At 72.3% G+C, this 57,671-nt stretch carries 43 protein-coding genes (2 of these 43 cut by a window edge); 28 read left to right on the top strand and 15 right to left on the bottom strand.

Annotated elements, in window-relative coordinates; genetic code table 11:
- From kdpA to ACWDUZ_RS21300, 5 genes are all read left to right on the top strand, one after another.
- Window positions 1–80, top strand: partial view of a potassium-transporting ATPase subunit KdpA gene (gene kdpA, locus ACWDUZ_RS21320; RefSeq protein ID WP_451633353.1) — the end only. 1,582 nt of this gene lie to the left of the window's left edge; 80 of the gene's 1,662 nt are visible here — the last part of the coding sequence; its start codon lies off the left edge, out of view; its stop codon occupies window positions 78–80.
- On the top strand, window positions 80–2,209 hold the full coding sequence (gene kdpB, locus ACWDUZ_RS21315; protein ID WP_451633352.1) for a potassium-transporting ATPase subunit KdpB: 2,130 nt from the start codon (window positions 80–82) through the stop codon (window positions 2,207–2,209). Before kdpA ends, kdpB begins: the two co-directional genes overlap by 1 nt.
- A gap of 5 nt (window positions 2,210–2,214) precedes the next feature.
- On the top strand, window positions 2,215–2,883 hold the full coding sequence (locus ACWDUZ_RS21310; RefSeq protein ID WP_451633351.1) for a potassium-transporting ATPase subunit C: 669 nt from the start codon (window positions 2,215–2,217) through the stop codon (window positions 2,881–2,883).
- Between the two features lie 134 nt (window positions 2,884–3,017).
- Window positions 3,018–3,701: a response regulator gene (locus ACWDUZ_RS21305; protein WP_451633350.1), complete on the top strand. Its 684-nt coding sequence runs from the start codon at window positions 3,018–3,020 to the stop codon at window positions 3,699–3,701.
- Window positions 3,702–3,713: 12 nt separating this feature from the next.
- Window positions 3,714–6,260 carry an ATP-binding protein gene (locus ACWDUZ_RS21300; RefSeq protein ID WP_451633349.1) on the top strand — a complete coding sequence of 849 codons (2,547 nt, stop codon included), beginning with the start codon at window positions 3,714–3,716 and terminating at the stop codon, window positions 6,258–6,260.
- A gap of 274 nt (window positions 6,261–6,534) precedes the next feature.
- Here the strand turns inward: ACWDUZ_RS21300 and ACWDUZ_RS21295 are convergent, their stop codons facing one another.
- The gene (locus ACWDUZ_RS21295) at window positions 6,535–7,284 is read right to left on the bottom strand and encodes a helix-turn-helix transcriptional regulator (protein WP_451633348.1); all 750 of its coding nucleotides are present in this window, start codon (window positions 7,282–7,284) and stop codon (window positions 6,535–6,537) included.
- A 121-nt stretch (window positions 7,285–7,405) separates the two neighbouring features.
- On the opposite strand from ACWDUZ_RS21295, the gene ACWDUZ_RS21290 reads away from it, so the two are divergent.
- The 3 genes from ACWDUZ_RS21290 (at window position 7,406) to folE (ending at window position 9,148) form a co-directional block, all read left to right on the top strand.
- The gene (locus ACWDUZ_RS21290) at window positions 7,406–7,954 is read left to right on the top strand and encodes a DUF2231 domain-containing protein (protein WP_451633347.1); all 549 of its coding nucleotides are present in this window, start codon (window positions 7,406–7,408) and stop codon (window positions 7,952–7,954) included.
- A 77-nt stretch (window positions 7,955–8,031) separates the two neighbouring features.
- Complete coding sequence (locus ACWDUZ_RS21285; RefSeq protein WP_451633346.1) at window positions 8,032–8,487, top strand: hypothetical protein; 456 nt, start codon at window positions 8,032–8,034, stop codon at window positions 8,485–8,487.
- Window position 8,488: 1 nt separating this feature from the next.
- Window positions 8,489–9,148, top strand: a complete 660-nt coding sequence (gene folE / locus ACWDUZ_RS21280; protein WP_451633345.1) for a GTP cyclohydrolase I FolE — start codon at window positions 8,489–8,491, stop codon at window positions 9,146–9,148.
- Window positions 9,149–9,218: 70 nt separating this feature from the next.
- On the opposite strand, the gene ACWDUZ_RS21275 is transcribed toward folE, so the two are convergent.
- Together ACWDUZ_RS21275 and ACWDUZ_RS21270 are read right to left on the bottom strand one after the other, a co-directional pair.
- The gene (locus ACWDUZ_RS21275) at window positions 9,219–18,815 is read right to left on the bottom strand and encodes a hypothetical protein (RefSeq protein WP_451633344.1); all 9,597 of its coding nucleotides are present in this window, start codon (window positions 18,813–18,815) and stop codon (window positions 9,219–9,221) included.
- A gap of 215 nt (window positions 18,816–19,030) precedes the next feature.
- Entirely contained in the window at window positions 19,031–21,559 is a 2,529-nt protein-coding gene (locus tag ACWDUZ_RS21270) for a CHAT domain-containing protein (protein ID WP_451633343.1), read from the bottom strand.
- A gap of 106 nt (window positions 21,560–21,665) precedes the next feature.
- Between ACWDUZ_RS21270 and ACWDUZ_RS21265 the strand changes: the two genes are divergently transcribed.
- The gene (locus tag ACWDUZ_RS21265; RefSeq protein ID WP_451633342.1) at window positions 21,666–23,813 is read left to right on the top strand and encodes a CHAT domain-containing protein; all 2,148 of its coding nucleotides are present in this window, start codon (window positions 21,666–21,668) and stop codon (window positions 23,811–23,813) included.
- On the opposite strand, the gene ACWDUZ_RS21260 is transcribed toward ACWDUZ_RS21265, so the two are convergent.
- Window positions 23,800–24,162 carry a hypothetical protein gene (locus ACWDUZ_RS21260; protein WP_451633341.1) on the bottom strand — a complete coding sequence of 121 codons (363 nt, stop codon included), beginning with the start codon at window positions 24,160–24,162 and terminating at the stop codon, window positions 23,800–23,802. The two genes, ACWDUZ_RS21265 and ACWDUZ_RS21260, sit on opposite strands and share 14 nt — an antisense overlap.
- A gap of 486 nt (window positions 24,163–24,648) precedes the next feature.
- On the opposite strand from ACWDUZ_RS21260, the gene ACWDUZ_RS21255 reads away from it, so the two are divergent.
- Window positions 24,649–25,632, top strand: coding sequence for a glycoside hydrolase family 11 protein (locus ACWDUZ_RS21255; RefSeq protein WP_451633340.1), 984 nt, complete (start codon window positions 24,649–24,651; stop codon window positions 25,630–25,632).
- Between the two features lie 58 nt (window positions 25,633–25,690).
- Here the strand turns inward: ACWDUZ_RS21255 and ACWDUZ_RS21250 are convergent, their stop codons facing one another.
- Genes ACWDUZ_RS21250 through ACWDUZ_RS21240 form a run of 3 tightly spaced genes read right to left on the bottom strand, consistent with a single transcriptional unit; the run spans window position 25,691 to window position 28,448 of the window.
- Entirely contained in the window at window positions 25,691–26,245 is a 555-nt protein-coding gene (locus ACWDUZ_RS21250; protein WP_451633339.1) for a GerMN domain-containing protein, read from the bottom strand.
- Window positions 26,242–27,759, bottom strand: a complete 1,518-nt coding sequence (locus tag ACWDUZ_RS21245; RefSeq protein WP_451633338.1) for a sensor histidine kinase — start codon at window positions 27,757–27,759, stop codon at window positions 26,242–26,244. Before ACWDUZ_RS21245 ends, ACWDUZ_RS21250 begins: the two co-directional genes overlap by 4 nt.
- Window positions 27,759–28,448 carry a response regulator transcription factor gene (locus ACWDUZ_RS21240; RefSeq protein ID WP_451633337.1) on the bottom strand — a complete coding sequence of 230 codons (690 nt, stop codon included), beginning with the start codon at window positions 28,446–28,448 and terminating at the stop codon, window positions 27,759–27,761. Before ACWDUZ_RS21240 ends, ACWDUZ_RS21245 begins: the two co-directional genes overlap by 1 nt.
- Before the next feature lie 174 nt (window positions 28,449–28,622).
- Here ACWDUZ_RS21240 and ACWDUZ_RS21235 point away from each other — a divergent pair, with 174 nt between their 5' ends.
- From ACWDUZ_RS21235 to ACWDUZ_RS21180, 12 genes are all read left to right on the top strand, one after another.
- On the top strand, window positions 28,623–29,537 hold the full coding sequence (locus ACWDUZ_RS21235; protein ID WP_451633336.1) for a DUF3152 domain-containing protein: 915 nt from the start codon (window positions 28,623–28,625) through the stop codon (window positions 29,535–29,537).
- 146 nt (window positions 29,538–29,683) lie between these two features.
- A complete protein-coding gene (locus tag ACWDUZ_RS21230) occupies window positions 29,684–30,073 on the top strand; it encodes a cell division protein SepF (RefSeq protein WP_451633335.1) in 390 nt (129 codons plus the stop codon).
- Window positions 30,074–30,169: 96 nt separating this feature from the next.
- Entirely contained in the window at window positions 30,170–31,450 is a 1,281-nt protein-coding gene (locus ACWDUZ_RS21225; RefSeq protein ID WP_451633334.1) for an ATP-binding protein, read from the top strand.
- Entirely contained in the window at window positions 31,447–31,857 is a 411-nt protein-coding gene (locus ACWDUZ_RS21220) for a nucleotide pyrophosphohydrolase (RefSeq protein WP_451633333.1), read from the top strand. Before ACWDUZ_RS21225 ends, ACWDUZ_RS21220 begins: the two co-directional genes overlap by 4 nt.
- A gap of 328 nt (window positions 31,858–32,185) precedes the next feature.
- Window positions 32,186–32,659, top strand: a complete 474-nt coding sequence (locus ACWDUZ_RS21215) for a DUF6099 family protein (RefSeq protein WP_451633332.1) — start codon at window positions 32,186–32,188, stop codon at window positions 32,657–32,659.
- Window positions 32,660–32,734: 75 nt separating this feature from the next.
- Complete coding sequence (locus ACWDUZ_RS21210) at window positions 32,735–33,658, top strand: LLM class F420-dependent oxidoreductase (protein WP_451633331.1); 924 nt, start codon at window positions 32,735–32,737, stop codon at window positions 33,656–33,658.
- Window positions 33,659–33,826: 168 nt separating this feature from the next.
- Window positions 33,827–34,789 (top strand): DUF4232 domain-containing protein, encoded by a 963-nt coding sequence (locus tag ACWDUZ_RS21205; RefSeq protein WP_451633330.1) that lies wholly within the window; start codon window positions 33,827–33,829, stop codon window positions 34,787–34,789.
- A 109-nt stretch (window positions 34,790–34,898) separates the two neighbouring features.
- The gene (locus ACWDUZ_RS21200) at window positions 34,899–36,362 is read left to right on the top strand and encodes a 3' terminal RNA ribose 2'-O-methyltransferase Hen1 (protein WP_451633329.1); all 1,464 of its coding nucleotides are present in this window, start codon (window positions 34,899–34,901) and stop codon (window positions 36,360–36,362) included.
- Window positions 36,359–38,926, top strand: coding sequence for a polynucleotide kinase-phosphatase (locus ACWDUZ_RS21195; protein WP_451633328.1), 2,568 nt, complete (start codon window positions 36,359–36,361; stop codon window positions 38,924–38,926). Before ACWDUZ_RS21200 ends, ACWDUZ_RS21195 begins: the two co-directional genes overlap by 4 nt.
- Window positions 38,927–39,088: 162 nt before the next feature.
- Window positions 39,089–40,318, top strand: a complete 1,230-nt coding sequence (locus tag ACWDUZ_RS21190) for an arginine deiminase (RefSeq protein ID WP_451633327.1) — start codon at window positions 39,089–39,091, stop codon at window positions 40,316–40,318.
- Between the two features lie 94 nt (window positions 40,319–40,412).
- Window positions 40,413–41,420 (top strand): ornithine carbamoyltransferase, encoded by a 1,008-nt coding sequence (gene argF / locus ACWDUZ_RS21185; protein WP_451633326.1) that lies wholly within the window; start codon window positions 40,413–40,415, stop codon window positions 41,418–41,420.
- 125 nt (window positions 41,421–41,545) lie between these two features.
- On the top strand, window positions 41,546–42,994 hold the full coding sequence (locus tag ACWDUZ_RS21180; RefSeq protein ID WP_451633325.1) for an amino acid permease: 1,449 nt from the start codon (window positions 41,546–41,548) through the stop codon (window positions 42,992–42,994).
- Here ACWDUZ_RS21180 and ACWDUZ_RS21175 read toward each other — a convergent pair.
- Window positions 42,951–43,409 (bottom strand): ATP-binding protein, encoded by a 459-nt coding sequence (locus ACWDUZ_RS21175; RefSeq protein WP_451633370.1) that lies wholly within the window; start codon window positions 43,407–43,409, stop codon window positions 42,951–42,953. The two genes, ACWDUZ_RS21180 and ACWDUZ_RS21175, sit on opposite strands and share 44 nt — an antisense overlap.
- 367 nt (window positions 43,410–43,776) lie before the next feature.
- Between ACWDUZ_RS21175 and ACWDUZ_RS21170 the strand changes: the two genes are divergently transcribed.
- Together ACWDUZ_RS21170 and ACWDUZ_RS21165 are read left to right on the top strand one after the other, a co-directional pair.
- Entirely contained in the window at window positions 43,777–44,604 is an 828-nt protein-coding gene (locus tag ACWDUZ_RS21170) for an enoyl-CoA hydratase family protein (protein ID WP_451633324.1), read from the top strand.
- 8 nt (window positions 44,605–44,612) lie between these two features.
- Window positions 44,613–46,973: a bifunctional salicylyl-CoA 5-hydroxylase/oxidoreductase gene (locus tag ACWDUZ_RS21165; RefSeq protein WP_451633323.1), complete on the top strand. Its 2,361-nt coding sequence runs from the start codon at window positions 44,613–44,615 to the stop codon at window positions 46,971–46,973.
- A 62-nt stretch (window positions 46,974–47,035) separates the two neighbouring features.
- On the opposite strand, the gene ACWDUZ_RS21160 is transcribed toward ACWDUZ_RS21165, so the two are convergent.
- Together ACWDUZ_RS21160 and ACWDUZ_RS21155 are read right to left on the bottom strand one after the other, a co-directional pair.
- Window positions 47,036–47,866: a PaaX family transcriptional regulator gene (locus ACWDUZ_RS21160; protein WP_451633322.1), complete on the bottom strand. Its 831-nt coding sequence runs from the start codon at window positions 47,864–47,866 to the stop codon at window positions 47,036–47,038.
- 42 nt (window positions 47,867–47,908) lie between these two features.
- Window positions 47,909–49,603, bottom strand: a complete 1,695-nt coding sequence (locus ACWDUZ_RS21155) for an AMP-binding protein (RefSeq protein ID WP_451633321.1) — start codon at window positions 49,601–49,603, stop codon at window positions 47,909–47,911.
- 124 nt (window positions 49,604–49,727) lie between these two features.
- Between ACWDUZ_RS21155 and ACWDUZ_RS21150 the strand changes: the two genes are divergently transcribed.
- The 3 genes from ACWDUZ_RS21150 to ACWDUZ_RS21140 all read left to right on the top strand — a co-directional run bounded on the left by ACWDUZ_RS21150 (window position 49,728) and on the right by ACWDUZ_RS21140 (window position 52,476).
- Window positions 49,728–51,203 carry an acyl-CoA dehydrogenase family protein gene (locus ACWDUZ_RS21150; RefSeq protein ID WP_451633320.1) on the top strand — a complete coding sequence of 492 codons (1,476 nt, stop codon included), beginning with the start codon at window positions 49,728–49,730 and terminating at the stop codon, window positions 51,201–51,203.
- On the top strand, window positions 51,200–51,598 hold the full coding sequence (locus tag ACWDUZ_RS21145; RefSeq protein ID WP_451633319.1) for a RidA family protein: 399 nt from the start codon (window positions 51,200–51,202) through the stop codon (window positions 51,596–51,598). The genes ACWDUZ_RS21150 and ACWDUZ_RS21145 overlap by 4 nt, the downstream gene beginning before the upstream one ends.
- Before the next feature lie 455 nt (window positions 51,599–52,053).
- Window positions 52,054–52,476, top strand: coding sequence for an Hsp20/alpha crystallin family protein (locus tag ACWDUZ_RS21140; protein ID WP_451633318.1), 423 nt, complete (start codon window positions 52,054–52,056; stop codon window positions 52,474–52,476).
- An 84-nt stretch (window positions 52,477–52,560) separates the two neighbouring features.
- Here the strand turns inward: ACWDUZ_RS21140 and ACWDUZ_RS21135 are convergent, their stop codons facing one another.
- The 5 genes from ACWDUZ_RS21135 to ACWDUZ_RS21115 all read right to left on the bottom strand — a co-directional run bounded on the left by ACWDUZ_RS21135 (window position 52,561) and on the right by ACWDUZ_RS21115 (window position 56,129).
- Window positions 52,561–52,716 carry a hypothetical protein gene (locus ACWDUZ_RS21135; RefSeq protein WP_451633317.1) on the bottom strand — a complete coding sequence of 52 codons (156 nt, stop codon included), beginning with the start codon at window positions 52,714–52,716 and terminating at the stop codon, window positions 52,561–52,563.
- A 206-nt stretch (window positions 52,717–52,922) separates the two neighbouring features.
- The gene (locus ACWDUZ_RS21130; protein ID WP_451633316.1) at window positions 52,923–53,534 is read right to left on the bottom strand and encodes a TetR/AcrR family transcriptional regulator; all 612 of its coding nucleotides are present in this window, start codon (window positions 53,532–53,534) and stop codon (window positions 52,923–52,925) included.
- Window positions 53,535–53,596: 62 nt separating this feature from the next.
- Entirely contained in the window at window positions 53,597–54,313 is a 717-nt protein-coding gene (locus ACWDUZ_RS21125) for an ABC transporter ATP-binding protein (protein WP_451633315.1), read from the bottom strand.
- Entirely contained in the window at window positions 54,310–55,437 is a 1,128-nt protein-coding gene (locus ACWDUZ_RS21120) for an ABC transporter permease (protein WP_451633314.1), read from the bottom strand. Before ACWDUZ_RS21120 ends, ACWDUZ_RS21125 begins: the two co-directional genes overlap by 4 nt.
- Before the next feature lie 305 nt (window positions 55,438–55,742).
- Complete coding sequence (locus ACWDUZ_RS21115; RefSeq protein WP_451633313.1) at window positions 55,743–56,129, bottom strand: hypothetical protein; 387 nt, start codon at window positions 56,127–56,129, stop codon at window positions 55,743–55,745.
- A gap of 328 nt (window positions 56,130–56,457) precedes the next feature.
- Between ACWDUZ_RS21115 and dnaK the strand changes: the two genes are divergently transcribed.
- On the top strand, window positions 56,458–57,671 hold the 5' portion of the coding sequence (gene dnaK / locus ACWDUZ_RS21110) for a molecular chaperone DnaK (protein WP_451633312.1). Its footprint extends 655 nt past the window's final position; only the first 1,214 of its 1,869 coding nucleotides appear in the window; it begins with the start codon at window positions 56,458–56,460; the stop codon falls past the right edge of the window.

Below are 57,671 nucleotides of genomic sequence, written 5' to 3'. Positions count from 1 at the left end.
TGGGCACCACCCTGATCATCACCGGTCTCACGTACTTCCCGGCCCTTGCCCTGGGGCCGCTCGCCGAAGGACTGGCGTGATGACCACCCGCACAGACAAGTCAGAGGACTCCATGTCCACTTCCACCCTGGCGCCCCACCAGGACGCGCCGACCGGCAACCAGGCCGTCGAAGGCCGTGTCCGCGGGGGCCTGTTCGACCCCGGGCAGTTGGTCACGTCCTTGCCGGACGCGTTCCGCAAGCTCGACCCGCGGGTGATGGTCAAGTCTCCCGTGATGTTCGTGGTCCTCGTCGGGTCGGTCCTGACGACGGTCTTCTCCTTCCAGCACCCGGGCGACTGGTTCGGCTGGACGATCAGCGCCTGGCTGTGGCTGACCGTGGTCTTCGCGAACCTCGCGGAGGCCGTCGCCGAGGGCCGCGGCAAGGCGCAGGCCGACACACTGCGCAAGGCGAAGACCGACACGATCGCGCGCCGGCTCCTCCTGGACGGCACCGAGGAGCGGGTGCCCGGCACCGGGCTGAAGGTCGGCGATCTGGTCGTCTGCGAGGCGGGGGACGTCATCCCCGGCGACGGTGACGTGGTCGAGGGCGTCGCGTCCGTCGACGAGTCGGCGATCACCGGCGAGTCGGCGCCCGTCATCCGCGAGTCGGGCGGTGACCGCTCGGCCGTGACCGGCGGCACCAAGGTCCTCTCCGACCGCATCGTCATCAGGATCACGACAGAGCCGGGCAAGACCTTCATCGACCGGATGATCAACCTGGTGGAGGGCGCGGCCCGGCAGAAGACGCCCAACGAGATCGCGCTGAACATCCTGCTCGCCTCGCTGACGATCGTTTTTCTGCTGGCGGTGGCGACCCTGCCGCCGTTCGCGGACTACGCGGGCTCCCACCTGTCGATGGTGGTACTGGTCGCCCTGCTGGTCTGCCTGATCCCGACCACGATCGGCGCACTGCTCTCCGCGATCGGCATCGCGGGTATGGACCGCCTGGTCCAGCGCAACGTCCTGGCGATGTCGGGCCGCGCGGTCGAGGCCGCCGGTGACGTCTCCACGCTGCTGCTCGACAAGACGGGCACCATCACGCTCGGCAACCGGCAGGCGGCGGAGTTCGTGCCGGTGCGCGGGACGACGCAGGCCGAGGTTGCCGACGCCGCCCAGCTCTCCTCCCTGGCCGACGAGACGCCCGAGGGTCGCTCCATCGTCGTACTCGCCAAGCAGAAGTTCGGGCTGCGCGAGCGTTCCGAGGGAGAGCTGGTGGGCGTCGAGTGGATCGAGTTCACCGCCCGGACCCGCATGTCCGGTGTGAACGTGGACGGCAGGAAGATCCGCAAGGGCGCGGCCCGTTCGGTCGTCGCCTGGGTCGAAGAGCGCGGTGGCCGGGTCGCCGAGGACACAGGCGGCATCGCCGACCGGATCTCCGAAGCGGGCGGTACGCCGCTGCTGGTCGCGGTCCAGGACGCCGACGGAGCCCGGATCCTGGGGGCCGTCCACCTCAAGGACGTCGTCAAGGAGGGCATGCGGGAGCGGTTCGAGGAGCTGCGCCGCATGGGCATCAAGACGATCATGATCACGGGTGACAACCCGCTGACCGCCAAGGCGATCGCCGAGGAGGCGGGCGTCGACGACTTCCTCGCCGAGGCCACCCCCGAGGACAAAATGGCCCTGATCAAGCGGGAACAGGCCGGCGGCAAGCTCGTCGCCATGACCGGTGACGGCACCAACGACGCCCCGGCGCTGGCCCAGGCGGACGTGGGTGTGGCGATGAACACGGGCACGTCGGCCGCCAAGGAGGCCGGCAACATGGTCGACCTCGACTCCGACCCGACGAAGCTGATCGAGATCGTCGAGATCGGCAAGCAGCTCCTGATCACCCGGGGCGCGCTCACGACCTTCTCCCTCGCCAACGACGTCGCGAAGTACTTCGCGATCATCCCGGCGCTGTTCGCGGCCGTCTACCCGGGCCTGGGCAAGCTCGACATCATGGGTCTGTCCTCGCCGGACTCCGCGATCCTGTCCGCGGTGATCTTCAACGCGCTGATCATCATCGCACTGGTGCCGCTCTCCCTGAGAGGCGTGCGGTACCGGCCGGGCGGTGCCGACCGGATGCTGCGACGCAACCTCACCGTCTACGGCCTCGGCGGTCTGGTCGCCCCCTTCGTCGGCATCAAGATCATCGACCTGTTCCTCTCCCTCATCACCGGAATCGGGTGACCGCAATGGACAACTCAGTGACCACCACCGCCCGGTTGCTCGGGGCGGGCCTGCGCGCCCTCCTCGTGCTGACCCTGGTGACGGGCGTCGTCTACCCGCTCGCGGTCACCGGCATGGCCCAAGGGCTGTTCCACGACACGGCGAACGGCTCCGAGATCACGGCGGACGGCAAGGTCGTCGGCTCGTCCCTCATCGGGCAGTCCTACGATCTCCCGCTCAAGAAAGGGCAGAAGACCCCCGAGCCCGACCTGAAGTGGTTCCAGGGCCGCCCGCGGAACGGCCTCGGCACCAACACCGTCAACACCCAGTACTCGATCATCCTGTCCGGCGCGACCAACCGGTCGGGCGACAACGCCGAACTGGTCCAGTGGGTGAAGGACGCCAAGGCGGCCGCCGTCAAGGACAACTCCGTCCCCGGCCACCCGGTCGAGCCGTCCGAGGTGCCCGCCGACGCGGTCACCTCCTCCGGCTCCGGCCTCGACCCGGACATATCCCCTGGCTACGCCAAGATCCAGATGCGCCGGGTCGCCGAGAAGAACGGCCTGCCCGTCGCCGAGGTGCGCAAGCTCGTCGACGAGCACACCGAGGGCCGTACCCTCGGCTTCATAGGTGAGCCCCGGGTGAATGTGCTGGAGCTCAACATCGCGCTCAAGGAACTCATGGCGAAGAGCTGATGGCGTCGAACGTTCCCGGCGGGAGCCGGCGGCCGGCGGGAGTGCCCGGGTCCGTCGGCTCCCGCCGCCGTGACGTCGGTGGCTCGACTGCCGACGCCCAGGGCCCGGCCTACGACAGGAGAGGCGACCCACCCATGACCCGGGTGCTCGTGGTCGAGGACAACCCGCAGCTCGTGCGCGCCCTCGTGATCAACTTGCAGGCACGTCACTACGGCGTGGACGCCGCCCCCGACGGGGCCACGGCCCTGCGGCTCGCGGCCGCGCGTCAGCCCGACGTCGTGCTGCTCGACCTCGGCCTGCCCGACATGGACGGTGTCGAGGTCATCAAGGGCCTGCGGGGCTGGACTCGGGCGCCGATCCTGGTTCTGTCCGCCCGGCAGTCGTCCGGGGAGAAGGTGTCCGCGCTCGACGCCGGCGCGGACGACTACATCACGAAGCCGTTCAGCATGGACGAGCTGCTGGCCCGGCTGCGTGCCGCCGTACGCCGCACCGAGGACCTTCCGCTCACCCCCGGGACGACTCTGGTCGAGACGGACGGCTTCACCATCGACCTCGTGGCCAAGAAGCTCGTCCGGGGCGGGCAGGACGTCCGGCTCACGCCCACCGAGTGGCATCTGCTGGAGATCCTGGTCACCCATCCGGGCCAGCTCGTCACCCAGAAACACCTCCTCCAGGAGGTCTGGGGCGTTTCCCAGCGCAGCAAGACCAACTACCTGCGTGTCTACATGGCCCAACTGCGCCGCAAACTGGAGAACGACCCCTCCCAGCCCCGATATCTGATCACCGAGCCTGGCATGGGCTACCGCTTCGAAGCCTGACCGAGGAACGACATGGCACGTGGCAAGCTCCGGATCTTCCTCGGCGCGGCCCCTGGCGTCGGCAAGACGTACGCGATGCTCTCGGAGGCACATCGCCGTGTCGAACGCGGCACCGACTGCGTGGTCGCCGTCGTCGAACACCACGACCGGCCCCGCACCGAGGTGTTGCTGCACGGCCTGGAACAGGTGCCCCGCCGGCGGATCGAGTACCGGGACGCGATCTTCCCCGAGATGGACGTGGACGCCGTCCTGCGCCGGGCCCCCGCGGTCGCCCTGGTCGACGAGCTCGCGCACACCAACGTCCCGGGCTCCCGCAACGCCAAGCGGTGGCAGGACGTGGAAGAACTGCTCGCCGCGGGCATCGACGTGACCTCCACGGTGAACATCCAGCACCTGGAATCCCTCGGTGACGTGGTCGAGTCGATCACCGGGGTACGGCAGCGCGAGACGGTCCCCGACGAGGTCGTACGGCGTGCCGACCAGATCGAGCTGGTCGACATGTCGCCCGAGGCGCTGCGGCGCCGGATGGCGCACGGCAACATCTACACGCCGGACAAGGTAGACGCCGCCCTGGCCAACTACTTCCGCCCCGGGAACCTGACCGCCCTGCGCGAACTGGCACTGCTGTGGGTGGCCGACCGGGTCGACGCGTATCTGAACGAGTACCGCAGCGAGCACCGGGTGTCGAAGATCTGGGGCTCACGGGAGCGGATCGTGGTGGGTCTGACCGGGGGGCCGGAGGGAGGCACCCTGATCCGGCGCGCGGCGAGGCTGGCGGAGAAGGGTGCGGGAGGCGAGGTGCTGGCCGTCTACATATCCCGCAGCGACGGCCTGACCGCCGCCTCGCCCAAGGAACTGGCCGTCCAGCGCAGCCTGGTCGAGGACCTGGGCGGCACCTTCCACCACGTCGTCGGCGACGACATACCGGCCGCCCTGCTCGACTTCGCCCGCGGGGTGAACGCCACCCAGATCGTACTCGGTGTCTCCCGGCGCAGAAGCTGGCAGTACGTCCTCGGCCCCGGCGTCGGCGCCACCGTGGCCCGCGATTCCGGTCCCGACCTCGACGTCCACCTCATCACCCACGGCGAGGCGGGCAAGGGCCGCGGTCTGCCGGTGGCCCGCGGGGCACGGCTCGGACGGTCCCGCCTGATCGCGGGGTGGCTCGTCGCTGTTCTCGGTCCCGTCCTGCTCACCGGGCTGCTGACCGGGGTCGTTCCGGATGCCGGTCTCGTCAACGACATGCTGTTGTTCCTGTCGCTGACGGTGGCGGCGGCCATGCTGGGCGGGCTCCTCCCGGCGTTGGCGTCCGCGGTGGTGGGCTCGGTGCTGCTCAACTGGTACTTCACTCCGCCCACCGACACCCTGACCGTCGCCGACGGCAAGAACATCGTCGCCATCGCGGTCTTCGTCGGGGTCGCGGTGGCCGTCGCGTCGGTGGTGGACCTCGCGGCCCGGCGCACGCACCAGGCGGCGCGGCTGCGCGCCGAGTCGGAGATCCTCTCGTTCCTCGCGGGCAATGTCCTGCGGGGCGAGACGAGTCTCGACGCCTTGCTGGAGCGGGTCCGCGAGACCTTCGGCATGGAGTCGGTGGCACTGCTGGAGCGGGAGAGCGACGTGGCGCCCTGGACCTGTGCCGGCAGCGTCGGCCCACGCCCCTGCGCGGGCCCCGACGAGGCGGACGTCGACGTCCCGGTCGGGGACCACATGGCCCTCGCCCTGTCCGGCCGGGTGCTGCCGGCCGAGGACCGCCGGGTGCTGGCCGCGTTCGCAGCGCAGGCGGCGGTGGTCGTGGACCGCCGGCGTCTTCAGCAGGAGGCGAACCAGGCCAAGGAACTCGCCGAGGGCAACCGCATCCGCACCGCCCTGCTCGCGGCCGTCAGCCACGACCTGCGCACCCCGCTCGCCGGCATCAAGGCGGCGGTCACCTCGCTGCGCTCCGATGACGTCGAGTGGTCCGAGGAGGACAGCGCGGCCCTGCTGGAGGCCATCGAGGACGGCGCCGACCGGCTCGACCAGTTGGTCGGCAATCTGCTGGACATGTCCCGCCTCCAGACCGGCACCGTCTCCCCGATCATCCGTGAGACCGATCTGGACGAGGTCATCCCGATGGCGCTCGGCGGCGTACCCGAGGACAGCGTGGATCTTGACGTTCCGGAAAGCCTGCCCATGGTCGGCGTCGACCGCGGCCTGCTGGAACGGTCGGTCGCCAACATCGTCGAGAACGCGGTGAAGTACAGCCCGCGGGGCGAGTGCGTCCTGGTCTCGGCGAGTGCCATAGCCGACCGGGTGGAGATCAGGGTCGTCGACCGCGGCCCCGGTGTCCCGGACGACGCCAAGGACCACATCTTCGAACCGTTCCAGCGCTACGGCGACGCCCCGCGCGGCGACGGCGTCGGCCTCGGTCTCGCGGTCGCCCGCGGCTTCGCCGAGGCCATCGGCGGCAGTCTGCACGCCGAGGACACACCGGGTGGGGGCCTGACGATGGTGCTCGCCGTACCGACGGCACCGCAGCGGCGACGGGAGCAGCCTCCTGCGTCTTCCGCGGTCGTGTCCGAGTGATGCGGGACTTGAGCCGGGGCGCGGGCCTCGGTCGCCGGAACGCGTCCGCCGGGGTCCCTCAACCCGCCTCGCCGAGGATCTCGTCGTTGGAGTCGAGCCTATGGCTGTCGGCGGGCGGATCGGCGAATTACGCGCTCTCGGACCCTCCTGACGGGCCGGCCAGGAGACCGAGTTCGAGCAGAGGACGCAGGACCGTCCGGCAAGGGGCCGGTGATCGCGGCCGTACGGCTGTCGGCTTAGCGGTGCGGCAGCGACCGCCGGACCTCCGCGCCGATCAGGTGTGCGGTTGCTCGCCGGCCGCGTCCGGGTCGCGCGGGCCCAGGCGTACGCAGCACTCGCCGGGCTCGGGAGCCAGGACGGCCTCCACCCCGTTGACCTCCAGGCCCTGGAGGCAGCCGGAGAGGAAGGCGTGGTTCATGCCGCACACCAGCTCCGGGGCCTTCCCGGCCAATGGATGGAAGGGGCAGTTGCGCAGCCGGAGCCGGGTCGGGGCCTCCCGGACGGGTTCATAGCCGTACTGGTCCAGCAGCCGCTCGCAGACGGTCAGACCGCGCTCGGGGCCCAGGCGGCCCGGCCGGGTCTCGTCCCGGGCCGCCTCGCCCAACCGCAGGCCACGGTCTTCGGCGGTGCGCATGGCCGCCTGCGCGGCGTTCTCGTCGGCGCCCTCGGTGAGCACGGCGTCCAGCAGCAGGTCGGCCAGGAGCTCGTGACGCCGGTCGGGGATGCTCACGGTGATCTGGGCGTCGGTGGGCTCGTACACCTTGGGCTGCCTGCCGACCTTGCGGACCCCGCCCGGTGTGCCGTAGCGGGCGCGCAGCAGGCCGGCCTCCACGAGCTTGTCGAGGTGGAAGGCGGCGAGCTTGCGGGAGATGCCGACGCTGGCGGCGGCCTCGTCGCGGGTGACGGCACGGCGGGCGCGGCGGATGAAGGTGTACATGCGCCGGCGGGAGTCCTCGCTCAGGACGCTGACGGAGTCGATGGCGCTGTCGGCCGTGTCGGCCCGCTCAGTCGGATCAGAAGCCACAGCTCCACGGTAACTCCCATCGACGCGGGCACAAGTGTTCTTCTGGCTCTCTGCCCTGCACATCTTGACGGCCCTCCGTAATAAGACCAAGATTTGTTGGTGAAATCAGTCGGAGGTTGCGATGGTCAGTGAGTCACAGCTTCAGGCGAAGCGCCCGGTCAGCGCCTCGCTCGCCGGTCCGTACGGCCACCCGTTCCACCCGATCCTGGTGACCGTGCCCATCGGCGCCTGGGTGACCAGCCTGGTGTTCGACATCGCGTCCCACGTCGTGCACCACCCGGGTTTCCTGACCCAGTCCTCGCAGTGGCTGATCGCCGTCGGCGTGATCGGCGCACTGCTGGCGGCCACGGTCGGATTCCTCGACCTGTTCGCGCTTCCGGCCGGCACCCCGGCCTTTCGCACCGCCTTGGTCCACATGACGCTCAACCTGCTGGTGACCGCCGCGTACGTCATCAACTTCCTGTGGCGTCAGGGCGACCACGCGGGCGGCGGAAGCGTCGGCACCGGCCGGCTCGTCCTGTCGGCCCTGAGCGTCGTGGCCCTCGCGATCTCGGGATTCCTGGGCGGCAAGCTCGCCTACCGCTACGGCGTGCGCGTCGCCGACGAGAACACCCAGGCCGAGGGATACACGCCCGGCCGCGGCCGGAGCGGCCCCCGCTCGGCCGGGTGACCGCGTCCCGCACCCACCATGACGGCCGGCTCCGTCCTCCGGCCGCCTCCACCACCGTCCCCCCTAGGGAGTCCCCCATGGACATCGCCGCCCTGATCACCTGGGTGATCACCGCTCTCGGCGGTTTCTACATGCTCGGCATCTGGATCCAACGCGGCGGAGTCCGACAGCAGCAGACCGGCACCAGCCGGCTGCCCGCACCCGTCGTCTTCGGCCACTTCGCCCTGGCCGCCGTCGGACTGGTCGTGTGGATCATCTACGTCGTGGCCGACCGGAGCGCCCTCGCATGGGCCTCGTTCGGCCTGCTGCTGCCGGTCGCGCTGCTCGGGTTCGTGATGCTGGCCCGCTGGATCCCCGTCCGCCGCGAGCGCGCCACGGCCGGCGCGGCAGTGGCCGCCGCGGGGCCGGGAGCCGAAGGCACCGTCCCCGCCGAGCGGCACTTCCCGGTGCCGGTCGTGCTGGCCCACGGCCTGCTCGCCGTGGTCACCCTCGTTCTGGTGCTGCTCAGCGCCCTGGGCGTCGGGGACAGCTGACATGACCGAGCAGCCCCACCACACCACCGCCGCTCTCACGGACCTCGTCGGCGAGGAAGCCGCGACACCCGCGCGGCCGGCCCTGCGAGTCGTCCACGACTCCGACGGGATCGACCTGGCCGCCGCGGAAGCCGCGGCCGGACAGTTCCTCGCCGCGCTCGGCATCTCCACCGCATCGGAGAGCCTGCGCGGCACCCCGGGGCGGATGGCCCGCGCCTACGCGGAACTCTTCACCCCGCGCCCCTTCGACCTGACCACCTTCCCCAACGACGAGGGATACGACGAACTCGTCCTGGCCCGCCGCATACCGGTCAGGTCGGTGTGCGAGCACCACCTGCTGCCCTTCGTGGGCACGGCACACGTCGGCTATCTGCCGGGAGCCCGCATCCTGGGGCTGTCCAAACTGGCGCGTGTCGTCGAGCACTTCGCCTACCGCCCGCAGGTCCAGGAACGCCTGACCAAGCAGGTCGCCGACTGGTTGCAGACACATCTGGAACCCAAGGGCGTCGGCGTGGTGATCGAGGCGGAACACTGCTGCATGACCCTGCGCGGTGTCCAGGCCACCGGGTCCAGCACCATGACCTCGACCCTCCTCGGACTGCTGCGCTCCGACGCCCGCTCCCGCGGCGAATTCCTCGCCCTTACCCAAGCGGCCTCCTGACCACGACGCTCCACCATCCCCTCGCGCTGTGGCACCGGGGGTGGTGGAGCCGCCGTGCGGTCGCCGCCCCTCAGCCCGTGGCGGCCCCCTCGGCCGACGGGCCGGAGTGGGAGCGGAGGACCGAGCGCAGGGCCAGGGCGTACTTCCGGCTTCTCGCGGTGGCCGGCTCCAGGGGAGGGAGCAGCGTCAACGGCACCTTGTCCCGCGTGACCTGAGTCAGGGCCGAGTTCAGGACGGCGGTCTGCCTGTCCAGCAGGAAACGCTGGGACGCGGCCGCGTCGGCGGCGGGACGCAGGCTCCGGCCGAGATCGGCCAACCGGCGCAGGATCACGGCGTCGTTGAGGAGGGCGTCGGCGTCGGGCAGACCGCCGCAGGCGGCGATCAGGCCCCGCGCCACCGGGGCGGCGGCGTGTTCGTCGCCCGCGGCCGCCAGTGCGGTCAGCGCCTGCGCGTATCGCTCCAGCGATTCCATCTGGGCGTCGGTCAGTTCGGGCCCGAGTTCGACGGACCGCAGTCGCCGCCACAGCCCGCCGGACTCCTGCTGGCGATCCGGCCGCGTCAGCCACTGGGTGACCAGCGCCTCGGTGTGCAGCGAGGCGACCGCCCGCAGCCCGATCTTCTGGAGCAGGAAGACGGGCCAGTCGTCGGGCAGCGGCGGACGCCCCGGCCAGGACTTCTTGGCCGCCAGCGCGCCGATGGCACACACGGCGAGCGCGGGCGCCAGGTCCACGCCCGTCCGGTCGTGGTGCAGCACCGCCTGACCCTCGGAGCAGTGGAGCCAGTCCGTCACCGCCCGCACCGCGAGGCTCTGCACGTCGGCCCGGTCGGGTCCGTCGGCCGAGTGGAGCAGTCCCCAGGCCCGCATGACCCGGCATGCCGGGGACGTGGCCGCCTCGTCCGTCGGCTTGCCGGACCGGCCCTCCTCGTGGCTCCGCCAGTACGCCGCGAACCGGTCCGGGACGAGGCCGTCCACGGGACGCGGGACCTGCCGGAAGTCCGGCAGCCGGAGCTTGACCAGGGCGTCGGACATCCATCGGGGAAGGTCGGGGACGATGAGCCGGCTGCCCGGCTTGACCAGGGTCACGAACCGTCCTCCCCGCCTGTCCCGGCGCACCCGCGCCACCTCGGCCACGAGGGACTCCTCCGCCAGTTCCGTGGAGGCGTCCACGGCCGAGTAGGCGGCGAGCACGCCGAGCGGTTCCACGGACACCAGGCAGACCGCGGCCTCGCCGGCGGACGCCTCCCGCGGGGAAGCCGCCTTCGTGGACGCCTCCCTGCCGGACACCCCGGACGTCTCCTCGGGGGACCTGGTGATCACACGCACCGGCAGCAGGCGCCCCGGAGCCAGGTTGTGGAACTCGCGCTCCACCAGCGGAAGCCGGCTGAGGCTCACGGTTCCCGGGCCGTCCCGCAGCACGCTGAGCCGGCGGATGCCCCGCAGATGGTCGAAGAGCGTCGCACCACGCAGACCTCCGGTCCACGCCGCCTCCCCGACGGGCAGCCAGTAGGGGCGCTGCGTACGGACGTCACGGCACACCACGCCCAGAGCGCGGTCCTCCTCGTCGTTGACCGGCAGCCAGACCCGCACGGCGATCTCCTCGCCACCGTCCTCCGCGTCGTCGGCCTCATCGGCCGCGCCGGCCCCGCGCCTGTCCGGGATCCCGCACGAGAGCAGCTTCTCGGACCTGCTCCAGTGCAGCCGGACGTACTCCTGGGTGGCGGCCAGCGCGCGGGAAGCCGCCTGGATCTGCGTGCCGTGCTCCGGCAGACCCGGTACGAGCTGCCGGACGTGCACACGGAACAGCGCGCTTCCCGAACGCACCGCCACGTTCCCTCGGCCCAGGTCGGCCACCGGCTGGGCCAGCACCGTCCCATGGGGCCAGATACTGCGGGGCTGCGCCCGGCGGGACACCGTCACCACGGTCTGCGCGCCGGCCGCGACCCGCTCGACGGTGACGGGCAGGACGTCCAGCTGGTTCAGCAGGCTCGTCTCGCCCCGCAGCGCACGCAGCAGTTCGGCGCGCAGCCAGCCGCAGCCGAACCAGGCGTCGGCCTCGCTCTCGGCGGACAGCTCGACCCGTGCCCTGGGCAGCCCGCAGATCCGCAGGCCCTGCTCCCGGTCCAGGGCCAGGAACACCACGTCGTTCTCCGCGACGCTGTCCGGTTCGGCGACGCTCAGCCGGTTGGCCCGGTCCACCCATACGGCGCTCCCGACCGGGTGGGCGTCCAGCACGGTCCGGTCGGCCGGGTAGGGCACGGTGCCGCGCCCCTCGCCCAGATACAGGGCACCGGCCTCCTCGTCCCGGAGGGCGACCGGCAGCAGCATGCGACGTGCGGACGGTGCCGCCATCGCCCCGCGCAGCCCCGGCCGCCAGTCGTCCAGCACCAGATGGCCGCACTCGTTCACCCCGCCCTCGACCCGGCCGTACACCAGGTCGCCGGGGCTGAACAGCGACCAGTCGAGGTCGGCCAGCGGGTGGCCGTCGGCGAACCGCACCAGCTCCCGGCGCACCTCGGACACACGGCCCGGGGCCAGTTCCAGCCAGACGCTGTGCCGGTCGGCATGGGCGACGGCCCAGGACCGGCGCCGGCCCTCGGCGATGTCCCCGGCCGGCTCCTCCAGCAGCTCGGTGGCCGGGAAGCCGAACCGCTGCAACGCCTCGCTCTCGTGCCGCAGGGTCCACCCGGCGGCGTTGCGGGAGAAGAACACCGGCTCGCTGGTCGAACGGGCCCGTGCCGGAAGCCTGCGTGTGCGGGGCTTGGCCTCGCCGGGCACCCACTCCCGGGTGCGGGAGTCGTGGTAGGTCCACCCGTGCCGGGCGCAGGCCTGCGCGATACGCCGCGCGCTGTCGTCCATGAACGACAGCTGGGCCCACGTCATCGGCGCCTGGGTGGTGGCCAGTTCCGTACCGGCGGGAGCCAGCCGCTCGCGGCGCACACCGGCGACGACATCACCGGGGTCGAAGGCGACCGTGCCGGCCTCCGAGTGGTCGAGTGGCACCACCCGGTCCACCGGCCCGCCTCTCGCCTGGCCCTCCCGCCGGACGGCGGCGATCCGGGGATGGCGGGTCTCCAGCAGAACCCTGCCGAAGCCCTTGCGGGCGGTGGCGCTGATCCCCGGGAGACCGGCGACGGTGAACCGCCCCGGCTCGTCGGCGCGGCGCAGGTCGTCCCGCGTCTTCAGGTTGTCCTTCGGGAAGACCACCACCGGGCGGGGCCGGTCGGTGAGATAGGCGTCGTCGGCCGGGATGGCCAGGACCACGGTCACCCGCCCGGTGGCCGCCAGATCCAGCCGCACCACCGACCGCGGCGTGATGCCGGGCCCCCGCTGCAGGTCGGCCATGGGGAAGACGACACCGGGCCGCACCTCGACGCACTGGCCCGCCGGGTCGACGACCCCGAAGCAGCCGCCCGACCGGCTGTTCAGGTAGCTCCGCAGCACGTCCGGCGGACGGGGCAGCGGGGACTTGGTGGAGCCCTGCCAGCGGTTCTCCTTGTCGGGCGACGGCCGAAGGAGTTCCACCAGCATCTTCGCCCGGCCCTCGTAGGCGCCCGGCCCGTCGGTCTCCGCCGCGCGCCGCAGGACGCCCTCCCGGTGGGAGAAGTCCCGGCGGGTGACGATGACATGGAACGGGGCCCGTTCGGCGGACGCGTCCGGGTCGCTCAGCGCGGCCACACCAGCGGGCAGGTCGAAGCGGAGCAGATAGTCGTTGGCCGTCGGCTGGATCCGGCCGGCCTCCATGTAGAGCCTGTCGCCCGCCCGCAGGCCAGGGGTCCGTTCGTCGGGCGCGGCCGTCGGTGGGACCAGGCGGAACTGGTGCACACGGCCGCGGGCGGGACCCTCCTCCACCACGGCACGGCCCAGGACGCGCTGCCGGGACCTGTCCCGGGGTACGGCGGCGAGCAGCCGGGCGATGTCGTCCGGGTGAAGGCGGGCCCGTACCGGACGCCCCTCCACATGGTCGTCGGCGCCGTCGCGGTCCACGCTCCGGCTGCGGGTGTGGACGCGGAGCACGACCACGCGGCCCGTGGCGTGGTCGATCTCCAGGTCCAGTAGGTGGACCACGTGGTGCGCGGCCTCCTGGTGGATCTGGTACTCGACGCTCTTGCGGATGTCCCGCAGCGCGATCGACACCCGTAGCCCGCCGGGCACCTCCTCCTCGGTCGCCGCGGTGACGGAGACGGCGTCGATCCGGTCACCGTGGAAGAGCGTCAGCGCCGCCGGGTCCACCGTCGAGCCCCCGACCGTGAGGGCGGCGTGCGGCACGTCGGCGAACCACCCGTACCCCCATTCGAAGCGGTGCACGGGCCCCGCTTCGGTCTCCTCGAAGCCGACGTAGTAGGGGCGGCGGTCGCGTTCGATCGGGCAGCGGCTGCCGTCCGTACGGGCGTGAGGGGCCACCTTCTCGACGAACTCGGCCACCGTCAGCGGGGCGGCCCGCAGGTGCGAGTAGCGGTATCCCCGCCCGTACGGCACCGGCACGGCCCGGACCAGGTGCTCGGAGTAGCCGCGGCCGCCGACGAAGGTCTGCGGTCCGTCGTCCGCCTCGAGCCACCCCTGGTAGGTGCCGTTGCTGTCGGGTGCCAGCACGTCGAGGTGCAGCCGTCCCCGTACCTTCGGGCCCTCCAGGGTTCCGTCGCGGCGCGCCAGGAAACGCGCCCACTCGGCCGCGGGATCCGCGATGCGCCGGTTCCGCTCCGGCCGGGCGCGCAGGGTGGCCGGCGACAGCACGAACCGGCGCTGGACGTCGGTGAAGCGCGGCCGGCCGCCCTGTCCCCGCGACGCCGGGGTCGCGTCGACGCACAGGGTGCGCACCAGGACCTGGTCCACATGCACGGGCTGCGGATCGGCACCCAGATAGAAGCCGGTCATGGTGCCCACCAAAGAGCGTCCGTCCCGCTCCACGAGGACCCGGCCCCGGGGCAGGCGCCTCGCCCTGGCCGGTTCCGACCGCCGCCCGCCGTCCTGCGGAGCGCGGCTCAGCGCGAGCCGGGCGAGCGTGGGGTGCTGGCAGACCGCGGCGCCGTAGTCGTCGCCGCGGTCGGAGACCACGCCCACGGTGTGCCAGCCGGCGTCGGGGACGTCACCCGCCCATTCCCACAGGGCGCGCAGCCGCAGCCGGCGCCGCAGCACCGAGAAGACCCAGCCGGCCGGTGTCCGGGTGGCCGTCAGATGGTCGCCCACGGAGGGCGACGCCTGGTCGAAGCACCCGGCGGGGACGACGGCCTCGACTACCCCGTCGTCGAACCGGAACCAGACGCGCAGCATGGTCAGGACGTTGTCGGAGTTGTACATGCGGCCGAGCACCAGACCCGGCAGCGTGCCCACCCGCTCCAGCCGGGCCGGGTCGCTCAGGCCCGTGCACGCCTGCTCGAGATCACCGAGTGCCTCCGCGTCCCGCTGCGGCCGGGGGTGCGGGGCGTGGCCGTCCTGGACCACGACCGCACGCCGGCGCACGCCCGTCGACATGGCGGGGAACTCGCCGGTCAGCGTGAGGGACTCGGTGGCCGCCCAGCCGATCAGTCCGGACGACAGCTTCACCAGGCAGTCCGTGTCCCCCGGCTTCCTGGTCAGCTGCCGGACGAGTTCGACGACGGAGCCCTCGCGCAGCCGGGCCAGCCGCTCGTAGGTCTCGGGGGAGCGGTGCTTCTCCTTGATGCCCGCCTCGTCCATCGCCCGGGCGACGGCCGGAAGACCCCTCGCCTGCGGCTCTCCCCAGTGGTCGATGCTGCACAGCACGCGATGGCGCCGCTCCCGGTCCGTGAGGGCGACCCTGATCCGGGTGGGGAAGCCGTCGACGGCCGGGACGTCGACGGTCCAGAACCCCTCGCCGTCGGCGTCGTGCCGTCGCGCGTCGTGGTAGAGCTCCTGGACGGGGAGGTCGGCCTGGTCGTCGTCGTGTTCGTCCTCGGTGTGCCCGTCGTCCCCGCCCTGGGCGTGGACGACGTCGAAGAGTTCCAGCCAGCGGGCGTTGCGGTCGTCGAACGGGCCGTGGCCGGGCGCCGGCTCGCGCAGGGCGAGCCGGCCGTGACCGGGTTCGTAGGAGGCGTGCACGATCAGCCCGGTGCGTCCCGCGGAGCAGGCCTCGTCCAGCTTCTGCCAGTCCGCCGCGTCCCAGGCGGAGGGGCCCAGGACGTAGGCGCGACCCGGTGTGGTGACGAAGCGCCAGGCAGGCCCGAACCCCGTGCGGTCGGTCGCCGCACCCGCGAGGACCAGCCGCAGCGTCGTGCGTTCGCTGCGCTGCCCGGTGCCGGCCTCGTCGGCGCCCGGCGCCACGGCGAGTTCGGGGGCCCCGGCGTCCACCGGCACCCAGTGGCCGAGTGCCGCGTCCCAGCGGGCCAGGGTGTCGTGGGGCAGACCGGTGCCCGCCAAGGGGGCGTGGACCCGGGAGAGGTCGGGGTCCCAGCGGCGGCGTGCCGCGATGTCGGCGGGACCGGTTCCTCGCGGGTAGGCGTCCTCGTCCACGCCGTGGACGGACAGTTCCAGTCCGGGGAAGCGGTCGACCGCCGTCAGCCTCGCCGACCGGATCTCCCCGTCCTCGGCTTGCCGGCGGGCCAGCGCGACGACCCGGTCGCCGCGGAGCCGGTTGCCCTCCTTGGCGATCCGGACGGCCACGGCATCGCCCACCCGCCGACGCCGGGCCTGCTGCTCGGTCACCAGCGCGGGCACGGGGAAGCGCTGTCCGCAGTTGATCCACAGCCGCTGCCGCGGACCGTGCTGGTTGCCGTCCTTGGCGGTGACGAGTCCGAGCACGTACGTGCCCTCTTCGGGGCGGGGCGCGTCGTGCAGAAAGAGGTTGCGCACCGGCAGGCGGCTGCGTCCCTCCGTCCGCGCGTCGATCACGACACCGGGCTGGTACAGGACCGTCTCCCCGGCCCGGCGTTCGACGGTACCGGCCCGGACCAGCCAGGTCTCCAGGTCCGGCGAGCCGGATTCCACCCGATGGGCCGGAGTGAGCGCCGGTGCGTGCGTGTCCCGCCACAGCTTGTCCATGCCGGTGGCCAGCGGCTGTTCACGCGCCTCCAGCACGCGGTGGGAGGTGTTGCGCAGGAAGTCGACCAGGGCGGCCTCGGTACCGCGCAGCGAGACACGCTCGCTGTAGGTGTCGAAGGGGTTGCCGGCCACGGTGGTGAGGCCCGAGGGCCCCCAGCGGACGTACAGCGACCGCAGCGCCCGCTGCCGGAGGCGGTTGGCGCTCCCGGGCGCCACGTGCATGCCGCCGCCCAGCACTTCGAACAGCCGGTCGTAGTAGAACGGGGCCTTGGCGCTCAGGTCGATCACCGTGTCCACGACCTGCTCCAGGACACGCAGCACACGATCGTGCGACCCCTTGCCGGAGACCGGGGCCGCGAACATGTCGAACATGCGGCCGCGTACCCAACGCGGCAGATGCTGCGGCAGGTTGAGCGACCGGACCAGCAGCGACCACGCGATCACCCAGGCCTCGTGCGCCTCCGAGTCGCCCAGTTCCGGCTCACGCAGCAGCGCCGCCAGCCTGAGGGTCCGCACGGTTACCGGAATGATGCCGTAGTCGTCGGAGACGTCCCGCTCCAGCTCCTCACCCATGTCGGCCCAGTCGGCCACCGAGAAGGCGTCCCGGTCCGGGTCCTTGGGCGCGCTCAGCAGCAGCCTGCGGTAGTGCAGCCCGGGCGGCGCGCTCGGGTCGGCGTAGTCCGGTCTGCCGTCCACCCAGTCCCAGCGCAGCGCGTACGTCGACTCCCCCGGGTAGATCTCACGCCACAGCAGCGCCGCCTGGACGGAGGTTCCCCGGTGGGGCTGGTCACCGAGGCCCGCGGTGAAGTCGAGCAGCGCACGCGCCGGTGCGACCGAGTCGTCCGGGACGGTGAACCACCGGCCGCTGCCCTCGGTCCGGTGCGGTTGGGTGCCTCCCGCCGCTGCCTCCTGGAGCCAACCGAGCGCGATCCCGAGCGCCACCCGGGACCGGACCAGGGCGCGCACCGGCGAGGGAGGCCTCGGCTGCTCCTCGTCCCGGGCGTGCACCGTTGCCACCAGCCGCACCACCTCGCCGGGGTGCACGGCCGGCCGCTTGCCGGTCCCGACGGCGTCCACCTGCTGAATCTGATGAAGCATGAACGTCCCGAGGCGGCGCACGGGCGCCGACAGCACCGCCTGGCCCCTGGGCGCGCCGGTGTCCGCCTGACCTCGGCCCGGCCCGCCGCCCGCGTTCCTGTGGCTTTCGGTCAGCTCCCGCATGAGCAGACGGTGGCGGTTGCCGAGGATGTCGCGGACGTGCGTCAGAAGAAGCAGCAGGAAGTCCGGGACCCGCACGGCCCTCCGTTCCTCGGGAGCGGGTGCGGCGCAGAGCAGGCGTACGGCCAGGGAACTGGCCGCAAGCAGCCGGACCATCTGCTCGGCGGTGGCGCGGAACTGCTTCGGCTCGCCGGGCGGCGAGAGGATCCACGGCGACCACACCTGGGCGGCCGTCGCCGGATCGGTCTCCTCGGCGGGGCCGTCGGCCAGGTAGAGGACCGGCATGCGCCAGTCGGGGTTGGGGCCGCGCAGTCTCAGCAGGCGCCCCACATGGAGCTGCGCGTGCGCGTAGTCCTCGCCGTGCGGGACGGTCACGTGCGTCCGCCGTTGGCTGGGCAGGCCGTTCGGCGCCTGCCACTGGCGCTCGAGCCACCGCACGGCGCGGCCCGCGTCGAGTTCGGCGGCCCGCTCGTGCAGGGCCGCCTGCCAGAGCACCCCCGGCATCGGCGACCAGCGGTGGTTCCCGGTACCGCCCAGCCGGGCGTAGGCCAGGACACGGCGGCTGCCGTCCGGGGTGTCGTCACCCGGAATGCCCGCCGGTCGCCCGCGCGCCGTCCAGCGGCCCAGTTCGGCGCCCGTCGCCGCCTCCGCTTCGAGGCGGGCCCATACGTCGTCGTCGGCCTCCCCGGTGGTGCGGAAGACCACCCGGGCGGCCGTGGCCAGCACGTCGGGCTCCATGTCGAAGGAGCCGCCCACGGCTCGGGCCAGCCGGTCGAGGAGGGTCGGGGTGTCCTCCGGCCGCAGCGCGGCGGCCAGTTCCGTCGCCTGGAGCAGCGCCAGCCGGCCGTGCCTGCCGCGCAGGGCGCCGTCGAGGAGCACGGGGAACTCCTCCAGCAGCTCGCCCAGGGCGTCCGGGCAGACGCCTGCCAGTGCGCGGGCGGCGGTCAGCAGGACGGAGGGCAGAAGCTGGTCCAGGAGGTCGTGGTAGGGAGGTGACGGCTCATCGGCGGCGGCCGCGACCGTGTCGGGCTTCTCCAGCACCTTGCCCAACAGCCGTACCGCCTCCGGGTCCCCGGTGCCGGCGGCCTGGAGCGTCCCGGCGACCAGCCGCCGCAGCTCCTGCGGCAGCACCTCCGCGACGCTCCGGTACAGCACTGCCGCACGGCCGGTCAGCTCCCGGACGCAGACGCAGCGCCGGTGCTCCGCGGGCGCGTCCTCCGTCCCGAAGCGCTCGTGCTCGGCCAGGAACACCTGGTGCGCTCTGAGCACATGGGGCAGCGCGTGCACCGCGAGCGGAGTGTCCGATCCCGCGAGCCACTCCAGTGCGGCGCAGACGAGTTCGCCGGACCGGGGCTGTGCGACGGGCTCGCCCAGGGCGGTGACGACATCGAGGTAGTCGGAGGCCGCCCGCGGCGGCAGACCCAGAGCCGAACAGAAGTACCAGTTCTCGAGCACGGCGGTCCTTCCCTGCTGTTCGGCACACTGCCCGCCGTCCCCCGTGGCGCGGCGTGCTCCCACAACTCACCCTGAGGACATGGTGTGTGGTGGGTCACTCAGTCTATCGGGTCATCGGGTTCATCAGGGGCTCGATCGGACATCTCCGGTTCACGCGCCGCTCCATGCGCCGGCGAACGGCAGCCACTCCCCGGGGGCCGGGGCGATGCGGACGGTCAAGTCCACGCACCGTCAGGAGGAGTGAGCAGCGAGGGCCGCAACGCGCGCCGGAACTCGTGCAGTTCGTCCAGCAGGTCGTAGTCCGGCACACCGCTCGGGAACCCGTTCCCCAGGCCGACGAGCGCGCGGCGGACCGGTGAGCGGTCGAGCACCCAGGCCATGCGGGAGGTGGTCAGGGGAAGCCGCGTCAGCAGGGCCCAGCTGCCCAGCCGCTGCCCCCGGGGATCCAGCACCGTGAAGTCCGGGCCGGACAGCAGTCCGGCCCGGTCCAGCGCCACGGCGTGCTCGGGGCTCCCCAAGTCCTCGGCGCGCACCGCGTGCTCCCCGCGCGCCGCCACCTTCGCCGCGGCGACGACCGCGTCCGACGGCCGCTGCTCCTCGAGCCAGGCACGGAAGACGTCGTCGGTGTGCAGACCGGTGTGCAGGAGGCCCAGGACCACCGTGTCGACCATCGTCGGGGTGAGGACGACGCCCCGGAACGCCTCAGGTGCCGGCAGACGGCCGGCCCGGTGCGCCGTGCGCAACCAGGTCCGGGTGGCGGCGTCGTCGCCCTCGGTCGCGCACAGGGAGGCCCAGCGCGCCGGGTCGGGCCGGCCCACGGCGTGGGCGCGCAGCAGTTCGTCCCCGATGCCGGGCTGCTCGGCCCGGACGGCCCGCAGCACCCCGGTCTCGCCCCCCGGGGCGTCGTCCCAGGCCGAACCGGCGTCGTTCAGGTACCCGACGACGGCGGAGGCGTCGGACAGCCCGGAGGGGAGCTCCACCCCGCAGGAGCGCAGCGCCTCGCCCAGCGCGGCGCCGAACCGCTCCGGGGCGGGGGCGTCGGGGTGTTCCGGGGCCCGGACCAGGTACTCCTCCGCCCCCAGCCCCCGGGCGAGGCGCCGCGCCGTACGGCGTGTGGCCGGCAGGCCGCCGTCGTGGACCTGGAGGACGACCCCGCGCAGCCCGGGCAGCAGACGCCGCAGCTCCTTGACATGACCGGTCCAGTCGAGACCGGCGGGAAAGGAGGCTCGCCGGCGGACCACCAGCCCCAGCGGGCGCCCGGGGACGTAGGCCGGGGACAGGGCCAGCCGCAGTGACTCCGCCGGGAGAGCGGGCAGGTTGCGCGGCGAGTCGTACGTGTACCAGAGGAGCCGCTCACCGTCCAAGGGCTCCTTCCGCTCGGCTCTCGTCCGCCACAGGTCCTGTTCCGTACGGTTGAGCAGATCCGCGAGGTCGTCGCCCGAGGGATCGGCGAGCACCGCGGTGAAGGCGCCCTCCCGCAGGCAGAAGTCCGCCTCGAGGCACACCCGGAAGCGCTCGTCGAGCCGGTCGACGACCTCCGCCGGCACACGGTGCGCCACCGACGGCATCGAGGCCGTCTCCCGAGGCGCCGGAGTACCCAGTCTCAGCGGGGCCCCGGCCCGGGAGGTGAACAGCACCGGACGGACGTCGCCGCCCGCGAAGGCCCTGGCGCCCTCCAGCACCGCCAGATCCACGTCATGGCCGTTGACCAGGGCCGTGAAGAACCGGCGGGCGAACTCGGCCGCCTGGCCGTCGCGGACCTTGCCGTCCACCGCCACCACGTACGGCACCCCGGCCAGCGCCAGCCGTTCGGCCAGGGCCGGCTCATGACGCCCTTCGTCACCGGCGGCCGGCGACGCCGAGTCGCAGGCCATCAGGACGGCCAGCGGAACCATCTCCTCCACCAGCCACGCGGCGAGTGTGTCGCCGTCCAGCCAGTGCGCGTCCGTGGCCCCCGGTCGACGGGCGACCACGAGACCGCCGTCGACATGATGTCCGCCGAAGTAGAAGGCGAGCGGCCCGACGGCCAGTTCGCGGTGGACCGCCTCGACATCCGCCGGCGCGGGCTCGACCGGCCGGGTCCGGAACCGGGTGCCGCGCAGGACCTCCACGATCCGGTCCTGGTCCCCGCTTCCGTAAGCCAGCGGCCCCGGACCGGCCACGGCCCGCGTCGTACCCGCCTGGGTGGTGATGTCCCCCTGGACGGCGGCGGCATTGGCGATCACGACGACATCGCTGCGGCCGGCCACGACCGCCGAGGGCATCGTGCGCCGGGGGAGGACCTCACGGACGAGGGAGATGCGGGGGTGCTCGCTCAGGGGTGTCTTCGGGACGTGCCGGGCGAGGCAGCCGTGTTCCACCCAGTTCTGCCACGGCCCGTGCGCGTCGGCCCTGTTCGCCTCCGGCACCCGGATCCGCTCGAGCGGCAGGGCCGCCAGGCGCACCAGGTCATGGGGGCCGGAGCCCAGCCGTATTCTCAGCCGTAGCCTTTGACTTTCCGTCAACAGTGCCATTTCGCGGCTGATGTGCTCGCGGACGGTCTTGGGCAGCACCGTGTTCGACAGGTCCGCCAGTGCGAACTGGTCGCCCTCCGGGGAGAGCAGGGCCTCGATGTCGTCGTCGTCCGTGCGCAGGATCTCGGGCTCGCCACCGGGCCCGCCTTCGGACGTCAGGAGTTCCGCGCGCAGTTCCTCGCCGTCCCCCCAGGACAGTTCGACCAGTACGTCACGTGGTGTCACCGCCATGCGGCCCTCCGTCCTGTGAACCCGCCCCCGGCATCCGCAGGCACAATTGTCCCTCCGGTTTCCTCAGCCTGGTGTTCCCCCGCCTCAGTCGAAAGGCCCGTCAGTCATGGTCGACACCGCGCCGATCGGGAAGGAGGAGCTGCGACGGCTCAGCACCTCTCCCCTGTGGGACGAGTTGGACGAGCCCGCCCGGCGGGACCTGGAGGACCTGCTGGCCGGGAACATCGCCGACGAGCAGACGTTCCTGCTCGAGCTCCAGCGACTACGGCACCAACACCCTTGTGTGAGACGGATGCTGAGGGCCTACCAGGCCGAGCGCGAGGTGGACGAGCGCGCCGTCCCGGATCCGGCGCCGCCGGTGGAGAACTCCGTCCCGGTGGCCGTCCCCGAGGACCGGTCGGCTGCCGCCCCGCCCGGCCGTCGCTACCTCAACCTCAATCTGACCTGGCCGATCTCCCGGCGGGTGGTGCCCCACGACTGGCTGCTGCGAGCGGGCGCCCGGTACCACCTCCGGCTGGACATCGGGGCTCTGGGCCGCGACAGCCTGCTGCGGGACAGCGCCCGGCCGCTCCCGGACGACGCGCTGCCGCATGCGGACGCCGGCGGGCGCGGCGACTGGCTGCAGATCACCGTGCTCAGCGAGGACTTCCTGGTGCCGGACCGGCGGCACGCGATGTTCCTGCCGCTCGACGGCCACGCCTACGTCTGTCCGTGCCCACCGGGTGGCCGGCACGCGTGCCGGCCGGAGCACCGCGGGGAGTACGTGTGGATCCCGGTCACGGCGCCCGACGGGCCGCGCTCCGCGGCGAGCCTGCGGGTCACCGTCGCGTACCGGGGCAACCTGCTCCAGTCCGCGACCGTCCTCGCGCGGGTGGCGGAGCAGGAGCAGTCCGCCGGGGGTTCGTTGCGGGGCCAGGTCGATTTCACGCTGACCTCGGGCTTCCTCGGCCTCGACGACCTGCCGGACCGGGACGCGGCCATCAGGGTCTCCCGCTCACGCGACGGGGCCCTGGTCGTGGACGTGGACGGCGGGGACCGGCCGGTGAGCACCTTCTGGCTGACCGAGGCGCAGATCGAGGGCGCCCTCACCCGGGCCCGTACGGTACTCACCGATGTGCACGCCACCCGTGCGGTGCCCCCGGAGCGGCCCGGCGGCCAGGGAGTCCCCGCGCTGGACCGGCTCGGCGCGGACAACACCAAGAGTCCCGCGGAGTTCCGGGACGACCTGTGGCGGCTGGCCGCCGCCGGCTGGGACCTGCTCCATCTGCTGGCGCCGGTGCCCGCGCAGCGGGCGGCGCTGCGCGACCGGCTGCGGGAGCCCGCGACCATCCAGATCTGCCGGCAGCAGGGGCAGCCGCTGATGTTCCCCTGGGCGCTGGTCTACGACATCCCCGTGGACACCGGGGACGACCCCGTGTACTGCGACGCCGGACTGGAACAGGCCCGGACCGGCGACGGCACCGCGCGGGCCTGCCCGGACTCGGCACGGCACACCCGCAACACCGTGTGTCCGTACGGCTTCTGGGGTTTCCGGCACGCGATCGAGCAGCCCACCTCACGCACGCACCGGGGTGCGTTGCCGCTCCGCGCCGGACGTGGCCTGGGCACACCGCACGTGACCGTGGGGCGCGCCCTGACCCTGCCTCGGCCGGACCTGACGGAAAGACATCTGCTGTCTCTGCGGGAGCAGTTCGGGGAGGCCAACCTGCGCGACTGCGACTCTCGCGAGTCCCTGCTCGGCGAACTCTTCCGCGCCGGTCAGGACTGCGTGTACTTGTACTGCCACGGCCGTCGTCAGAAGGACGCCGCCGACCGTACCGGCGCGACGGAGCTGGAGATCGGAAACGGCGAGCGGGTCAGGCCGGCCGACATCTCGGCCCGGATGACCGAGACGACCGGAGCGGCCGGGAGGACGGGCGAGGCGGGGACGACCGGATGGCGGGACTGGGAGGAGAACGCGCCGCTTGTCTTCCTCAACGGCTGCCACACCACCGACGACACCCCGGGCACCTGGCTGACCTTCGTCGACGTGTTCAGCAGCCTGGGCGCCTCAGGGGTCATCGGCACGGAGATCTCGGTCGGGCAGAACTTCGCGGGTGAGGTGGCCCAGTCGTTCTGGCGTCATTTCCTGGCCGGGCTGACCGTGGGCGAGTCACTGCACCGGGTGCGAGCCGAACTGCTGTGCAAGGGCAACCTGCTGGGACTCGCGTACACGGCGTACTGCTGCGCCGACCTCAGGCTCAGTCGCCCATGAAGGAGCTGACGCTCGGCACGTCGTGCTGCGGCAGAGAGGGCGACTCGACCGTGGCGCCCGCTGCCGGCTGGGCGGCGGCCCTCCGCTTGCGCTCCGCACGGTTCAGCATCCCTGCGACGACGAGGTAGCCGAAGAATCCGACGGTCAGCCCGAACGCGTAACAGGCGAACAGGTCCGGGTCGGGGAACCGCGTATTGATCACCACGCCGCCGCCGAGCGCGGCCACCACGGTGACCAGGTCGGAGATCCGCGAGCCCTCGGAGCGTCGCAGGGTCCGGTAGGCGATCCACCCGACGACCAGGCCGAAGCAGCCCGAACCCACCAGGCTGAGGACGGAATACTGCTGCACGTTGCTCCTCGAGGCCGCTCGGCACCGTGTGTGTGCCCTGCGTCGGTTGCGCAAGGCTAACGCAAGCGCGCTGCTCTCGGGGCCAGTTGTCACGGAATCAGCGGTCGTCGCCGTCGCCGACAGCGACGGGTCGAACTCCTCGTCCGTCGTGCCGGCGGCCACCCGCCGCCCGGAGACGCGCATACCGGCCCGGCCGCTCCCCGTGAACTTCAGAGGCCCGCCAGATGTCACTCCGTCAGCGGTCGTTAAAGGCGTCGAAAATTTCGAGATCCAAGGCCTGTATTCCGATCATGAAGATGGGGGGTTCGTGGAGGGGAGATTGTCGAATTCTTGGCTCTCCCGGGTTGAGCTGTGTCAATGGCTTGCTCGGGTCAGGATTCCACCGACGAAGCTTTCGAAACCGGCGCCGAAACTGTTGACAGTTGTCAGGGGCAGGCCAACACTCATCGACACCTCATGTGGAGGACGCGAGGAGGAAGCACGGACATGAACGCACTTGCGCATCCCAAGGGCCGTGGCGGCGGCCGCCTCAGACTGCTCGTCAGAAGCGCCTGGGCCATCGCGCTGGCCGCCATGGCGGCCATGCTGCTGCCCGGCGCCGCCAGTGCCGACACGACCATCACGTCCAACCAGACCGGCACCGACAACGGGTACTACTACTCGTTCTGGACGGACAGCCAGGGCACGGTGTCCATGAACCTGGGCTCCGGCGGCAACTACAGCACCTCGTGGCACAACACCGGCAACTTCGTCGCCGGCAAGGGCTGGAGCACCGGCGGCCGCAAGGCCGTCAACTACTCGGGGAGCTTCAACCCGTCCGGCAACGCGTACCTGGCCCTGTACGGGTGGACGACCAACCCGCTCGTCGAGTACTACGTGGTCGACAACTGGGGCACCTACCGGCCCACCGGGACGTACAAGGGCACGGTCACCAGCGACGGCGGCACCTACGACATCTACGAGACCACCCGCTACAACGCGCCGTCCATCGAGGGCACCAAGACCTTCAACCAGTACTGGAGCGTGCGGCAGTCCAAGCGGACCGGCGGCACCATCACCACCGGCAACCACTTCGACGCCTGGGCGAGCCACGGCATGAACCTGGGCTCCTTCAACTACATGATCCTCGCCACCGAGGGCTACCAGAGCAGCGGCAGCTCCAACATCACGGTCGGCGGCACGGACTCCGGCGGCGGTGGTGGCGGCGGCTGCTCCGCGACCCTCTCGGCAGGTCAGCAGTGGAGCGACCGTTACAACCTGAACGTCTCGGTCAGCGGTTCGAGCAACTGGACGGTGACGATGCGGGTTCCCTCGCCGGAGAAGGTGATGGCGACCTGGAACGTGACGGCGAGCTATCCCGATGCCCAGACGCTGGTGGCCAGGCCCAACGGCAACGGCAACAACTGGGGCGTGACCATCCAGAAGAACGGCAGCACCACCTGGCCCACGGTGTCCTGCTCCGCGAGCTGACACCCGAACAGGTCCGGGCGCGGCGGTCCATGACCGCCGCGCCACGGCCGTCCGGCGTTCAGTCGACCGGGCAGGCGGCGTCCGTCCCGAGCGTCTTCCATGTGGTGCCCACGGCCCGGACACCGACGTACTTCGACACCCCACCGGGGGCCTCCGGCAGGGCTGGTGGCGCAGTGGACCGCCGGGGTGCCGGAGGGAACGCCGCGCGCTTGCCGAGGGCTGTCGCGACAGTGCAGGTGAGCTGTGCCATCGCCCGTGGGTCCAGGCGGTCCACCCCGGGGGGAAAGCGGACGGTGACGATGTCTCCGTCCGCCCTGATGTCGACGCCGTCCGGTGTTGCGGGCAGCGCCGTGGACAGGGTCCTGGCCTCGGCCGGGGTGGGCCCGCGGAGGAGCAGCCGAACGGCTTCCGCGACGGGGCTGCCGCCGCCGGTGGTCGGACGCGGTACGGCGTGCAGGCGCGAGTCGGCCAGGAAGTAGACCGTGGACCGGGCCGGGACACCGGTGGCCGGCGCCCCGGCGTCGATGACGCCGGACGTGGGCACTCCACAGCCCGCCACCGAGAGAAGGGCGGCGGCGAGTGCGGCGCGGGCGGCCCTGCGGACGGCTGTCACGCTCCGTCGCTCCTTTCCCTCGGGCCGGCGGCGGGGCCGGCGGCGGAGCCGCGCTGTCGCGGCAGTTCGACGGTGAAGGCGGCGCCGCCACCGGGGCGGTTGGCCACCCGGACGTGCCCGCCGTGCAGGCGCACGCTCTCGGCGGTGATGGCCAGCCCCAGACCGCTGCTCTCGCTGCGGGTCCGGGCCGCGCTCGCCTTGTAGAAGCGCTCGAAGACGTGCGGCAGGGCGGCCTCGGGGACACCGGGGCCCCGGTCGGTCACCGTGACGACGACCCATCCGTCCTCCGGCAGCTCATCGCTCCCGGCCGTCAGGCGCACCGTCACCGGCGGTGCGCCGTGCCGCAGCGCGTTGCCGACCAGATTCGCCACCACCACGTCCAGCCGGCGCGGGTCGACCCGGGCGCGCAGCGGGCCGTCCGGCAGCTCTGTCGTCACCTGGCCCGACCAGCCGCGGGAGGCGAGGGTGCGTCGTATCGACTCGGCCACGTCGATGTCGTCGAGGGCGAGTTCGGCGGCGCCGGCGTCGAACCGGGAGATCTCCATGAGGTCGTCGACCAGCCGGGCCAGCCGTGACGTCTCCTCGCTGACGAGCCGTACCGCCTCTCCGGTGACGTGGTCCAGACGGGACGAACGCTCGTCCAGCACGTCGGTGACCGCCGTCATGGCGGCCAGCGGGGTGCGCAGTTCGTGGGAGACGTCCGCGGCGAAGCGGCGGGCCCGCGCCTCCATGCGGCGCAGCTCGGCCACCGACTGCTCCAGCGCGGCGGCGGTGTCGTTGAACGTTCTGGACAGCCCGGCCAGTTCGTCGGAGCCGCTGACCGCCAGCCGTGTGTCGAGGTGCCCCGCGGCCATTCTCCGGGCGGCCCGGCCCAGGGCGCGAACGGGGCGCAGCACACCGCGGGCGACCAGGAGCGCGAGGAGCACGGCCAGGCCCAGCGCCGGCAGCATGGCCCGCTCGATCGCGGTGACCAGGGCGTTGACGTAGAGCTGCTCGCTCCGCTGGGGAACCACGAGGTAGAGCACGAGTCCCGACGGCGTCAGGGTCTTGGCGGCGGAGGTCTCGTAGCAGACGGGCAGTCCGACCACGAGGTACGCCCGCCCGCCGTGGCGCACCCGCTGGAAGACGGCGGCCGGGCGGGTGCTCACGGACCGCTCGAGTTCGGGGGTCACGGCGGCGAAGCTGTCCTGCGGCCCGTAGACGGCGCGCAGGTCGCCGTAGGTGGCCAGGAATCGCCACTGCTGTGAGCGGTGGGTCCAGGCCAGCTCCCGCACGATGGAGTCGAGGTCCGACTGGCCGGGCCGGTCGGAGTACCCGGGCGCACGGGCGTCGACGCTGTCCCGGAACTCCCTGACCACCGCGTCCTGGCTCTGCTGGAGCACCCCGGTGCGTGCTTCGCGGAACGTCAGTGCGCCGGTGGTCAGCGCGCTGACCACGGCGACGACCGCGAACCCCACCACGAGGCGCAGCCGCAGGCCGCCGCGGAGGCCGGCACGTTGCTTTCCGGCGAACATCACGACGACCGGAAGCAGTAGCCGAAGCCGCGCACGGTGTGGATGTAGCGTGGGGCGCCGCCCAGCTCGCCGAGCTTGCCGCGCAGCCGTTTGACGCAGGCGTCCACCAGGCGTATGTCCCCGTGGTAGCTGTGCTCCCAGACCGCTTCGAGCAGCTGCTGACGGCTCAGTACCCGACCGGGCGCCGCGGACAGCGCGAGCAGCAGCCGCAGTTCGGACGGGGCCAGGCCGACCGGTCGCCCGCGGTGCCTCACCAGCATTCCCGCCCGGTCGATGGTCAGGTCGCCGTGCGACTCGGTCCTGGGCCGCGCAGCGCCGGAGGCCGGTGCGTCCAGCCTGCGCAGCAACGCGCGCACCCGGGCCTCGAGAACGCGGGACTGGACCGGTTTGACCACGTAGTCGTCCGCCCCCGCCTCCAGACCGACGATCATGTCGATGCTGTCCCCCTTGGCGGTCATCATGATGATGCCGACCTGCGCGCGCTCCCTGATCCGCCGGCAGACGTCGAGGCCGGGCATGCCGGGCAGCATGAGATCCAGTACGACCACGTCCGGGCGGAAGGGGACAAGCTGCCGCAGGCCCTCCTCACCTGTCGGGACGGCGACGACGTCGTGCCCGTGGTGACGTAGGGCGAGCTGAACACCCCGACGTACCGCGGCGTCGTCTTCTATGAGCAGGATCCGGGGCATGTCGATCAGTATGTGCGGGCCGTGGACGGCCCTGGCCGCCGGGTGCCGTCCGGCGGGAGAACTGTTACGAAAGGATCATATGGCGGGCCGCGCCGCACGACCGGACCGTCCCCGTTATGATCTCGTGACCTTTCGGTCCAGAAGGCATCACATGCGGTCCGCAGCCTGGGCGCCATGCCAGGAACCACCCTCCCTCCGCCCGGCGGCCCCGGAACGTCCGGTCGGCGCGGCCGCCGCACCGCTCGCCGTAACGCGCTTCGCCGCGCCCACCGCCGTCGCCGTCGCTACGTCCTGTTCGCGCTGGCCACGGCCGGCGCGCTGGGCGTGGCGGCCCTGAACGCGGGTGGGCCCTGGGGAGACGGCCCCCGCGTGGGGGCGCCGCGGGGACAGGAGTCCACGCCCTCCCCCCGGCGAACGGAGGGCCGCTTCACGCCGACGCAGGAGGAAACGGCACGCCCGGAGACGGGAAACGTCTCACCGAAGTCCCCGAGCACATCGAAGCCGCCGACCACGCCGGCGGTCCTCCAGCACGGGAACGGGCGGTTCGACACCGCGCAGGCGTCCGGCAAGGTGTACGGCAAGGGCACCAGGATCCGGCGATACATGGTCAAGGTCGAGCAGGGAACGGGCATCGCGGCCGACGAGGCGGCCCGGGAGATCGAGCGGATCCTCGCCGACGGACGGAGCTGGACCACCGACGGGCGCGACGCGTTCCAGCTGGTCTCCCGGCAGCCGTCCGACTTCGTGATCGACATAGCCAGCCCCGACACCGCGGACCGGATCTGCGCCGAGGGCGGACTGGACACCCACGGCGAGGTCAACTGCGACGTCGGCCCCAGGGTGGTCGTCAACCTCAAACGCTGGCTCACGGGGTCCCCCGAGTTCTCGGGGCCCGTCTCCGAGTACCGCGCGCTGATCATCAACCACGAGGTCGGACATCGAATCGGCCACGGCCACGAGACGTGCCCCGGACCGGGCAGCCCCGCGCCGGCGATGATGCAGCAGATATACGGCCTGAAGGGCTGCGAGCCCAACGCCTGGCCGTACGACGACGCGGGGCGCTACCTCGGAGGACCGCACGTGCCGTGAAGGCGGCGTCCGAGAGACCTTCCTCCTCGGCTCCTCCGGCAGCCGGTGTGCCGTAGCCCACCGTGTCGCTGTTGGGCCGAACAGGTGACATGGCGTAAGAATTGGCTGATGCAGGCGATCAGCGCGAGTCAGGTCAGGGGGAGCCGGTGAACAGCTATGACGTCACCGATGAGCAGTGGGAGGGGCTCGCCCAGGTCGTCCCGTTGCGGGGCCGCGACGCCTGGCCGTCCGCGGTGGGCCACCGAGCGCTCCCGGAGGCGGAGACGGAGACGCGGCGCCGGTTCGTCGTGCTCAGAGTGAACGTGTTCGCGGACGCCCGTGATGTCGCCGAGACGCTGATGGGGGGCATCCCGGTGCTGCTGGACCTCACCGGTGCCGAGAACGAGGTGGCCAAGCGGGTGCTGGACTTCAGCACCGGCGTCGTCTTCGGCCTGGCGAGCGGGATGCACCGGGTCGACCGGAACGTGTTCCTGCTGACGCCGGCCGGCACCGAGGTGAGCGGCCTGATGGAGGGGGCGGCGGCCCCCGGCGTGTGAGCCGGGACGGCGGAGTGCGGCGGGCCGTCCCCCGATCGTGGGAAGGCGGGCCGGGCGGAACGGTTCGCCCGTGCGGCCGGGCCCTACCGTCCGGGCATGTCCGCGTTCCCGGCGTCCGCCATGCCCTTGTCCCAGCCGTCCCTGTCCCGGCCGTCCCCGTCCGAGCAGCCCCCGCCTCCGGTTCCGGCCGCGCCTCCGTCCGAGTCCGGTGTCTCCGAGTCCCCCACCTCGGCGTCCCGTACGTCTCCGTCCCGGCCGGAGCGGCCGTGCATCACCGAGTTGCGGCTGTCCGCCTTCGCCGGGCACCGCGGTGCCCGCTTCCCGTTCGGGCCGCTCACGCTGCTGGCCGGGCCCAGCGGCTGCGGCAAGACCGGCGCGCTCCGGGCGTACGAGGCGCTGGCCCGGCTCGGCAGCGGTGCCGCCCTCGACGAGGTGTTCCTGGATCCCGGCGCCTGCGTCCCCGAGCGTGCGCGGCCGGACGCCCAGCACCGCCGCGGATTCCGGATCGGCTGTACCGCGGACGGTCCCCAGGGACCGGTGCGCCTGGACCTGGCCGTGCAGGCCGAGCCCCAACTGCGCGTCGTGGGGGAGAGGCTGACGGCCGGCGGGCGCGTCCTGCTGGAGACGGCGCTGCGCGATCCCGGCCGGCGGGCGGTCCGGGCGACCTGGCACACCGCCGGTACGACGGGGGTGACCAGGGCGTCGCTGCCCGACGACCGGCTCGGCACCGCGCTGGTGCCGCTGCGGGTGGCCGGGAGGACCGAGGGGCAGCGGCAGGTGCTCGCCGCCGCCGAACAGATGGTGGTCGCCCTGCGGTCGGTGTTCGTGTGCGAGCCGCGGCCCGGTCGGATGCGCGGGTCGGTACCGGTCGGAACGGGACGCCTGATGCGCGGGTGCGACAACCTGGCCGCCGTCCTGTGGCGTACCCGTACGGAGTGCGGGCGGCGGCACGGGCTGCTGGTGGAGGCGGTCCGCGCCGGATGCGCGGGGCCCGTGGCCGATGTGCTCGCCGAGGAGGTGCGCGGCGGGCGGGTACGGGCGGTGCTGGACCGCGGTGACGGGGTGCGCACCGGGTTCGAGCGGCTGGGCGACGGCGAACTCCGCTACACCGCCATGGCTTTGGTGCTGCTGACCGGGCCGGGGGTGCTGGACGTCGACCCGGTGGGTGAGGTGCCGGCGGCGTTGCAGACGCTGACGGTGCTCTGCGACGACTTCGGCACGGGGCTGGATCCCAGGCAGCGTGACGAGTTGCTGGGGCTGGCGGCGCGGATGTGCGAACGGGGGCACATCCGCCTCGTCGGGGCGGTGAGCGACGTGGAGTGGGCGGGTGGGGTGGGGGAGGCGCGACAGGCCCGAGTGGTAGACCTGGTGCGGTGACCGATCACCGTGAGGAACGCGAGGAGTCCCGGGACCCCGGGGACGTGGAACTGGCCGCGCTGCAGCGCCGGCTCGCCGAGTTCGCCGCCGCGCGTGACTGGCAGCCGTACCACACCCCGAAGAACCTGGTCGCCGCGCTCAGTGTGGAGGCGTCCGAACTGGTCGAGATCTTCCAGTGGCTGACTCCGGAGGAGTCGGCGCGGGTCATGTCCGACCCGGAGACGGCCCACCGGGTGCGCGACGAGGTGGCGGACGTCCTCGCATATCTGCTGCAACTGTGCGAGGTGCTCGACGTGGATCCGCTGGCAGCGCTGGCCGCGAAGATCGACCGCAACGAGAGCAGATTCCCGGTGCCCGGCCGCACGGCGAGGTCGGCGGAAGGCCCGGCGGGCCCGGGGCGCCCGTAGGACTCGAGCGCCCCGTAGGACTCCGAGCCGACCGGTGAGCCGCACCCACCCTGCCCGACTCGCACGGCCGACGCACCGGGCAGGCCGACGCTCCCGGCCGACCCACTCAGCCGGTCCGATCGTCCGGGCCACGTTCGGCATCTCAGCGGAATGAAGCCTTCCAATATCACTCTCCGAAGTCGTCCGCTCGGTGGAAATCGATTTGTTGTCCAGAGATTTCCGCCTTCCTCTGGCTTTCCGCTCCATTTAGAGTCACTCTGGGTAGTGAACAACGGAGTTCGGGCACACGTGCGAGTAGCACGCACGTGGGGAGAGACGGGGGCAGCGCATGGATGCGGTGCGGCTCATCCTGGCGAGCAGGCGTGCCCTGGCGGGGAGCGGCGAGGCCCCTGTCATCCTGACCGAGGTGTGGCAGGCGCAGGCCCTGGCGCAGGCGATAGGAAGCCGCCTCGCGGTCTCGGGACCGCCCGAACTGCGGGGTGAGGCACTGGGACTGACGGAACTGGCGGGCCGGGGCTGCGGGGTGCTCGACGCCCCCGAACTCGATCCCGGGGACTTACGGGCCGCCCAGCTCACCGAACTCGCCGACGCGCACGAGGCGTTGGTGGGGCTCGGCGGCTTGCTGGGCGAGGTGGGTATCGCCTTGGTCGGCATCGCCAGTTCCGCCGCCGACGAGTGCACCTACTGGCAGTGCATGGAGGCGATCGACGCGGCCGACGAGTCCAGGGACCGGGTTTGCGAGATGCTGCGGAAGCTGGCGGCCCGGGAGGCGGCGGCGCTGCCGGAGCGGGAAGCGGGCTGAGAGGTTCGCCCGGCGGGCAGGGCGGGTGCGTGGAGGGAGTGCACGCCGGCGTACGGATGCGTGCAGGATGAAGGCATGGATCTCCGTATCTTCACCGAGCCCCAGCAGGGGGCCACCTACGACACTCTGCTCGCCGTGGCCAAGGCCACCGAGGACCTCGGGTTCGACGCCTTCTTCCGCTCGGACCACTATCTGCACATGGGCGACGGGGACGGTCTGCCCGGCCCCACCGACGCCTGGATCACCCTGGCCGGGCTCGCCCGCGAGACCAGGCGCATCCGGCTCGGCACACTGATGACCGCCGCCACCTTCCGGCTGCCCGGCGTGCTCGCCCTCCAGGTCGCGCAGGTCGACCAGATGTCCGGCGGCCGGGTCGAACTCGGCCTGGGCGCGGGCTGGTACGAGGCGGAGCACACGGCGTACGGCATTCCGTTCCCGAAGGACAAGTTCGACCGTTTCGAGGAGCAGTTGGCCGTCGTCACCGGACTGTGGGCGACGGAGGCCGGCAAGACCTTCGACTTCCACGGAAAGCACTACGAGCTCGTCGGCTCGCCCGCGCTGCCCAAGCCCGCCCAGGCGAAGATCCCGGTGCTCATCGGCGGGCACGGCCCCACCCGCACCCCGCGGCTCGCCGCCGAGTACGCCGACGAGTTCAACATCCCGTTCGCCTCCGTCGAGGACAGCCAGCGGCAGTTCGGCCGGGTGCGGGCCGCCGCCGAGGCAATCGGACGCGACGCCGACGACATCGTCTGCTCCAGCGCGCTCGTCGCGTGTGTCGGCCGGGACGACGCCGAGGTCGCGCGCCGGGCCGCCGCCATCGGCCGCGAGGTGGCCGAGCTCAAGGCGAGCGGCCTGGCCGGCTCGCCGGCCGAGGTCGTCGACAAGATCGGCCGTTACGCCGAGATCGGCTCCCGGCGGATCTACCTCCAGATCCTCGACCTGGCCGACCTGGACCACCTGGAGCTCATCTCCTCCCAGGTGCAGTCGCAACTGTCGTGACGCGCCACCGGTGGTACGACACCGGTCGCCCTCTCGGTCCGGACGCGGCGTCGTCCGGACCGAGAGGTACGGTTCCGCGGTGACCGGCCCCGGACCTGTGACAGGCCTGTGACCGGAACTATGGCCTCCGCCACAGTCGGAGAGGAAGCGCCCTGATGGGGTGACCGAATGCGCAGATCAGTCACCCTCCTGCCGGTCCTCGCCGCCGTCCTGCTCCTCCCGGCGTGCGGATCGGAGCACGCGGGCACCCGGAACTCCGGCCCGGGCGCGGCCTCTTCGCCCGACCGCACCCGGGTCGACGATCCGGGAAAGGACGGCGTGCGGATCACCGCGGTGACCATCCCCTCCGCGTCGCCCTCCCCGTCCCCGTCCCGGGACCACGTGGTGCACGCCGACAGACTGCCCGCGGACTCGGGCGTCCTCGCCGAGTACGAGGTGACCAACGACGGTACGGAGGCGATGACGTACACCGTCCTCTTCGACTTCACCACCCGTACCGGCGAAGTCATGAGCAACACATGGGAGACGGTGCGCGACGTCGGTCCCGGCAGGACGGTGCGCGGCACGGTCCGCCTGGGCGCTCTGCCGCCCGGCGCGTCCCCGGTGGCGCGGGCCGAGGTCGCCGAGGTCACCAAGGTCCCCGCGGACGAGGCGCCGCCCGCCGCGGGTGCCTGCCCGCCCTCCGGGATCCGGGTCACGGCCGACCAGGGCGACGCCGCCATGGGGCTGCGCGTGGTGGGCCTGCACCTGGAGAACTGCGGAACGCACGACTACACCGTGGACGGCTACCCGCGGTTGGAGCTGCTGGACGACAGCCGTGAGCCCATCCAGGGCGTCAGGATCCTCCGGGGCAGCGGCGGCATCACCGCCCTGCCGGAGTGGGACGAGGGGCCCCGGCCCGTCACCCTGAAGCCGGGCGAGAGCGCGGTCTCCGGCCTGGTGTGGCGCAACACCACGCAGTCCGGCACAGCCGTCGACGTGCCGTACGTCCGCGTTCTCGCGAAGGACGGCGCCGACCCGGTGACCGTGACGCCCCACCTCGACCTCGGAACCACCGGGAAGCTCGGCGTCCGGCCGTGGCAGCGGGAGCAGCGGCGCCGAGGCGGCCGGCCGGCGCCGCGGCAGCCGTGACCCGGAGAAAAATCCCGGGTGCCCACGCGCCGTTCTCTGTACGTTGGGGAGGCGCACAAGCGTACGACCTGCGCTTTCGCTTCTTCCCGACCCTTCGAGGCAGCCCACCGTGTTCCTGACGATCACCACCACCGGTACCCCTGAACGCCCCGCCACCGACCTGGGCTTCCTGCTCCACAAGCATCCCGGCAAGGCGCAGGCGTTCTCCACCTCCTACGGCACGGCGCACGTCTTCTATCCCGAGGCGGACGACCGGCGCTGCACGGCGGCGCTGCTGCTGGAGATCGACCCGGTGGCCCTGGTCCGGCGCGGCCGGGGCAAGGAGCGCGGCGGAGCGCCCGACGCGGCGCTCGCCCAGTACGTCAACGACCGCCCCTACGCTGCCTCTTCGCTGCTCGCCGTGGCCCTGAGCGCCGTCTTCTCCAGCGCGATGCGGGGCGTGTGCAACGCCCGGCCGGAGCGCGCCGGTCAGCCGCTGCCGCTGCGCGTCGAGGTGCCCGTGCTCCCCGCGCGCGGCGGTGCCGAACTGGTCCGGCGCCTCTTCGAGCCGCTCGGCTGGGCCGTGACCGCCGAGCCGGTCGCGCTGGACGCCGGGTTCCCGGAGTGGGGCGACTCGCGGTACGTACGGCTCGTCCTGGCATCCGAGGCGCTGACCCTCGCCGAGGCCCTGCGCCACCTGTACGTCCTGCTCCCCGTCCTCGACGACGCCAAGCACTACTGGGTCTCCTCCGACGAGGTCGACAAGCTGCTGCGGGCCGGTGCGGGCTGGCTGCCCGAGCACCCGGAGCAGCGGCTGATCACCAGCCGCTACCTGTCCCGCCGCTGGTCGCTGACCCGGCAGGCGCTGGAGCGGCTGGAGCTGGTGCGGCTCGCGGAGGCGGACGACAGCGAGGTCGAGGACATCGACAACGCCGTGGAGACGGAGCCCGAGACCGAGGAGAAGCCGACCCCGCTCGCCGTGCGGCGCCGGGAGGCGATCCTCGACGCCCTGCACGAGTCCGGTGCCGCCCGTGTCCTCGACCTCGGCTGCGGCCAGGGCCAGTTGGTGCAGGCGCTGCTGAAGGACGCGCGGTTCACCGAGATCGTGGGCCTCGACGTGTCGATGCGGGCGCTGACCATCGCCGGCCGGCGGCTGAAGCTCGACCGCATGGGCGAGCGGCAGGCCTCGCGCGTCCGGCTCCTCCAGGGGTCCCTGGCCTACACCGACAACCGTCTCAAGGGCTACGACGCCGCCGTGCTCAGCGAGGTGATCGAACACCTCGACCTGCCGCGGCTGCCCGCGCTGGAGTACGCCGTGTTCGGCGCGGCCCGCCCGCGCACGGTCCTCGTGACCACCCCGAACGTCGAGTACAACGTCCGCTGGGAGTCCCTCCCCGCCGGACACACCCGCCACGGCGACCACCGCTTCGAGTGGACCCGCGAGGAGTTCCGCGCCTGGGCCACGGCGGTCGCCGAGCGGCACGGCTACGACGTCGCCTTCCGGCCCGTCGGGCCGGAGGACCCCGAGGTGGGCCCGCCCACCCAGATGGCGGTGTTCGTGATCGACGCAGTGAAGGAGGCGAAGGCGGCATGACCGGGACACAGACCGGGGGACGGGTGCTGCCCGTCACCGACCTCTCCCTCGTGGTCCTCGTCGGCGCCTCCGGCTCGGGCAAGTCCACCTTCGCCCGCCGCCACTTCAAGCCCACCGAGATCATCTCGTCGGACTTCTGCCGGGGCCTGGTCAGCGACGACGAGAACGACCAGGGCGCCACCCGGGACGCCTTCGACGTGCTCCACTACATAGCGGGCAAGCGCCTGGCGGCCGGCCGGCGCACCGTCGTCGACGCCACCAGCGTGCAGCAGGACGCCCGCCGGCAGCTGATCGACCTGGCCAAGCGGTACGACGTGCTGCCCATCGCCATCGTCCTGGACGTGCCCGAGGAGGTGTGCGCCGAGCGCAACGCGGCCCGCACCGACCGCGCCGACATGCCCCGCCGGGTCATCCGGCGTCACATCCGCGAACTGCGCCGCTCGCTGCGGCACCTGGAGCGCGAGGGCTTCCGCAAGGTGCACGTCCTACGGGGCGTGGAGGACGTCGACAACGCCACGGTCGTCACCGAGAAGCGCTTCAACGACCTGACCCACCTCACCGGCCCCTTCGACATCATCGGCGACATCCACGGCTGCGCGTCGGAACTGGAGGCGCTGCTGGCCGAGCTGGGCTACGTCGACGGCGTGCACGCCGAGGGCCGCACGGCCGTCTTCGTCGGCGACCTCGTCGACCGCGGCCCGGACAGCCCCGGCGTACTGCGCCGTGTGATGTCGATGGTGAAGTCCGGCAACGCCCTGTGCGTCCCCGGCAACCACGAGAACAAGTACGGCCGTCACCTCAAGGGCCGCAAGGTCCAGCACACCCACGGACTCGCCGAGACCATCGAGCAGATGGAGAGCGAGAGCGAGGAGTTCCGGCAGGAGGTACGGGAGTTCATCGAGGGGCTGGTCAGCCACTACGTCCTGGACGGGGGCAAGCTGGTCGTCTGCCACGCCGGTCTGCCCGAGAAGTACCACGGCCGGACCTCGGGCCGGGTGCGCTCGCACGCGCTGTACGGCGAGACCACCGGGGAGACCGACGAGTTCGGGCTGCCGGTGCGCTACCCGTGGGCGGAGGACTACCGGGGCCGGGCCGCCGTGGTCTACGGCCACACCCCCGTCCCCGAGGCCACCTGGCTCAACAACACCATCTGCCTGGACACCGGTGCCGTCTTCGGCGGCAAGCTCACCGCGCTGCGCTGGCCGGAGCGGGAACTGGTCGACGTACCCGCGGAGCGGGTCTGGTACGAGCCGGTCAAGCCGCTGCGCTCCGAGGCGCCCGGCGGGCACGACGGCCGGCCGCTCGACCTGAACGACGTGCACGGCCGCCGCGTGGTCGAGACCCGCCACGCGGGCCGGGTCTCCGTGCGCGAGCAGAACGCGGCTGCGGCCCTGGAGGTCATGAGCCGCTTCGCGATCGACCCGCGGCTGCTGCCGTACCTGCCGCCCACCATGGCGCCGACGGCGACCTCACGGGTGGATGCCCGCGGCGGAGCCGCTGATGAGCACTTCCTGGAGCACCCGGAGGAGGCGTTCGCGCAGTACCGGCAGGACGGGGTCGAGCGGGTGGTGTGCGAGGAGAAGCACATGGGCTCGCGGGCGGTGGCCCTGGTCTGCCGTGACGCGGAGGCGGCACGCAGACGGTTCGGCGCCGAGGGCCCCACCGGGGCGCTGTACACCCGCACCGGCCGCCCCTTCTTCGACGACCCCTCGGTCACCGAGCAGATCCTCGGCCGGCTGCGCACGGCGGCCGGCCAGGCGGGGCTGTGGTCGGAACTGGACACGGACTGGCTGCTGCTGGACGCCGAGCTGATGCCGTGGTCGCTGAAGGCCTCCGGGCTGCTGCGGACGCAGTACGCGGCGGTGGGCGCGGCCTCCGGCGCCGCGTTCCCCGGGGTGCTGGCCGCGCTGGAGGGCGCCGGGGCCCGCGGCGTCGACGTCACCGGGCTGCTGGACCGCCAGCGCGAGCGCGCGAGCGCCGCCGCCGCCTTCACGGCCGCCTACCGCCGCTACTGCTGGACCACCGACGGGCTGGACGGCGTCCGCCTGGCGCCGTTCCAGATCCTGGCGGTCCAGGGCCGCAGCCTGGCCGCGCTGCCCCACGACCGGCAGCTCGCGCTGATCGACCGTCTCGTGGAGCACGACGGCACCGGACTGCTCCGGACGACCCGTCGCCTGTACGTCGACACCGGTGACGCGGAGTCGGTGCGGGCCGGCGTCGACTGGTGGCTGGAGATGACCGGGCGGGGCGGCGAGGGCATGGTCGTCAAGCCGCTGGGCGCCCTGGTGCGCACCCCGGAGGGCCGCCTGGTCCAGCCCGGCATCAAGTGCCGCGGCCGGGAGTACCTGCGGATCGTCTACGGTCCCGAGTACACCCGCCCGGACCACCTGGAGCGGCTGCGGCAGCGCTCCTTGCACCACAAGCGGTCGCTGGCGATCCGCGAGTACGCCCTCGGTCTGGAGGCCCTGGACCGGCTGGCCGACGGCGAGCCGCTGTGGCGGGTGCACGAAGCGGTGTTCGGGGTGCTGGCCCTGGAGTCGGAGCCGGTGGACCCCCGGCTGTGACCCGTGGTCCCCGCCGCGGTCACGCCTGCCTCTCGCCCGGAGGGCGATGCGGGAGGGCCATGACCGCGACGGGGACCGTCACCAGGACGGGAGCCATGACAACAAGGCGCGGATACGGACGTAACGAGGGTGAATCCGGTCGCCGATGGTCAGGATGGAGACATGGGATTCCATGTCGACTCCGAGGCCGGGCGGCTGCGCCGCGTCATCCTGCACCGGCCCGATCTCGAGCTCAAAAGGCTCACCCCCAGCAACAAGGACGCCCTGCTCTTCGACGACGTGCTGTGGGTGTGCCGGGCACGCGCCGAGCACGACGGGTTCGCGGACGTGCTGCGCGACCGGGGCGTCGCCGTACACCTCTTCGGGGATCTGCTGACCGAGACGATGGAGATCCCGTCGGCCCGGTCGCTGGTCCTCGACCGCGTCTTCGACGAGAAGGAGTACGGGCCGCTGGCCACCGACCACCTCCGGGACGCGTTCGAGTCGCTGCCCGCACCGGAGCTGGCTCAGGCCCTGATCGGCGGCATGACCAAGCGCGAGTTCCTCCAGGAATACCCGGAACCGACCTCCGTGCGCTTCCATGTGATGGACCTGGACGACTTCCTGCTCGGCCCGCTCCCCAACCACCTGTTCACCCGGGACACCTCCGCCTGGATCTACGACGGCGTCTCCATCAACGCGATGCGCTGGCCCGCCCGGCAGCGCGAGACCGTGCACTTCGAGGCCATCTACCGCTACCACCCGCTGTTCCGCGGCGAGACGTTCCACGTGTGGTCCGAGGGCCAGGCCGACTACCCGTCCACCATCGAGGGCGGGGACGTACTGGTCATCGGCAACGGCGCGGTGCTGATCGGGATGAGCGAGCGGACCACCCCGCAGGCCGTGGAGATGCTCGCGTACAAGCTGTTCGCCGCCGGGTCGGCCCGTACCATCGTCGCCCTGGACATGCCCAAGCGGCGCGCCCTGATGCACCTCGACACGGTGATGACGATGGTCGACGCCGACGTCTTCACGCAGTACGCGGGGCTCGGCATGCTCCGCTCGTACACCATCGAGCCGGGCGCCGGGGACAAGGAGCTGAAGGTCACCGACCATCCGCCGGAGCACATGCACCGGGCGATCGCCGCCGCGCTCGGTCTGAGCGAGATCCGGGTGCTGACCGCGACGCAGGACGTGCACGCCGCCGAGCGCGAGCAGTGGGACGACGGCTGCAACGTCCTCGCCGTCGAGCCGGGCGTCGTCGTCGCCTACGAGCGCAACTCCACCACCAACACGCATCTGCGCAAGCAGGGCATCGAGGTGATCGAGATTCCCGGCAGCGAGCTGGGACGGGGCAGGGGCGGCCCGCGCTGCATGAGCTGTCCCGTGGAGCGGGACGCGATCGCACCATGATTGCGGCCGGGCACTGACCCGACAGAGCGCATAGAAATTCTGAGAATCGTATAGAATTCCATCCGTCGTGTCCCCCACCCGCTGGAGCGCCCCCATGGCGACAGTCCCGACCGCCCTCACCGGCCGCCACTTCCTCAAGGAGCTGGACTTCACCGAGGAGGAGTTCCGCGGCCTGCTCGAGCTGGCCGCCGAGCTGAAGGCCGCCAAGAAGGCCGGGACCGAGACGCGGTACCTCGGCGGCAAAAACATCGCCCTGATCTTCGAGAAGACCTCGACGCGCACCCGCTGCGCGTTCGAGGTCGCCGCCGCCGACCAGGGTGCCTCCACGACGTATCTGGACCCCTCCGGCTCCCAGATCGGACACAAGGAGTCCGTGCGGGACACCGCCCGCGTCCTCGGCCGGATGTTCGACGCCATCGAGTTCCGCGGCGACAGCCAGGCCGCCGTGGAGGAGCTCGCCGCCCATGCCGGCGTGCCCGTCTACAACGGTCTCACGGACGACTGGCACCCCACCCAGATGCTCGCCGACGTACTCACCATGACCGAGCACAGCGACAAGCCCCTGAAGGAGATCGCCTTCGCCTACCTGGGCGACGCGCGCTTCAACATGGGCAACTCCTACCTGGTCACCGGCGCCCTGCTCGGCATGGACGTACGCCTGGTCGCGCCCAAGACCTACTGGCCCGCCCAGGAGATCGTCGACCGGGCGCGCGAGCTCGCCGGGACCAGCGGCGCGCGCATCACCCTCACCGAATCCCTCGAGGACGGCGTGCGCGGGGCCGACTTCGTCGCCACCGACGTCTGGGTCTCCATGGGCGAACCCAAGGAGGTCTGGGACGAGCGCATCGAGGCCCTCGCCCCGTACGCCGTGACCATGGACGTGCTGCGCGCCACCGGCAATCCGGACGTGAAGTTCCTGCACTGCCTGCCGGCGTTCCACGACCTGGGGACCAAGATCGGCCGCGAGATCCACGAGCGGCACGGCCTGACCTCCCTGGAGGTGACCGACGAGGTGTTCGAGTCACCCCACTCCGTCGTCTTCGACGAGGCCGAGAACCGTCTGCACACCATCAAGGCGATCATGGTCGCCACCCTTGCCTGACGGCGCGCCCGGCTGAGGCCCCCCACCACCCCGTATCCTGACCGACGGCCCGGAACCACCCATTCCACGGCCGTCGCGCGACCCACCCGGTCGCCCCGCACCACCAGAAACGAGCACCACCCCCCATGCCCGCTCCCCGCATCAAGTCCCCGGCCCTCCTCGTCGCCGAATCCGGCGCCGACCGCGAGGGCCACGGCCTGAAGCGCACGATGGGACTCTTCCAGCTCATCTGCTTCGGCGTCGGCGCCATCGTCGGTACCGGAATCTTCGTCGGCCTCTCCGACTCCGTGGCCCAGGCCGGCCCGGCCGTCGTCGTCTCGTTCATCCTCGCAGCGATCACCTGCGTCTTCACCGCCTTCTCCTTCGCGGAGCTGGGCGGCGCGATCCCGGTCTCCGGCTCCTCCTACTCCTTCGCCTACGCCGGACTCGGCGAGTCCACCGCCTTCCTGGTCGGCTGGTGCCTGCTGCTGGAGTACGGCGTCTCCATCTCGGCCGTCGCCGTCGGCTGGAGCCAGTACGTCAACGAGATGCTGCACAGTCTGACCGGCGTGCAGCTGCCAGCCGCCCTGTCCGCCGGCCCGGGCGACGGCGGGATCGTCAACCTGCCCGCCGTGGTCGTCATCGCCATGGCCTCCGTGCTGCTGGTGCGCGGGGTGCGCGAGAGCGCCCGCGCGACGGCCGCCATGGCCGCCGTGAAGCTCGTCATCCTGCTGGCCTTCTGCGCCATCGGCTACAGCGCCTTCAAGCACGGCAACCTCACCCCGTTCTCCCCGGCCGGCCTCGGCGGCATCGGCGCGGGCACGACGGCCGCGTTCTTCTCCTACATCGGCTTCGACGCGATCACGACCGCCGGCGAGGAGGCCAAGAACCCGCGCCGGGACCTCCCCGTCGCGATCATGGCCTGCATGGGCATCGTGACCCTGCTGTACTGCGCGGTCGCGCTCGCCGCGATCGGCGCCATCGGCGGCGGGCAGGTCGCCGGCCGTCCCGCCGCCCTGTCCTACGTCGTCAACGAGGTCACCGGCTCGGCCGTGGGCGGCGCGGTGATCGCCTTCGGCGCGGTCGTCGCCATCGCCTCGGTCGTCCTCGCGGTCATGTACGGCCAGACCCGCATCCTGATGTCGATGTCGCGCGACGGCCTGATCCCGCGCGTCTTCGAGAAGGTGAACCCGAAGACCTCCACCCCGGTCGCGGGCACCCTGATCGTCGCGGTCGTCTTCGCGCTCCCGGCGGCCTTCGCGTCGCTGGACGCCGTGATGAACCTGTGCACCATCGGCACGCTCGCCATCATGGCCGTCGTGAACATCACGGTGATCGCCCTGCGCCGCCGCGAGCCCGGTCTCTCGCGCAGCTTCCGGGTGCCGCTGTACCCGGTGGGACCCCTGCTCGGCGTCGGTTTCTGCCTGTACCTGATGTACGAGACCGGCCGGGTGACCTGGATCCAGTTCGCCGTGTTCCTCGCGCTGGGCCTGCTGATCTACGCCGGCTACGGCCGCCGGCACTCCACGCTCGCCGGGGCCGCGTCCGAGGTCACGCCGGGTGCCGCCGCTGAGCGGGAACCGCAGACAGCCTGAACCACACCGCCTTGCCCGACTCGGTCGGGCGGTGGCCGCAGGAGGAGCTGAGGGCGCGGATCAGCAGCAGGCCGCGCCCGTCCTCCCGCCAGGGGTCGGGCGGAGTCAGGTCCGGCCGGGTCAGCCCGCCGGGCGGGGCCGGGTCCGGATCGTGGACCTCGACGTGACAGCCGGTCGGCAGCAGATGCACGACCAGCTCTATCGGGCCGGTGCCCGCGGCGTGCTCCACCGCGTTGGCGACCAGCTCCGCCGTGAGCAGCTCCGCCGTGTCGCTGTCGGTGGTGACCGTGTGCGCCGGCTCGGCCAGCGCCGTCCGGACCAGGGCGCGGGCCACCGGCACGGCGGCGGCCGTGTGCGGCAGCGCGACGCGCCAGGAGGCCGAGGCTGAGGGTTCGTGCACCGTGAGTCCGTTCATGGTGCGGGGCGCCGGCGTGGAGACCATCGGCGTTGCAGTGGTGGCCATCGGGCTGCCCCGCTTTCGACGAGGGGAATGGTACGGGGGCCGCCGCCGGCGGCTTCCGGCGGGCTCCGTCCGGGACCGTCGGCCCCGGCACGGACGGCCTACCCGGGAGTACGGTCCGCCTCGCGCGACGACTCCGCTCGTTACCGCGCCATGGGCGAGCTGTGACGAAACGACGGGCGCCGGTGGCGGGGCGGCCACATTGTCACGCCGCACTATCGCGCCATCATGACGACAGTCACGAATAAGTGATAACTTCGAGGGGAAGTACTCGGCAGGCACAGGCAGTCCCGCTCCAGGAGCGCCGAGGAGGCCGTACGTCATGAGTCCCTTCACCGGCTCCGCCACCCGCACCTCCGACTGGCGCCACCTGCGCGTCAAGCTCGACGACGGCGTGGCGACGGTCACCCTGGCCCGCCCGGAGAAACTCAACGCGCTCACCTTCGGCGCCTACGCCGACCTGCGCGACCTGCTCGCCGAGCTGTCCCGGGAGCGGGCCGTGCGCGCCCTGGTGCTGGCCGGCGAGGGGCGCGGCTTCTGCTCCGGCGGCGACGTCGACGAGATCATCGGCGCCACCCTGTCCATGGACACCGCCGAGCTGCTGGACTTCAACCGGATGACCGGGCAGGTCGTGCGGGCCGTACGGGAGTGCCCGTTCCCGGTGATCGCGGCGGTGCACGGGGTGGCGGCCGGGGCCGGCGCCGTCCTGGCGCTGGCCGCCGACTTCCGGGTGGCCGACCCCAGCGCCCGCTTCGCCTTCCTCTTCACCCGGGTCGGCCTGTCCGGCGGCGACATGGGCGCCGCCTATCTGCTGCCTCGGGTCGTCGGGCTCGGCCACGCCACCCGGCTGCTGATGCTGGGCGAGCCGGTGCGCGCCCCCGAGGCCGAGCGGATCGGCCTGATCAGCATGCTCACCGACGAGGGCCACGCCGACGAGGAGGCCCACAACCTCGCCCGCCGCCTGGCCGACGGACCCGCCCTCGCCCACGCCCAGACCAAGGCCCTGCTCACCGCCGAGCTGGACATGCCCCTGGCCGCGTCCGTCGAGATGGACGCCGCCACCCAGGCGCTGCTGATGAACGGCGAGGACTACGCCGAGTTCCACGCCGCCTTCACCGAGAAGCGGCCGCCGAAGTGGCGGGGGAGGTGAGGGCGGCGATGACCGGTCCGAGGACGGTCGCCGTGGTCGGCGGCGGCCCCGGCGGCCTGTACGCGGCGGCGCTGCTCAAGCGGCTGGACCCGGCCCGCGAGATCACCGTCTGGGAGCGCAACGCGCCCGAGGACACCTTCGGCTTCGGGGTCGTGCTCTCCGACGAGACGCTCGGCGGGATCGAGCACGCCGACCCCGTGGTGTACCAGGCGCTCCAGCGGGACTTCGTCCGCTGGGACGACATCGACATCGTGCACCGCGGCACCCGGCACACCTCCGGCGGCCACGGCTTCGCCGCCCTCGGCCGGCGCAGGCTCCTCCAGATCCTGCACGAGCGCTGCCGCTCGCTCGGCGTCGAGCTGCGCTTCCGCACCGAGGCGCCCTACCCGGCCCGGCTGACGGAGACGTACGACCTGGTGATCGCCGCCGACGGCGTGCACAGCGCCACCCGCGAGGCCTACGCCCACGTCTTCCGGCCCCGGGTGACGAGCCACCGCTGCCGCTACATCTGGCTCGCCGCCGACTTCCCCTTCGACGCCTTCCGCTTCGAGATCGCCGAGACCGAACACGGCGTGATGCAACTGCACGGCTACCCCTACGCCCGCCCGTCGTCCGGCCATCACCCCTCGACGGCGCCGTTCGGGCCGCAGGACCGATCGTCCTCGACGGTCATCGTCGAGATGCGCGAGGAGGTGTGGCGGGCCGCCGGTTTCGACGAGATGGACGAGACCGAGTCCGTCGAACGCTGCGCCAAGATCTTCGCCGACGCACTCGGCGGCCGCCCGTTGCGCGCCAACAAGTCCACGTGGACCACCTTCCGCACGGTGGTCAACGAGCGCTGGTCGCACGGCAACCTGGTGCTGCTCGGCGACGCCGCCCACACCGCCCACTTCTCCATCGGCTCCGGCACCAAGCTCGCCGTCGAGGACGCCCTGGCGCTCGCGGCCTGCCTCCAGGAGCGGCCGTCGACCGCCGAGGCCCTCGCGGCCTACGAGGAGGAACGCAAACCGGTCGTCGCCTCCACCCAGCGGGCCGCCCGGGCCAGCCTGGAGTGGTTCGAGAACCTCGGCCTCTACCTCGACCAGCCGCCCCGGCAGTTCGCCTTCAACCTGCTCACCCGCAGCCGCCGTGTCACCCACGCCAACCTGCGGCTGCGCGACCCCCGCTTCACCGAGGCCGTCGAGCGCGAGTTCGGCAGCCCGCCCGGCACACCGCCGATGTTCACCCCGTTCCGGCTGCGCGGACTGACCCTGCGCAACCGGGTCGTCGTCTCACCCATGGACATGTACTCGGCGGTCGACGGCGTCCCCGGCGACTTCCACCTCGTCCACCTGGGCGCCCGTGCCCTCGGCGGCGCGGGCCTGGTGATGACCGAGATGGTCTGCGTCAGCCCCGAAGGCCGGATCACCCCGGGGTGCGCCGGGCTGTGGACCGGCCGGCAGGCCGACGCCTGGCGGCGGATCACCGAGTTCGTGCACGGCCAGGCGCCGGGCACCGCGATCGGCGTGCAGCTCGGCCACAGCGGGCGCAAGGGTTCGACGAAGCTCATGTGGGAGGGCATGGACGAACCGCTGCCCGAGGGCAACTGGCCGCTGGTGGCCGCCTCCCCGCTGCCCTACCGGCCGGACAGCCAGGTCCCGCGCGAGCTGTCCCGGGCGCAGCTGACCGACATACGCGAGCAGTTCGCCGCCGCCGCGGGCCGTGCCGCCCGGGCCGGCTTCGACCTCCTCGAACTGCACTGCGCCCATGGCTACCTGCTGTCCGGGTTCCTCTCCCCGCTGACCAACCGCCGCACCGACGCCTACGGCGGCAGCCTGGAGGGGAGGCTGCGCTTCCCGCTGGAGGTCTTCGACGCCGTCCGCGCGGTGTGGCCGGAGGAACGCCCGATGACCGTCCGCGTCTCCGCGACCGACTGGGCGGAGGGCGGCACGACGGCCGAGGACGCCGTGGCGATCGCCCGCGCCTTCGCCGCGCACGGCGCCGACGCCGTCGACGTGTCGACCGGGCAGGTGGTGGCCGAGGAGCGGCCCGAGTTCGGACGGTCGTACCAGACGCCGTTCGCCGACCGGATCCGCCAGGAGGCCGGCGTCCCCGTGATCGCGGTCGGTGCGATCTCCTCCTGGGACGACGTCAACTCCCTGATCCTGGCCGGGCGCACCGACCTGTGCGCGCTCGCCCGCCCGCACCTGTACGACCCGCACTGGACTCTGCACGCCGCCGCCGAGCAGGAGTACCAGGGCCCCGGCGTCGTCTGGCCGGCCCCCTACCGGGCCGGCAGCCGCCGGCCGCAGACCGGCCGCGCGGACGCCCCGAAGCCCCGGCTCACGCTGGCGCACACCGCCGAGCCGACGCCCCCCGTCGAGATCTAGGGGGTGTCTCGCCGGTCACCCCGGACTTGTGGTGGCCCGCGTGACCGGCGAGCCACCTACCGTCATGGTCCGGCGACGCCCGCGAACACCGCTCCCGCGTCCCGCAGTCGCTCGTGCAGCCCCCGGAAGACCGCCGCCGAGCGGACGCCCGGCCAGTCGGCGGGCAGCAGCCGGGCCGGCAGGCCGGGGTCCACGTAGGGCAGATGGCGCCAGGAGTCCAGGGCCAGGAGGTAGTCGCGGTAGGCCTCCTCGGGCGGGGTGTCGGCGCGCCGCTCCCAGGCGCTCAACACCCGCGCGTGGCGGCCCAGGAACGCCTCGTGCTGCTTGGCGATCGCCGCCAGGTCCCACCAGCGCCCCACCGCCTCGGCGGTCGGTGCGAAACCCAGGTGCTCGCCCCGGAAGAAGTCCACGTACGCGTCCAGTCGCAGCCGGCGCAGCGTGTGCCGGGTCTCCTCGTACAGCCGGGCCGGGGCGATCCACACACCCGGGGCCGCCGTGCCGAAGCCGAGCCCGGCCAGCCGGGAGCGCAGCACATGCCGCTTGTTCCGCTCCGACTCGGGCACGGAGAACACCGCCAGTACCCAGCCCTCGTCCGCGGGCGGGGCGGTCACGTAGATGCGACGGTCGCCGTCCTCCAGCAACTGCCGTGCCTCGGCGGACAGTTCGTAGCCCGCCGCGCCCTGCTCGGTGCGGGCCGGCACCAGCAGCCCGCGCCGTTTCAGCCGGGACACCGAGGAGCGTACGGAGGGCGCGTCCACGCCCACCGCGGCCAGCAGCCGGATCAGCTCGGCGACGGGCACCGGGCCCGGAGCGAAGCGGCCGTACGCGCCGTACAGCGTGACGATGAGGGACCTCGGGGCGGGCTGGGCGGGCTGCTCGGACACGTTGATCATTTTAGGTCGTCCGCGAGGTGCCGGTCACCGTCACCTGCTCCGTCACCGTCCCCCGTCGACCGGGCGGTTCGCGTCCGCGGCCCGGGTCCCGTCCGCCCCGCGCAGCCGGAAGCGCTGGAGTTTTCCGGTCGCCGTGCGCGGCAGCGCGTCCAGGAACACGATCTCGCGCGGGCACTTGTACGGCGCCAGCTCGGACTTCACATGCGCGCGCAACGCCTCCGCGTCGCGCGGCGCGCCCTCCTTCAGGACGGCGTAGGCCACCACGACCTGTCCGCGCGCCTCGTCGGGCCGTCCCACGACCGCCGCCTCCACCACGTCCGGGTGGCGCAGCAGCGCGTCCTCGACCTCCGGCCCCGCGATGTTGTACCCGGCCGAGATGATCATGTCGTCGGCGCGGGCCACATAGCGGAAGTACCCGTCGGGCTCGCGGACGTAGGTGTCGCCGGTGACGTTCCAGCCGTCGCGCACGTACCCGCGCTGACGCTCGTCGGCGAGGTAACGGCATCCCACGGGCCCCTGCACGGCGAGCAGCCCCGGCTCCCCGTCGGGCAGGGGCCGGCCCCTCTCGTCCTGGATCCGGGCGCGCCATCCCGGCACGGGAATCCCGGTGGTGCCCGGCCGGATGTCCCCGTCCGCCGCCGAGATGAAGATGTGCAGCAGCTCGGTGGCGCCGATGCCGTTCACGATGCGCAGGCCGGTGCGCTCGTGCCAGGCGTGCCAGGTGGCCGAGGGCAGGTTCTCCCCGGCGGACACACAGCGCCGCAGCGACGAGATGTCGTAGGTGTCGCCGGTGCCGTCCGCGCCGAGCGCGTCGAGCATCGCCCGGTAGGCGGTGGGGGCGGTGAACAGCACGGAGGCCCGGTGCTCGGTGATCGCGGTCAGCAGCTGCCGCGGGTGGGCCTCCTCGAGCAGCAGGGCGCTCGCGCCGGTCCGCAGCGGGAAGACGACCAGTCCGCCCAGCCCGAAGGTGAAACCGAGCGGGGGGCTGCCCGCGAACACGTCGTCCGCGCGCGGCTGCAGGACGTGGCGGGAGAAGGTGTCCGCGATCGCCAGGACGTCCCGGTGGAAGTGCACACAGCCCTTGGGCCGGCCGGTGGTGCCGGAGGTGAACGCGATCAGTGCCACGTCGTCGGCGGCGGTGTCCACGGCCGGGAACGGGGTGGCGGGCGCCGGGCGGCGCAGCAGCTCGTCGGGGGAGTCGCCGCCGTACGTCGTGAGGGAGAGCCCGGGCACCTCGGCTTTGACCAGGTCGTCCACCGACCGGATGTCGCACAGGGCGTACCGGATCCGGGCGATCTCGCAGATCGTGCTCAGCTCGTGCGGGCGCTGCTGGGCCAGCACGGTGACGGCGACCGCGCCCGCCTTGAGCACGGCCAGCCAGCAGGCCGCCAGCCACGGCGTGGTCGGACCGCGCAGCAGCACCCGGTTGCCGGGGACCACGCCGAGGTCGCCGGTCAGCACGTGCGCGATCCGGTCGACGCGGGCGCGCAGCTCGCCGTAGGTCCATATCTCCCCGCTTCCGGTACGGAACACGGGGCGTTCGGCGTCGACCCCGGCCGAGGGGTCCAGCAGTTCGGCGGCGCAGTTCAGCCGCTCGGGGTAGCGCAGCTCCGGCAGGTCGAAGCGGAGTTCGGGCCACTGGTCCGGGGGCGGGAGGTGGTCGCGCGCGAAGGTGTCGACGTGCGCCGAAGCCGTCGGCGGCCGAACGTCGTCCCGGGTGGAAACCGTTGGATCCATGGCGGTTCGCCCCTCGTCGTGGTGGGCTCGCCCTTGGAGCGTATCGTCTTGGTGACGACAGTCAACGGTGCGCGATACGGTGAAGGAGAACCCCGGTCGTCCCCGGGGGAGAGAGGACCGGCGAATGCCCGCATTCTCGCTCGAACCGGAACAGCTCGCCTGGTGCGCCGAGTTGCGCACCCTCGCCGCCGACCGGCTGCGCCCGCTCGCCGAGAAGGGCGAGCCGGCCCGCGTGAACCGCGCACTCCTCGCCGAACTGGGCCGGCTCGGCCTGCTGCAACGCCTGTTCACCTCCGGCGCCCTGGACCTGTGTCTCATGCGGGAGTCCCTGGCCTACGCCTGCACCGAGGCCGAGACCGCCCTCGCCCTCCAGGGCCTGGGCGCCCACCCGGTCCACGCCCACGGCACTCCCGCCCAGCGCGATCGCTGGCTGCCGGCGGTCACGGACGGCAGCGCGGTGGCGGCCTTCGCCCTGAGCGAGCCGGGCGCGGGCTCGGACGCGGCGGCGCTGGGCCTGCGCGCGGACCCGGAGGGCGTGGTGGGGCAGTGCGGTGAGCCGGAAGGCAGTGGCCCGCCGGGCGCCTCACCACTCGGGGAACCGGGTGCCGCACCGCTCGCCGGCGACGACGGCCGGCTCACCGGTCCGGGCGGCTCACCACTGGCGGGCTCCGGCGGCTCCCCACTGGCCGAGCCCGGCGGTGCGCCGCTGGTGGATCCCGGCGCCGGCCCGCTCGGCCCGCCCGGTGGTGCCGGGCGGCTCGCGGCCTCCGGCGCGTCACCCCTCGCCGAGCCGGACCGCTCACCACTCGCGGGGGCCGGCACCCCGCCCGCCGCCGCTTCTGCCGCCGCCCTCACCGCCCGTCCCGCGGGTCCCGCCCGCTGGCGGCTCACCGGCCAGAAGTGCTGGATCTCCAACGCCCCCGAGGCCGACGTCTACACGGTCTTCGCCCGCACCACGCCCGGCGCCGGATCCCGCGGCGTCACCGCCTTCCTGGTTCCCGCCGACCGCCCCGGCCTCACCGGAAGCGCACTGGAGATGCTCTCCCCGCACCCCATCGGCACCCTCGACTTCGACGGCGTCCCGGTCACCGCGGACGACGTGCTCGGCGAGGTGGACCGCGGTTTCCGGGTCGCGATGGGCACCCTCAACCTGTTCCGGCCCAGCGTCGGCGCCTTCGCCGTGGGCATGGCGCAGGCCGCGCTGGACGCCACCCTCGCCCACACCGCCCGCCGCGAGGCGTTCGGCGGCACCCTCAGCGCGCTGCAGACCGTCGCCCACCAGGTCGCCGAGATGGCCCTGCGGACCGAGGCGGCCCGGCTGATGGTGTACGCGGCGGCCACCGCGTACGACAACGGCGCCGCCGACGTCCCGCGGCGCTCGGCCATGGCGAAACTGCTCGCCACCGAGACCGCCCAGTACGTCGTCGACACCGCCGTACAACTGCACGGCGCCCGCGCCCTGCGCCGGGGCCACCTCCTCGAACACCTCTACCGCGAGGTGCGCGCGCCCCGGATCTACGAGGGGGCCAGTGAGGTGCAACGGTCCATCATCGCCAAGGAGTTGTACGCCGCCATGCACACACGAGGGGAGACGGAGTGACCGCCGAACGCGTCAACCCGCCGGAGCTGTCCCCGCCGACCGGCTTCTCCCACGCCGTCGTCGCCACGGGTTCCCGCGTGGTCTTCCTGGCGGGCCAGACGGCGCTCGGCTCCGACGGCAAGGTGACCGGCGACAGTCTCCCCGAGCAGTTCGAGCGGGCGCTGACCAACCTCCTCACCGCCCTGCACGCCGCCGGTGGCACCCCCGCCGACCTGGCCCGCGTCACGGTCTACGCCACCGATCTCGCCTCCTACCGCACCCATGCCCCCGAACTCGGCCGCGTCTGGCGCCGGCTGGCGGGCCGTGACTACCCGGCGATGGCGGTCGTGCAGGTGGTCCGCCTGTGGGACGAGGAGGCGATGGTGGAACTGGACGGCCTCGCCGTCCTCCCCTGACGACCCGTCCCACGGCGCGGCGCGAGGGGAAGGGGCAGCCGGCGGGCGCGGAGCCGGTCGTACCAGTCGACGTCCGTCCAGATCTCATCCGGCTGCGGGTGCCTGTCGGGTACGTACCGGCCGTCGGCGCCGGTGCCGATCGCCAGAGGTGCGAAAAGCCTTCTCGACAGCGTCATGTGTCTGCCCTCCCTTCCGCGGTACGAGGCCCTCGGGGGCACCCTGAGGGCCTGGTGCTGTGCTCCGTCGGCCGGTGACTGTTCCGGCATTGTATTTTTTTCCACAAATAGGGACAAATATGCATGCTGTCACGGCGTCGGCGGTGGCCGGGCTCGCGCGGTGCCGCTGGGACCCCTGCTCATCGGAAGAGGTTGAGTCGAGGGGTGTCAACTTTCCGATGGTGTGGTATAGCAGAAGTAGAGCGAAGGTCTACGGAACGACGCCAAGGAGGGATGACCATGCTGATGCGTACGGATCCCTTCCGTGAGCTTGACCGGCTCGTCGAGCGGGTCTGGGGCACGGCCGCGCACCCGGCCGGCATGCCGATGGACGCCTGGCGCGAGAACGACACGTTCTCCGTGGAGCTGGACCTGCCGGGCGTGAGCCCGGAGTCCATCGACCTCGATGTCGAGCGCAACGTCCTGACCGTCAGGGCCGAACGCAAGCCGACGTACGGCGAGGGCACCGACACGGTGATCACCGAGCGGCCTGCGGGGACGTTCAGCCGGCAGCTGTTCCTCGGTGACACCCTCGACACCGAGCGCATCGAAGCCTCTTACGAGGCAGGCGTTCTCAGGCTGCGGATCCCGGTCGCCGAGCAGGCCAAGCCCCGCAAGATCGCGATCAGCGGCGGCGGTGACCGCAAGGAGATCAGCGGCTGAGCAGCGATGATCCGTCGCGGGCCCCGGCGTATGAGCCGGGGCTTCGCCGCGCCGGGAGGCCTGGGCCGCCGACGCGGGGGCGGCTCAGGACGGCCGGCCCGGCTGCTCCGGCTCCCCGCCGTCGGCGTCGAACACCTTGGTGAACGTGGCACCGCACCGGCAGCGCGAGTGCTCGACCAGTTCCCCCTCGTCCGACACGCTCAACCCCTGGTTGAGCCGGACATGCACATGATCACCCATGAAAAAACTGCTTTCCTTGACCTGACGTCTGCCTCATGGTGGGCGCCGGTCGCTCCCTTCGGCAATGTCGCAGCTCACATGGCTCATGACGGCGACCGCTGTGTTTCTCGGTGACGCCCGGGGTCCGGCCGCTCCCGCGCAACACCGCCAGGAAGAACCTGAAAGCGAGAGAAGGCACGTCTGGTGCTTCGGCGGTATGAGGGCTTTCAGGCCCCTGCCTCCGGTGCGCGGGCGGTGCTGCCCGCCGGGGTGAGGCAGCGGCGCACGAGTGCGAGGGTGCGCTGTGTGACCGTATCGAGGGGGGTGCCGTTCTCGACGGCGGCCAAGGCGGTGTGCAGCATTCCGGCGATCAGGTCGGCCGTGAGCGCGGGCTCAGGAGCGCCGAGCTCCCGGACGGCGGCGCGGAACGGTTCGACCTGATCCAGGTGGAGTTCCATCAGCCGCTGCCGGCAGGCCGGAGGAAGGCCTGCGTTCATGAGGGCGACGGCCGGCCGGTGTGCGCCTTCGGCGCCCAGGCGGAGGCTTTCCCCGAAGAACGCCTCGACACGCTCCAGTGGGCCGTTCGCGGCGGCCATGGCGCGGGTGAGTGCCTCGTTGGAGCGGCGGAAGGCCTCCTCCGTGATGGTGGCCAGGAGGGCCGCCGAGGAGTCGAAGTACTGATAGACGCTGGACCGAGCCAGGCCCGCGCGGGTACCGACCGCCGCCGGTGTGACGGCGGCGGCACCCTCGTTGACCAGGATGTCGATCGCCGCCCCGATCAGCGCCTCGCGTTGCTGGGCACGGTGCTCGGCGACGGTGGAGGCGTTGATCTTCGGCATGTGGGGTGGGCTCCTGGAGGGGTGGACAGGGCCGGGAACGCGGTGCCGGTCGGCGGCCCCCGTCAGGACAGGCGGCCGTCGACCATCTCGTACACCCGGTCGGCAGCGTCCATTATCGCCGTGTCGTGGGTGACCATGACCGTGGCCGTTCGGCGCTCATGGGTCTGTTCGGCGATCAGCCGCACCGCCTCGGCGGACCGTACCCGGTCCAGTGCCGAGGTGGGTTCGTCCACCAGCAGGACGGCGGGGGAGGTCATCAGGGCGCGGGCCAGGCCGGCGCGCTGGCGCTCGCCGCCCGACAGCTGGTGCGGACGGGAGCCGGCGCGGTGGGTCAGTCCGACGGCTTCGACGAGTTCGTCCGCGCGGGCCCGGGCAGCGGCGTCGAGGCGGCCGTCGATGTGCAGGGGCAGCAGGAGCTGTTCCCTGACGGTGAGGGAGGCCAGCAGGTTCGACTGCTGGAAGACGAAGCCGATGTGGCGACGGCGGGCGGCGGTGCGTTCCTTGTCCGACAGGGCGGTCAGCTCGGTGCCGGCGATGTGCACGGTGCCCGAGGTGGGCCGCTGGAGGCCGCCGGCGACGGCGAGGAGGCTGGACTTGCCGGATCCGGAGGGGCCGACGACGGCGACGAACTCACCGGGGGCGACGGTCAGGTCGACGTGGTCGAGGGCGGTGACGGCGGTGTCGCCGTCGCCGAGGGTGAGGGTGACGTCGTCCAGGCGCAGCCCACCGGAGCGGTCGGCGTCCGCGGCGGCCTGGTGGTCGGTGGCGGGTGTGGTCATCGGGTGGCTCCCAGAGCGGTCAGGGGGTCGACGGCGGTGATGCGGCGGACGGCGACGACGGCGCCCACGGTCCCGAGGACGACGAGGAGGCCGGAGGAGGTGGCGATGGCCGGGGCCGAGAGGGAGAAGGGGGCCTTGCCGATCATCGCGCTGCCCAGGGCCAGGCCGACGGCGGTGCCGATGGCCGTGGCTCCGACGAGCACGGCGACGACCTGGGCGAGCGCGTCGCGCAGGATGTACCCGGTGGGGGCGCCCAGTGCCTTCAGCAGGGCGATCTCGGGCTTGCGCTGGACGGTCCAGACGGTGAAGAACGCGCCGACGACCAAGGCGGAGATGACGTAGAGGAATCCCTTGATCAGGGCCATGGTGCTCGATTCGGCCTCGTAGCCGGGGGACGCGTCGTACGTGGCCTCCTTGGTCTCGACGATGGTCCCGGTCGCCTTTTCCACCGCGGCGACGTCGGCGCCCGGCTTCAGGGTCAGGGCGACGGCGGTGGCCTGCCGGCTCGCGGCCTCGGGCAGGTCGCCGGGCAGGCCGTAGTGCAGATGCCGCCACGTGTCGAGGTCTGCGTAGACAACGCCGATGTGGCCGTAGGAGACGGTCTCGTCGACCAGTCCCACGACCTTCAGCCGCACCTCGCTCTTGTCCGCGGTCAGCACATCGCCGATCTCCACGCCAAGGTCGGCGATCTCCCGGGTGATCACGATGCCCGCACTGCCGTCCTTCAGGCCCTCACCCTTGCTGGGGCCGGGTGCCAGGGGGGAGTCCGGTGCCATGCCGAAGACGGCGAGGTTGACCTGCTCGCCCTTCTTGGCGCCCTGGGTCACCTGGGCATTGGCCAGGGTGTTCCCGAACGGCTCGGCGCGCTCCACTCCCGGGGTCCTGGACCATGTCTGCCAGTCCTCCTGCTCCACGGTCGAGCGGGAGAACTGCCCGCTGGTCGCCTTCTCGTCGAAGGCCATGTGGGTCACGTGCAGCGCGCGCAGCCCGGATATGCCGGCGTCCGCCAGACCGGAGGCAAGCCCGGACAGGAGGACACCGAGTACGGCGATGAGCGCGACCACCGCGCCCATCAGGGCGAAGCGACCGCGAGCGAAGCGCAGATCGCGTAGGGCAAGGAACACGGAGCTCTCCGAGCGAGGAAGGAAACGAGGAAACGACGGACCGGCCACGTCGCCTCTTTGCCTTGACTTGACGACGTGAGCGTCGGCATCTTATCGGATGTTACCGACGTGTCTGTCGGCATGTTGTGTCGCGTACGTCAGCCGGATTTTCCCCACCGGACCGCCCCTGTGCGGGTGCGGCCTGGCTTGGCCTGGACCCCGGCCCGGTCAGTGGGCACTGCCCCCGTGCGGCGCGAACCGCACCGGGGGCAGTGGCGGGACCTGCGCGGTGACCCGCTGGCGCGCGTCTCGGGCCGACCGCCCGATCAGGACGATTCTGTGGCCGACTGCCCGGCTCGCGCCTGCGACGGCGACTGGGGATGGCCGGCGGCGTGCAGCATCGGCGCGGTGTGCCGCTCGGGGCGGTGCCCGCCTTCGGCCGGGACGCGGCTGCGGGGCGTGTCGGCGCCACCGGGCAGGGGCACGGGACGGCGGGCCACGAGGCGCCCGACCCAGCGGCGGCCGCAGTGTTCGCAGGGCGGGGCGCCTTGCGGGGTGTACGGGGAGGGAACCGCGATGTTGTCGCGGTAGAACACCTCCCACTCGGCATCGAGGGCGTCCCGGTAGCGCTGCACGTCGTAGTCGACGCTCCAGCGGTGCCAGCACGAGCCGCAGATGAACTCGACTCGTTCGACGGCAAGTTCAGTGATCATGGCATGGCACCTCCCGTCCGGTCGGCGGCTGTGATGCGGGGCGCTGCGAGCGCGGACCTCGAAGGTGGGGCGGACCGGCCCGTGCCGGGCCGCTCGGCCCGCACGGTCGGCGGCCTGCGCTCCACCTCGGGGTCGGGCGGTCTGCCCGTTCCGGGCCCGGAGGCCCGGAACGCCTCGACAACCCCTATACCTCTCTCACCGAATATTGACAACCTGAGACTCAAGTTTTATCCCAGGAAGTGAGGCAAGCAGCGAGACGCTCCGCGGCCCGGTCCTGCGCGCGGCTCACGACCGGGCGCACTGGAACATGGTGAGGAGGGAGAACCAGATGGCCCGCTCGGTCGGTATCGACCTGGGAACGACGAACTCGGTCGTCTCGGTCCTCGAGGGCGGCGAGCCCACGGTCATCACGAACACGGAAGGCGCGCGAACCACCCCTTCGGTGGTGGCCTTCGCCAAGAACGGCGAGGTACTGGTCGGCGAGGTGGCCAAGCGGCAGGCCGTGACGAACGTCGAGCGCACCGCGCGCTCCGTGAAGCGGCACATGGGCGATCACGGCTGGCGGTTCCCGGACCGCGGCAGTATCGACGGCAAGCGGTACACCGCGCAGGAGATCTCGGCACGCGTGCTGCAGAAGCTCAAGCGGGACGCGGAGGCGTATCTCGGCGAGGACGTCACCGACGCGGTGATCACCGTGCCCGCCTACTTCGACGACGCCCAGCGACAGGCGACCAAGGAGGCGGGCGAGATCGCCGGCCTGAACGTCCTGCGCATCATCAACGAGCCGACGGCCGCCGCGCTGGCGTACGGACTCGACAAGGAGAACGACCAGACGGTCCTCGTCTTCGACCTGGGCGGCGGCACCTTCGACGTGTCCCTGCTGGAGATGGGCGAGGGCGTCATCGAGGTCAAGGCCACCAACGGCGACACCCGCCTGGGCGGCGACGACTGGGACCAGCGGATCGTCGACCACCTGGTCACACAGTTCAAGAACAACTACGGCGTCGACCTGTCCAAGGACAAGATGGCCGTGCAGCGGCTGCGCGAGGCGGCGGAGAAGGCCAAGATCGAGCTGTCCTCCTCGTCGGAGACCACGATCAATCTGCCCTACATCACCGCGTCCGCCGAGGGCCCGCTGCACCTGGACGAGAAGTTGACCCGCGCCCAGTTCCAGCAGTTGACATCCGAACTGCTGGAGCGGTGCAAGGCGCCGTTCCGCCAGGCGGTCGAGGACGCCGGGATCAAGGTGTCCGACATCGACCACGTCGTCCTGGTCGGTGGCTCCACCCGTATGCCGGCGGTGACCGAGCTGGTGAAGGAGCTGACCGGCAAGGAACCGCACAAGGGGGTGAATCCGGACGAGGTGGTGGCCGTCGGCGCCTCGCTCCAGGCCGGTGTGCTCAAGGGCGAGGTCAAGGACGTCCTCCTGCTCGACGTCACGCCGCTGTCCCTGGGCATCGAGACCAAGGGCGGCATCATGACCAAGCTGATCGAGCGCAACACCACGATCCCGACCCGGCGTTCGGAGATCTTCACCACGGC

This window comes from Streptomyces sp. NPDC003393 (genome assembly GCF_053589015.1).
The sequence above is the reverse complement of the archived record's forward strand: the minus strand, read 5'-3'. Positions and strand labels throughout refer to the sequence as shown.

Bases quoted from the DNA above. Each gene is read 5' to 3' on its own strand.
- kdpB (WP_451633352.1), top strand. From the start codon at position 80: ATGACCACCCGCACAGACAAGTCAGAGGACTCCATGTCCACTTCCACC.
- ACWDUZ_RS21310 (WP_451633351.1), top strand. From the start codon at position 2,215: ATGGACAACTCAGTGACCACCACCGCCCGGTTGCTCGGGGCGGGCCTG.
- ACWDUZ_RS21305 (WP_451633350.1), top strand. From the start codon at position 3,018: ATGACCCGGGTGCTCGTGGTCGAGGACAACCCGCAGCTCGTGCGCGCC.
- ACWDUZ_RS21300 (WP_451633349.1), top strand. From the start codon at position 3,714: ATGGCACGTGGCAAGCTCCGGATCTTCCTCGGCGCGGCCCCTGGCGTC.
- ACWDUZ_RS21290 (WP_451633347.1), top strand. From the start codon at position 7,406: ATGGTCAGTGAGTCACAGCTTCAGGCGAAGCGCCCGGTCAGCGCCTCG.
- ACWDUZ_RS21285 (WP_451633346.1), top strand. From the start codon at position 8,032: ATGGACATCGCCGCCCTGATCACCTGGGTGATCACCGCTCTCGGCGGT.
- folE (WP_451633345.1), top strand. From the start codon at position 8,489: ATGACCGAGCAGCCCCACCACACCACCGCCGCTCTCACGGACCTCGTC.
- ACWDUZ_RS21270 (WP_451633343.1), bottom strand. From the start codon at position 21,559: ATGGCGGTGACACCACGTGACGTACTGGTCGAACTGTCCTGGGGGGAC.
- ACWDUZ_RS21265 (WP_451633342.1), top strand. From the start codon at position 21,666: ATGGTCGACACCGCGCCGATCGGGAAGGAGGAGCTGCGACGGCTCAGC.
- ACWDUZ_RS21255 (WP_451633340.1), top strand. From the start codon at position 24,649: ATGAACGCACTTGCGCATCCCAAGGGCCGTGGCGGCGGCCGCCTCAGA.
- ACWDUZ_RS21245 (WP_451633338.1), bottom strand. From the start codon at position 27,759: ATGTTCGCCGGAAAGCAACGTGCCGGCCTCCGCGGCGGCCTGCGGCTG.
- ACWDUZ_RS21240 (WP_451633337.1), bottom strand. From the start codon at position 28,448: ATGCCCCGGATCCTGCTCATAGAAGACGACGCCGCGGTACGTCGGGGT.
- ACWDUZ_RS21235 (WP_451633336.1), top strand. From the start codon at position 28,623: ATGCCAGGAACCACCCTCCCTCCGCCCGGCGGCCCCGGAACGTCCGGT.
- ACWDUZ_RS21225 (WP_451633334.1), top strand. From the start codon at position 30,170: ATGTCCGCGTTCCCGGCGTCCGCCATGCCCTTGTCCCAGCCGTCCCTG.
- ACWDUZ_RS21215 (WP_451633332.1), top strand. From the start codon at position 32,186: ATGGATGCGGTGCGGCTCATCCTGGCGAGCAGGCGTGCCCTGGCGGGG.
- ACWDUZ_RS21210 (WP_451633331.1), top strand. From the start codon at position 32,735: ATGGATCTCCGTATCTTCACCGAGCCCCAGCAGGGGGCCACCTACGAC.
- ACWDUZ_RS21205 (WP_451633330.1), top strand. From the start codon at position 33,827: ATGCGCAGATCAGTCACCCTCCTGCCGGTCCTCGCCGCCGTCCTGCTC.
- ACWDUZ_RS21195 (WP_451633328.1), top strand. From the start codon at position 36,359: ATGACCGGGACACAGACCGGGGGACGGGTGCTGCCCGTCACCGACCTC.
- ACWDUZ_RS21190 (WP_451633327.1), top strand. From the start codon at position 39,089: ATGGGATTCCATGTCGACTCCGAGGCCGGGCGGCTGCGCCGCGTCATC.
- argF (WP_451633326.1), top strand. From the start codon at position 40,413: ATGGCGACAGTCCCGACCGCCCTCACCGGCCGCCACTTCCTCAAGGAG.
- ACWDUZ_RS21180 (WP_451633325.1), top strand. From the start codon at position 41,546: ATGCCCGCTCCCCGCATCAAGTCCCCGGCCCTCCTCGTCGCCGAATCC.
- ACWDUZ_RS21175 (WP_451633370.1), bottom strand. From the start codon at position 43,409: ATGAACGGACTCACGGTGCACGAACCCTCAGCCTCGGCCTCCTGGCGC.
- ACWDUZ_RS21170 (WP_451633324.1), top strand. From the start codon at position 43,777: ATGAGTCCCTTCACCGGCTCCGCCACCCGCACCTCCGACTGGCGCCAC.
- ACWDUZ_RS21165 (WP_451633323.1), top strand. From the start codon at position 44,613: ATGACCGGTCCGAGGACGGTCGCCGTGGTCGGCGGCGGCCCCGGCGGC.
- ACWDUZ_RS21160 (WP_451633322.1), bottom strand. From the start codon at position 47,866: ATGATCAACGTGTCCGAGCAGCCCGCCCAGCCCGCCCCGAGGTCCCTC.
- ACWDUZ_RS21155 (WP_451633321.1), bottom strand. From the start codon at position 49,603: ATGGATCCAACGGTTTCCACCCGGGACGACGTTCGGCCGCCGACGGCT.
- ACWDUZ_RS21150 (WP_451633320.1), top strand. From the start codon at position 49,728: ATGCCCGCATTCTCGCTCGAACCGGAACAGCTCGCCTGGTGCGCCGAG.
- ACWDUZ_RS21140 (WP_451633318.1), top strand. From the start codon at position 52,054: ATGCTGATGCGTACGGATCCCTTCCGTGAGCTTGACCGGCTCGTCGAG.
- ACWDUZ_RS21135 (WP_451633317.1), bottom strand. From the start codon at position 52,716: ATGGGTGATCATGTGCATGTCCGGCTCAACCAGGGGTTGAGCGTGTCG.
- ACWDUZ_RS21130 (WP_451633316.1), bottom strand. From the start codon at position 53,534: ATGCCGAAGATCAACGCCTCCACCGTCGCCGAGCACCGTGCCCAGCAA.
- ACWDUZ_RS21125 (WP_451633315.1), bottom strand. From the start codon at position 54,313: ATGACCACACCCGCCACCGACCACCAGGCCGCCGCGGACGCCGACCGC.
- ACWDUZ_RS21115 (WP_451633313.1), bottom strand. From the start codon at position 56,129: ATGATCACTGAACTTGCCGTCGAACGAGTCGAGTTCATCTGCGGCTCG.